This is a genomic window from Nocardia sp. CDC160, from assembly GCF_035818795.1.
Classification (GTDB): Bacteria; Actinomycetota; Actinomycetes; order Mycobacteriales; family Mycobacteriaceae; genus Nocardia.
In genome coordinates, this window is record NZ_JAYKYT010000001.1 from 460,569 (window position 1) to 518,239 (window position 57,671).

General features: G+C 68.8%; 46 protein-coding genes and 1 pseudogene (2 of these 47 cut by a window edge). 11 read left to right on the forward strand and 36 right to left on the reverse strand.

Translation table 11 applies throughout. From position 1 onward, the window contains the following. The 6 genes from VMT40_RS02000 to VMT40_RS02025 form a co-directional block, all read right to left on the reverse strand. On the reverse strand, positions 1 to 1,316 hold the 5' end (the start) of the coding sequence (locus VMT40_RS02000; protein WP_326356265.1) for a non-ribosomal peptide synthetase. Its footprint begins 4,834 nt before the window's first position; 1,316 of the gene's 6,150 nt are visible here — the first part of the coding sequence; its start codon is at positions 1,314 to 1,316; its stop codon lies beyond the left edge, outside the window. Positions 1,317 to 1,351: 35 nt separating this feature from the next. Next, positions 1,352 to 4,867 carry an SDR family NAD(P)-dependent oxidoreductase gene (locus VMT40_RS02005; RefSeq protein ID WP_326356266.1) on the reverse strand — a complete coding sequence of 1,172 codons (3,516 nt, stop codon included), beginning with the start codon at positions 4,865 to 4,867 and terminating at the stop codon, positions 1,352 to 1,354. After that, a complete protein-coding gene (locus VMT40_RS02010) occupies positions 4,860 to 6,179 on the reverse strand; it encodes a polyketide synthase (protein ID WP_442789919.1) in 1,320 nt (439 codons plus the stop codon). Before VMT40_RS02010 ends, VMT40_RS02005 begins: the two co-directional genes overlap by 8 nt. 5 nt (positions 6,180 to 6,184) lie before the next feature. Continuing rightward, positions 6,185 to 6,952 (reverse strand): thioesterase II family protein, encoded by a 768-nt coding sequence (locus VMT40_RS02015; protein ID WP_326356268.1) that lies wholly within the window; start codon positions 6,950 to 6,952, stop codon positions 6,185 to 6,187. A 96-nt stretch (positions 6,953 to 7,048) separates the two neighbouring features. Continuing rightward, on the reverse strand, positions 7,049 to 7,990 hold the full coding sequence (locus VMT40_RS02020; protein ID WP_326356269.1) for a methionyl-tRNA formyltransferase: 942 nt from the start codon (positions 7,988 to 7,990) through the stop codon (positions 7,049 to 7,051). A 42-nt stretch (positions 7,991 to 8,032) separates the two neighbouring features. Beyond that, positions 8,033 to 9,325 carry a SidA/IucD/PvdA family monooxygenase gene (locus tag VMT40_RS02025; protein ID WP_326356270.1) on the reverse strand — a complete coding sequence of 431 codons (1,293 nt, stop codon included), beginning with the start codon at positions 9,323 to 9,325 and terminating at the stop codon, positions 8,033 to 8,035. A 235-nt stretch (positions 9,326 to 9,560) separates the two neighbouring features. Here VMT40_RS02025 and VMT40_RS02030 point away from each other — a divergent pair, with 235 nt between their 5' ends. Beyond that, positions 9,561 to 10,028, forward strand: a complete 468-nt coding sequence (locus tag VMT40_RS02030; protein WP_326356271.1) for a hypothetical protein — start codon at positions 9,561 to 9,563, stop codon at positions 10,026 to 10,028. A gap of 60 nt (positions 10,029 to 10,088) precedes the next feature. Here the strand turns inward: VMT40_RS02030 and VMT40_RS02035 are convergent, their stop codons facing one another. The 3 genes from VMT40_RS02035 to VMT40_RS02045 all read right to left on the reverse strand — a co-directional run bounded on the left by VMT40_RS02035 (position 10,089) and on the right by VMT40_RS02045 (position 14,633). After that, positions 10,089 to 11,831, reverse strand: a complete 1,743-nt coding sequence (locus VMT40_RS02035; RefSeq protein ID WP_326356272.1) for an ABC transporter ATP-binding protein — start codon at positions 11,829 to 11,831, stop codon at positions 10,089 to 10,091. Next, a complete protein-coding gene (locus VMT40_RS02040; RefSeq protein WP_326356273.1) occupies positions 11,828 to 13,708 on the reverse strand; it encodes an ABC transporter ATP-binding protein in 1,881 nt (626 codons plus the stop codon). Before VMT40_RS02040 ends, VMT40_RS02035 begins: the two co-directional genes overlap by 4 nt. Before the next feature lie 115 nt (positions 13,709 to 13,823). Further along, positions 13,824 to 14,633 (reverse strand): DUF4190 domain-containing protein, encoded by an 810-nt coding sequence (locus VMT40_RS02045; RefSeq protein WP_326356274.1) that lies wholly within the window; start codon positions 14,631 to 14,633, stop codon positions 13,824 to 13,826. 79 nt (positions 14,634 to 14,712) lie between these two features. Between VMT40_RS02045 and VMT40_RS02050 the strand changes: the two genes are divergently transcribed. Then, on the forward strand, positions 14,713 to 15,648 hold the full coding sequence (locus VMT40_RS02050) for an RluA family pseudouridine synthase (RefSeq protein WP_326356275.1): 936 nt from the start codon (positions 14,713 to 14,715) through the stop codon (positions 15,646 to 15,648). A 78-nt stretch (positions 15,649 to 15,726) separates the two neighbouring features. Continuing rightward, the gene (locus tag VMT40_RS02055; protein ID WP_326356276.1) at positions 15,727 to 16,512 is read left to right on the forward strand and encodes a CPBP family intramembrane glutamic endopeptidase; all 786 of its coding nucleotides are present in this window, start codon (positions 15,727 to 15,729) and stop codon (positions 16,510 to 16,512) included. 290 nt (positions 16,513 to 16,802) lie between these two features. On the opposite strand, the gene VMT40_RS02060 is transcribed toward VMT40_RS02055, so the two are convergent. From VMT40_RS02060 to VMT40_RS02070, 3 genes are all read right to left on the reverse strand, one after another. Further along, positions 16,803 to 18,977, reverse strand: coding sequence for an MMPL family transporter (locus VMT40_RS02060; protein WP_326356277.1), 2,175 nt, complete (start codon positions 18,975 to 18,977; stop codon positions 16,803 to 16,805). Between the two features lie 47 nt (positions 18,978 to 19,024). Continuing rightward, positions 19,025 to 19,549 carry an EXLDI protein gene (locus VMT40_RS02065; protein ID WP_326356278.1) on the reverse strand — a complete coding sequence of 175 codons (525 nt, stop codon included), beginning with the start codon at positions 19,547 to 19,549 and terminating at the stop codon, positions 19,025 to 19,027. A 208-nt stretch (positions 19,550 to 19,757) separates the two neighbouring features. After that, a complete protein-coding gene (locus VMT40_RS02070; RefSeq protein ID WP_326356279.1) occupies positions 19,758 to 20,696 on the reverse strand; it encodes a LysR family transcriptional regulator in 939 nt (312 codons plus the stop codon). A 59-nt stretch (positions 20,697 to 20,755) separates the two neighbouring features. Here VMT40_RS02070 and VMT40_RS02075 point away from each other — a divergent pair, with 59 nt between their 5' ends. After that, on the forward strand, positions 20,756 to 21,181 hold the full coding sequence (locus VMT40_RS02075) for a DUF5997 family protein (protein ID WP_326356280.1): 426 nt from the start codon (positions 20,756 to 20,758) through the stop codon (positions 21,179 to 21,181). 124 nt (positions 21,182 to 21,305) lie between these two features. On the opposite strand, the gene VMT40_RS02080 is transcribed toward VMT40_RS02075, so the two are convergent. Then, positions 21,306 to 24,671: a 3-carboxy-cis,cis-muconate cycloisomerase family FAD/NAD(P)-binding protein gene (locus tag VMT40_RS02080; RefSeq protein ID WP_326356281.1), complete on the reverse strand. Its 3,366-nt coding sequence runs from the start codon at positions 24,669 to 24,671 to the stop codon at positions 21,306 to 21,308. Positions 24,672 to 24,750: 79 nt separating this feature from the next. Further along, positions 24,751 to 25,977, reverse strand: coding sequence for an MFS transporter (locus VMT40_RS02085; RefSeq protein ID WP_326356282.1), 1,227 nt, complete (start codon positions 25,975 to 25,977; stop codon positions 24,751 to 24,753). A gap of 142 nt (positions 25,978 to 26,119) precedes the next feature. Between VMT40_RS02085 and VMT40_RS02090 the strand changes: the two genes are divergently transcribed. Together VMT40_RS02090 and VMT40_RS02095 are read left to right on the forward strand one after the other, a co-directional pair. After that, positions 26,120 to 26,578: a MarR family winged helix-turn-helix transcriptional regulator gene (locus VMT40_RS02090; RefSeq protein ID WP_326356283.1), complete on the forward strand. Its 459-nt coding sequence runs from the start codon at positions 26,120 to 26,122 to the stop codon at positions 26,576 to 26,578. A gap of 72 nt (positions 26,579 to 26,650) precedes the next feature. Further along, the gene (locus VMT40_RS02095) at positions 26,651 to 27,046 is read left to right on the forward strand and encodes a VOC family protein (RefSeq protein ID WP_326356284.1); all 396 of its coding nucleotides are present in this window, start codon (positions 26,651 to 26,653) and stop codon (positions 27,044 to 27,046) included. A gap of 3 nt (positions 27,047 to 27,049) precedes the next feature. On the opposite strand, the gene VMT40_RS02100 is transcribed toward VMT40_RS02095, so the two are convergent. The 13 genes from VMT40_RS02100 to VMT40_RS02160 all read right to left on the reverse strand — a co-directional run bounded on the left by VMT40_RS02100 (position 27,050) and on the right by VMT40_RS02160 (position 34,031). Continuing rightward, positions 27,050 to 27,586, reverse strand: a complete 537-nt coding sequence (locus VMT40_RS02100) for a hypothetical protein (protein ID WP_326356285.1) — start codon at positions 27,584 to 27,586, stop codon at positions 27,050 to 27,052. A 252-nt stretch (positions 27,587 to 27,838) separates the two neighbouring features. Beyond that, complete coding sequence (gene rpsQ / locus VMT40_RS02105; protein WP_039776446.1) at positions 27,839 to 28,135, reverse strand: 30S ribosomal protein S17; 297 nt, start codon at positions 28,133 to 28,135, stop codon at positions 27,839 to 27,841. After that, on the reverse strand, positions 28,132 to 28,371 hold the full coding sequence (gene rpmC, locus VMT40_RS02110; protein ID WP_120741277.1) for a 50S ribosomal protein L29: 240 nt from the start codon (positions 28,369 to 28,371) through the stop codon (positions 28,132 to 28,134). The genes rpsQ and rpmC overlap by 4 nt, the downstream gene beginning before the upstream one ends. Further along, the gene (gene rplP, locus VMT40_RS02115) at positions 28,371 to 28,787 is read right to left on the reverse strand and encodes a 50S ribosomal protein L16 (protein WP_181582972.1); all 417 of its coding nucleotides are present in this window, start codon (positions 28,785 to 28,787) and stop codon (positions 28,371 to 28,373) included. The genes rpmC and rplP overlap by 1 nt, the downstream gene beginning before the upstream one ends. Before the next feature lie 3 nt (positions 28,788 to 28,790). Continuing rightward, entirely contained in the window at positions 28,791 to 29,597 is an 807-nt protein-coding gene (gene rpsC, locus VMT40_RS02120; RefSeq protein ID WP_040804208.1) for a 30S ribosomal protein S3, read from the reverse strand. Next, on the reverse strand, positions 29,598 to 29,999 hold the full coding sequence (gene rplV, locus VMT40_RS02125) for a 50S ribosomal protein L22 (RefSeq protein ID WP_326309617.1): 402 nt from the start codon (positions 29,997 to 29,999) through the stop codon (positions 29,598 to 29,600). It lies immediately after the preceding gene. After that, a complete protein-coding gene (gene rpsS, locus VMT40_RS02130) occupies positions 29,996 to 30,277 on the reverse strand; it encodes a 30S ribosomal protein S19 (RefSeq protein WP_019931198.1) in 282 nt (93 codons plus the stop codon). Before rpsS ends, rplV begins: the two co-directional genes overlap by 4 nt. A 14-nt stretch (positions 30,278 to 30,291) precedes the next feature. Then, positions 30,292 to 31,122: a 50S ribosomal protein L2 gene (rplB, locus tag VMT40_RS02135; RefSeq protein ID WP_326309618.1), complete on the reverse strand. Its 831-nt coding sequence runs from the start codon at positions 31,120 to 31,122 to the stop codon at positions 30,292 to 30,294. Positions 31,123 to 31,155: 33 nt separating this feature from the next. Further along, positions 31,156 to 31,461 (reverse strand): 50S ribosomal protein L23, encoded by a 306-nt coding sequence (gene rplW / locus VMT40_RS02140; RefSeq protein WP_014981657.1) that lies wholly within the window; start codon positions 31,459 to 31,461, stop codon positions 31,156 to 31,158. Further along, positions 31,458 to 32,129, reverse strand: coding sequence for a 50S ribosomal protein L4 (gene rplD, locus VMT40_RS02145; protein WP_326356286.1), 672 nt, complete (start codon positions 32,127 to 32,129; stop codon positions 31,458 to 31,460). Before rplD ends, rplW begins: the two co-directional genes overlap by 4 nt. Next, positions 32,126 to 32,791 carry a 50S ribosomal protein L3 gene (gene rplC, locus VMT40_RS02150; RefSeq protein WP_326309620.1) on the reverse strand — a complete coding sequence of 222 codons (666 nt, stop codon included), beginning with the start codon at positions 32,789 to 32,791 and terminating at the stop codon, positions 32,126 to 32,128. Before rplC ends, rplD begins: the two co-directional genes overlap by 4 nt. 14 nt (positions 32,792 to 32,805) lie before the next feature. Further along, positions 32,806 to 33,111 (reverse strand): 30S ribosomal protein S10, encoded by a 306-nt coding sequence (gene rpsJ / locus VMT40_RS02155; RefSeq protein ID WP_003938093.1) that lies wholly within the window; start codon positions 33,109 to 33,111, stop codon positions 32,806 to 32,808. Positions 33,112 to 33,623: 512 nt separating this feature from the next. Continuing rightward, positions 33,624 to 34,031 (reverse strand): hypothetical protein, encoded by a 408-nt coding sequence (locus VMT40_RS02160; RefSeq protein WP_326356287.1) that lies wholly within the window; start codon positions 34,029 to 34,031, stop codon positions 33,624 to 33,626. A gap of 202 nt (positions 34,032 to 34,233) precedes the next feature. Between VMT40_RS02160 and VMT40_RS02165 the strand changes: the two genes are divergently transcribed. Both VMT40_RS02165 and VMT40_RS02170 read left to right on the forward strand, forming a co-directional pair. Next, a complete protein-coding gene (locus VMT40_RS02165) occupies positions 34,234 to 34,710 on the forward strand; it encodes a hotdog fold domain-containing protein (protein ID WP_326356288.1) in 477 nt (158 codons plus the stop codon). A gap of 88 nt (positions 34,711 to 34,798) precedes the next feature. Beyond that, positions 34,799 to 35,275, forward strand: coding sequence for a DUF5666 domain-containing protein (locus VMT40_RS02170; protein WP_326356289.1), 477 nt, complete (start codon positions 34,799 to 34,801; stop codon positions 35,273 to 35,275). 67 nt (positions 35,276 to 35,342) lie between these two features. On the opposite strand, the gene VMT40_RS02175 is transcribed toward VMT40_RS02170, so the two are convergent. Then, positions 35,343 to 35,729, reverse strand: coding sequence for a hypothetical protein (locus VMT40_RS02175; protein ID WP_326356290.1), 387 nt, complete (start codon positions 35,727 to 35,729; stop codon positions 35,343 to 35,345). A 184-nt stretch (positions 35,730 to 35,913) separates the two neighbouring features. Between VMT40_RS02175 and VMT40_RS02180 the strand changes: the two genes are divergently transcribed. After that, on the forward strand, positions 35,914 to 37,128 hold the full coding sequence (locus VMT40_RS02180) for a lycopene cyclase family protein (protein WP_326356291.1): 1,215 nt from the start codon (positions 35,914 to 35,916) through the stop codon (positions 37,126 to 37,128). Here VMT40_RS02180 and VMT40_RS02185 read toward each other — a convergent pair. The 4 genes from VMT40_RS02185 to VMT40_RS02200 form a co-directional block, all read right to left on the reverse strand. Beyond that, on the reverse strand, positions 37,094 to 38,119 hold the full coding sequence (locus VMT40_RS02185; RefSeq protein WP_326356292.1) for an SDR family oxidoreductase: 1,026 nt from the start codon (positions 38,117 to 38,119) through the stop codon (positions 37,094 to 37,096). The genes VMT40_RS02180 and VMT40_RS02185 overlap by 35 nt on opposite strands. A gap of 91 nt (positions 38,120 to 38,210) precedes the next feature. After that, a complete protein-coding gene (locus tag VMT40_RS02190) occupies positions 38,211 to 39,074 on the reverse strand; it encodes an ABC transporter permease (protein WP_442789886.1) in 864 nt (287 codons plus the stop codon). Continuing rightward, positions 39,071 to 39,880 (reverse strand): ABC transporter permease, encoded by an 810-nt coding sequence (locus VMT40_RS02195; RefSeq protein ID WP_326356294.1) that lies wholly within the window; start codon positions 39,878 to 39,880, stop codon positions 39,071 to 39,073. The genes VMT40_RS02190 and VMT40_RS02195 overlap by 4 nt, the downstream gene beginning before the upstream one ends. Continuing rightward, positions 39,877 to 40,887, reverse strand: coding sequence for an ATP-binding cassette domain-containing protein (locus VMT40_RS02200; protein WP_326356295.1), 1,011 nt, complete (start codon positions 40,885 to 40,887; stop codon positions 39,877 to 39,879). Before VMT40_RS02200 ends, VMT40_RS02195 begins: the two co-directional genes overlap by 4 nt. Positions 40,888 to 41,240: 353 nt before the next feature. On the opposite strand from VMT40_RS02200, the gene VMT40_RS02205 reads away from it, so the two are divergent. Continuing rightward, positions 41,241 to 42,722 carry an aldehyde dehydrogenase family protein gene (locus VMT40_RS02205; RefSeq protein WP_326356296.1) on the forward strand — a complete coding sequence of 494 codons (1,482 nt, stop codon included), beginning with the start codon at positions 41,241 to 41,243 and terminating at the stop codon, positions 42,720 to 42,722. 19 nt (positions 42,723 to 42,741) lie between these two features. Here the strand turns inward: VMT40_RS02205 and VMT40_RS02210 are convergent, their stop codons facing one another. Continuing rightward, entirely contained in the window at positions 42,742 to 43,992 is a 1,251-nt protein-coding gene (locus VMT40_RS02210; protein WP_326356297.1) for a TetR/AcrR family transcriptional regulator, read from the reverse strand. 127 nt (positions 43,993 to 44,119) lie between these two features. Between VMT40_RS02210 and VMT40_RS02215 the strand changes: the two genes are divergently transcribed. Next, positions 44,120 to 44,914 carry an enoyl-CoA hydratase-related protein gene (locus VMT40_RS02215; protein WP_326356298.1) on the forward strand — a complete coding sequence of 265 codons (795 nt, stop codon included), beginning with the start codon at positions 44,120 to 44,122 and terminating at the stop codon, positions 44,912 to 44,914. A gap of 9 nt (positions 44,915 to 44,923) precedes the next feature. Here the strand turns inward: VMT40_RS02215 and VMT40_RS02220 are convergent, their stop codons facing one another. The 3 genes and pseudogenes from VMT40_RS02220 to VMT40_RS02230 all read right to left on the reverse strand — a co-directional run. Then, positions 44,924 to 46,174, reverse strand: coding sequence for an Nramp family divalent metal transporter (locus VMT40_RS02220; protein WP_326356299.1), 1,251 nt, complete (start codon positions 46,172 to 46,174; stop codon positions 44,924 to 44,926). Between the two features lie 130 nt (positions 46,175 to 46,304). Beyond that, positions 46,305 to 47,297 (reverse strand): alpha/beta hydrolase, encoded by a 993-nt coding sequence (locus tag VMT40_RS02225; RefSeq protein ID WP_326357161.1) that lies wholly within the window; start codon positions 47,295 to 47,297, stop codon positions 46,305 to 46,307. Between the two features lie 302 nt (positions 47,298 to 47,599). Next, positions 47,600 to 57,671 (reverse strand): annotated as a pseudogene (locus VMT40_RS02230) (amino acid adenylation domain-containing protein) (its annotated part continues 4,883 nt past the right edge of the window); the annotation flags it as partial.

Genomic DNA, 57,671 nt, shown 5'->3' on the forward strand with positions numbered 1-57,671 from the left:
TCCTCAAGCTGGTCGATTTGGTATTCGGCCTCCAGGTACGCGCCGGTCGGTTCGAGGACGACGGCCAGGCTCAGGGGCAGCTGGGTGACGGCGCTGCCGAGCTCGAGCAGGGTGGCCTCGACACCGTCGAGGGTGAACCCGCCCGCGCTCTTGCGGACGCTGAAGCCCAGGCGCACCAGTTGGTCGAGGCCGTCCTTGCCGCCGAGACGGTCCGGATTGGCCTCGCGCACCACACGATCGATGCCGACGCCCTGGTGGGCGAAACCGTTCAGGCAGGTGTCGCGGACGGCGTCGGTGCAGGCGGCGAAGCTGTCGCGCGGGGTGAGGGTGGCGCGCAGGAGCAGGGTATTACCGAAGTAGCCGATGAGGGATTCGGCGATCGCGGTGCGGCGCACCGTGACCGGCACCGAGACCAGGAAGTCACCGGCGGCGGTGTAGCGGTGCACGACGGCCTCGTAGGCGGCGAGCAGCACCATGAACAGGGTCGCCGAACGCTCGCGGGCGAAGGCATCGACGCGGCGCATCAGGTCGGCGGGGAGGGCGAGGGTGCGGCGGTCGGCCTGACGAGAGCCGGAATCGCCGCTCTTGCCGGGCAATTCGAGGGGCTCGGGCAAGGGACGCAGGGCGTTGCGCCAGTAGTCGAGATCGGCATCGGAGGCTTCCTCGGCTCCGAAAACCTCGACGTCCACGAATTGTCCTGCCAGCATGGGCAGTTCGGCCGCACCGTACGCGGCGGCAACCTCGCCGAAGAACACGGCCCAGGAGTCGTCGTCCCAGCAGATGTGGTGGGCGACCAGAATCAGCGCGAACTCGTCGACGGCGAGGCGAACCAGCGCGAACCGCAGCGGTGCCTCGGTGGACAGGTCGAACGGGCGGCCGAATTCCCTGCGCGCCAGCACCTCCAGTCGTCGGGCGCGGCTGGCCTCGGGAAGTTCGGACAGATCGTGGGTCTGCCAGCCGGGAGCGAGATCGGCATGCGCGAGCTGATACGGCTCCCCGTCCTCGCCGAGACCGTAGGTGGTGCGCAGAATGTCGTGCCGGTCGGCGACGGTGCGGACCGCCCGGTGCAGCCGCTCACCGTCCAGGCTGCCCGAGAGCCGGTACGCCACACAGATATTGAGCGTGGTGTCGCCGGGGTCGCGGGCCTGGAGGAACCACATGCGCCGCTGCCCGTCCGACAGCGGGTGCCGCTCCCCCGCCGTCGCGCGCGGGGCCGCGGCGGGTGCGGCGGCGGTCGCGGCGACGCCGCTCTCGGCTATCCGCCTGCGTAGCAGCTCCTTGCGTCGCTCCAGCAGGGTCTTGGCATCGTTCGCCATGTTTCGTCTCGCTCCTGAAAGTGTGTGTCGGCGACTTACGCCCGGCTACCGGCCATCAGCCGCACCACGTCGTCCAGCGACGCGCCGCCCAGAATCGCCGCCACCGGCAGATCCCGATCCAGCTCGACCTGCACCCGCTTACGGAAATCCAAGGCCTGCAACGAATCCAGCCCAAGGGCCACGAGCGGAACGGAAGTGTCGAAGGCCTCGGTGTCGGCCCCCATCACTTTCCCCAGCTCCCGCCGCACCAACTCCGCCAGATTCGCGGCACCGGACTCGGGAGTGGTGGTGGCCGAATACCCGGCAGCGACGGCGGCGGATTCGCCCCCGGCGGCCACCGGAAAACCTGCACCGCCCACTCCCACCTGCACAGCCGCGGCGGAACCCGGTGGCCCGAATGCCGAAGGCCGCGCGCCCGAATCCGAATATCCCGCGGCTGTAGCCGAATGCGGAGTGGCACCGACCGGCCCTGAGACCGCACCGGGATGGCTCACGCCGCCAAGCGCCCGTGCGGCATCCGTCGGCATCGAGATCCCAGCGGGCGAGTCGGCGGTGAGGCCACCCACGGCCGAATTCGCCGCGCGGGCCAACTCTTCCGTGGCGGCAGCGGCCACCACATCGTCGAGCAGCGGACCCTGGCCGATGGCGGTCATGAGGGCTTGGACGTCGTTCCAGTCGGCGGCGGCGACCAGGCGGTTCTCCGCGCCGGGATGGTCGGCATGTTGGGCGAAGCCCCACTCCAGCGCGTCGGCGGCACGCATCGGGGTGACACCGGCGGCCTGAACCGGGGCGGTACCGACCGCGTGCAGCGGGCCTTCGAGATCCCACAGACCCCATTGCATGGCGACCGCGTCGATGCCCTGGGCGCGCAGCCGCCGAGCCAGCACGTCGAGCATGCGGTTGACCGTGGCGTAGAGGATCTGGCCCCGACCACCGAAAGTGGCTGCGGCCGAGGAGCACAGCACGACCTTGCAGTCGCCGGTGCGCGGCCAGGACAGCAGCATGTTCTCAGTGCCGTAGATCTTGGAACCGGCCATTTCGCGGAACTTCTCGGGCGTGACATCGGCCAGCTCGGCACGGACGTAGTTCACGCCCGCGTGTACCAGAACGGTGGCCGGAATCCGCTGTTGGGCAGCGAGTTTCAGCACCGCGGACTCGTTGGTGATATCGCAGGCCGCGACGACGATCTCGGCATCGGTCAGCGCTCGGATCGGGCGTAGTCGGCGGGTCACTGCATCGGTCTCGCCGGAGCGGCTGAGCAGGGTGATGCGGCGTGCGCCCCGGCGCGCGTAGTAGGCGCAGAATTCAACGCCGAGAGTGCCGGTACCGCCGACGATCACCACGTGCGACAGATCGCTGTCGCGGGCCGGACCCGGCTGCGCTGCATCGACTTCCAGCCGCTTGGCATAGACCGCGCCATCGCGCAGCGCGAGCTCTGGTTCGTTCTTCACGTGTACAGCCCGCACCAGCGCCGCCGCCCGGCTCGCATCCGCCTGTCCCGCGGCGAGATCCACGCGCCGGAACGAAACCCCCAACGACTCCATCCCCAAGCACCGGTACCCGGCCGTGACCGCACCGTGGAACTGGTGCGGCACCGGATCATCGGCGGTGATCTGTTCCCCACCAACGGTGACCAACCAGCAATTGGTGACCCCGGCCAGATCCGGCAGCCACGACGGATCCGAGAAGAACGCCGCAGCCTCCTCGAGCGCCGCAGAGGCGTCCATTTCCGGCAATTCCGGCAACAGAATCACCACGGTGTCGTAATCCCCGGCAGCAGCGGGCAGGTGTCCCGAGCTGGCGCACGGATTGCCCTCTCCGCCTGCGGTCGGAGCCACCGCGCGCGGCAGAGTGGGGCCACCCGGCACATCCGTGGTGCGTCCGGGATCGTGGGTGACCACCGCCGCCGACCCCGCAGCGCTCGGGGAGGTTTCTACCCGACGCTTGTCGCCGCCCAGCACGCGTGCCGAGCCGCCATGGTTGTGGGCGGCGGTGCAGAGGGCCGCGGCCAGTTCGGGGCAGCGGCCGGTGTGGTCGACCACCAGGAGGTCGCGCGGGGGGACCAGAGAGCGCTTGTCGAGGCGGACCCAGGTTTCGGCCAGCCGGTGCGGGCGGCGGTGGGTGGATTCTGGAATCGGTTGTCCGGCGGGGGGTTCGTAGGTGGCCCACAGGCGTTGCGGGTTCATGACCGTGTGGGGGAAGTCGCGCAGCGGCAGGGTCACCGTGCCCGTGCTGGCGGGGGTGCGTAGGGACTGCCAGTCGTAGCCCAGGTCCTGCACGGCGATGGTGGCCAGGTTGCGGGTGAAGTCGCGGAGGCTGTCGGCGGTGCGCAGGGAGGTGCCGAGGACGCGGAAGTCGCGGGGCGGCAGGGCCGGGTCCTGCGGGACCAGGCCGAGGTTCTCCTGGACAGCGAGTTGGAGGGTGGGGTGTTCGGCGACCTCGACGAAGGTGTCGATGCCGTCCACGGCGGCCGCGACAATGGCGCGGTCGAAGCGGACGCGGTTGCGCAGGTTCCAGAACCAATACCGGTCGTGCTCAAGGTCCGGGGTGATCTCCGCGCCCAGAGTGGCTCCGTAGCAGGGGATCTCGCCCGCGAAGAAGGTCGGGGCGCTCATCTGCTCGCCGAGAAACGCTTCGAAGTCACTGCGCAGTTCGGCCACGATGGAGGTGTGCGCCGGATAGGCGACCTGGATCTCCTTGGCGAACTTCCCCCGCGCGTGCGCGGTGGCGACCATATCGACAATGGTGGCCCGGTCACCCGAAATCGCCAGAATATGAGGCGAATTCACCACCGAGAGCTCGGCCCAGCCGGAGTGGCGGGCCAGCAGCGCCTCGACCTCCTCGCGGTCCATGCCGAGCACGGCCATCGAATACCCGCGCGGGGAAATGCGTTCCACCAGTCGCGCCCGCTCGGTGACGGCCATGACGGCATCGCGCCGCGTCATCACCCGCGCCACCCATCCGGCGGCCAGCTCACCCTGGCTGTGGCCGATGGCGGCGGCGGGCCGCACACCGGCCGCCCGCCACATGGCGGCCAACCCGACCATGTGGAACATCAAGGCGGGCTGGACTTCCCACACCGTGTCCTCGAAACGGCCCTCCTCGCCGAGCAGATAGTGCAGCGGCTGGACGTGGCCGTAGTGTTCGCGATGCAGCTCGGCACAGGCGTCGACCTCGGCCCGATACGCCTGGGACAGTTTGTAATACAGCTTGCCCATGCCGGGCCGTTGGCTGCCTTGACCGGGGAAGACGAAGCCGATCCGCCGCGCGCTGGCCGCACCCACGCCCGTCACCACGGCCGCATGGTCGGCGTCCGCGGCAATGGCGTCGAGCGCGGCCAGCAGCTCGTCACGGCCGGACACCATGGCGAGTGCGCGGCGGCGGCGCGCCGTCCGGGTGCGAAACAGCATGTCCGCCACCCGCTCCAGCGTCACCTCCGGTCGCTCCGACAAGTAGCGGGACAGCTGTGCGGCCTCCGCGCGCAGCCCGTCGGGGGTCTCGGAGGACAGCAGGACCGGCACGGTGCCGTCCGGGAGGCGGTAGTCAGACATGGAGATCCTCCAGCTCCGGAACGGGCATGGCGAGCACGGCGTGCGCATTGGTGCCCGCGACGCCGAACGAGGAGACGGCCCCGTAGCGGACGCCGTCGCGCGGCTCCCACGGGGTGAGTGCGGTGGCCAGGCGCAGACTGGTGGACTCCCAGTCGAGCTTGTCGGTGGGGTTGTCGGCGAACAGGGTCGGGGCGATCTGCCCGTACTGCCCGCACAGCACCACCTTGATCAGGCCGAGCATGCCCGAGGCCGCTTGGGCGTGGCCGATATTGGACTTCACCGAGCCCAGCAACGGACCCGATGCCCGGTCGGGAGCACCGTAAGCGGCTGCGAGAGCAGTCAATTCGAGGGGATCGCCGACCGGGGTCCCGGTGCCGTGTCCCTCGATCAACCCGATGGCATCGGCGCTGATGCCCGCCGCCGCGAGGGTCGAATCGATGAGTCGCCGCTGCGCGGTCGAACTCGGCACGGCCAGCGGCGCGCCCTTGCCATTGTGATTGACCCGGGTGCCGAGCACCCGCGCGTAGACGTGGTGTCCGAGCGCGCGTGCCCGCGATTCTCGTTCCAGCACAACGACACCCGCGCCCTCGCCCCACAGCGTCCCGGTCGCGTCGGCGGCATAGGCGCGGCAGTGACCGTCGGCGGCCAGCGCATTGTTCTTGGAGAACTCGTAGAAGGCGGCGGGCGAACCCATGACGCAGACGCCACCGGCCAGCGCCCACTCGCATTCGTCATTGCGAATCGCGTTGGCGGCCAGGTGCAGCGCGGTCAGCGACGACGCACAGGCGGTGTCCACACTCATGGACGGCCCGATCAATCCGAGACCGTGTGAGATGCGCCCGGCCACCGCACCCAGGGCGGTGCCGGTCACCCGATAGCCGCTGTAGTCGGTGACCGCGGCCGACACCGGGCCGTACTCATTGACCGACGCCCCCATGAAGCAGCCCACCTCGGCCCCGTCCAGCGACCCGGGATTGATGCCCGCGTTCTCCAGCGCCCGCCACGCGACCCGCATGCCGACCCGCTGCTGCGGATCCATGGAGACGGCCTCGCGCGGGGTGATTCCGAAGAACATCGGATCGAATTCCGTTGCACCGTCCAGGAATCCGCCCGCATCGGGCACCCGGCTCCAGCCCTCGACCCGATGCAGCGACAGCAGCTGCTCCAGCGGCCATTCCCGATCGCGCGGGAACGACCCGATGAGCTCGCGCGCCTGCGACAGCGCCGACCAGTAGGCGGCCAGGGTGTCCACGCCGCCGGGTGCTTCGATCGCCATCCCGGCGATGACGATGGGTTCGAAATCGCTTGTCATGCCGGTCATGCCGCGCCCACCCCGGCGGTGCGCGGCGACGGCGCCAGCAGCTCGGCGACCCCGGCGGTGTGCTCGTTCAGGTAAAAGTGGCCGCCGTCGAAGATGGTCACCTCGAGTTCCTGCGCACTGTGATTCGCCCAGCCGTACAGGTCGCGCGGCGTCACGAACGGGTCCTCCACACCGCCCAGCACCTGAATCTTGGCCCGCACCTTGATATCCGGCGCGCAGGTGTAGGAGTCGAAGGCGCGGTAGTCGGCCTTCACCACCGGCAGCGCCATGCGCATGACCTCGCGGCTGGCCAGCACGTCCGCGCCGGTGCCCTCCAGCTTGCCCAGGTGGTCGAGGATCTGCTCGTCCTCGGTCGGATGCGGCGGCAATTCGGCCGCCCGGCCCGGCGATACTGCCGCCGACACGCCCAGCAGCCGCACCGGCACGCCCTCCGCCTCGGCCGCGCGCACCAGTTCGAAGGCGACCATCGCGCCCATGCTGTGCCCGAATACCGTCAGCGGCAGGCCCCGATGATGCTCGGAGACCAGGAATTCCGCGAGTGCGCCCGCCGCGAGCTGCGGCAGCTCGGTCAGCGCCGCCTCCCGCGCCCGGTCCTGGCGGCCCGGGTACTGGAAGATCACCACGTCGAACCGGTCGCTGAGCACCTTCGAGAACGCCCGGTAGCTGGATGCGCCCGCACCCGCGTGCGGACAGATCAGCAGGGGTGGAAGATCGGCCGACGCGGGTTTGTGGAACTGCCGGACCCATCCGAGACTTGCTGCCATGACTGTGAACTCCTGAGATGTACGAGCACCGCGCTGCCGCGAGCGGCAACTGCTTGCTGCCGCGAGCGGCGACTGACTGCTGCCGCGGAGGTGGGGTTATGCCGCCGAATCGGTCAGATATCCACCGCGCGAGAAGAATTCGGCCGCGTCGTGCTCGACTCCGTCGGCGGTGCGCACCCGGGTGATGACCAGCGCCGCATTGCCGCCGCGGAAGGCGTCCGGCCCGCACACCACGGCCGCGCCGCCGTCGAGCACCACGACCCGGCCCGGTGTTCCGCCGCAACGGAATTCGGCCACTCGCGCCGACAGCACCTCCACCCGTTCACCCCGGTAGTAGGTGAAGGCGGGCGGGTACGGCGCGGACAGCGCGCGCACGAATCGCTCCAGATCCACGGCGGGCCAGGACCAGTCGATGCGGCTGTCGCGGTCGGCGCGCTTGTGGAAGTAGGTGCGCTCGGCCTTGTCCTGCGGCGTCCACACGGCCGTGCCGTTCTCCAGCGCGTCGAGCGCCTCGTTCACCGCGTCCGGAATGAGTTCCATTCCGGCCAGCACCAATTCGGTGCCGGTGACGTCCGGAGCAATGGGCAGGCGCTTCTGCACCAGGATGTCGCCGGTGTCCAGGCCCGCGTCCATGCGATGCACGGTCAGCCCGGTCTCCGCCTCACCGCTGATCAGCGCCCAGAGCACCGGCGAGAACCCGGTGAACTTGGGCAGCAATGAATCGTGCAGGTTGAGGGTGCCGTGCGGGGGCAGGTTGTAGAGCTCCTCGGGCATCCAGGTGTACCAGCTGTTCACCACGATGACGTCCGGCTCGGCCCGCTTGACCAGGTCGATGGTCTCCGCGTCCGCCCGTTCGGTCAGGTGCACCGGAATCCCGTGCGCGCGGGCCAGTTCCTCGACCGAATCCGACCACATGGCCTTGTAGGTGGACTCCGCGGCCGGGTGGGTGACCGCCAGCACCACCTCGTGGCGCGAATCGATCAGGGCCTGCAGGGTTTTCCGGCCCCAGGTCTGGAAGCCGAACGAGACGATACGCATCTAACCGAACCTCACCTTTGCTCGAAGTAAGCTAAGCCTAACCTATTTGCCAGAGCGCGTGTGGGCCACACCCACCGCCACCGAGCGCCGCACCTCCTCCGGGGCGCAGGCCAGCACCCGATCCGAAAGTTCGCCCAGGCAGCTCAGATTCGGGAAGCCCGGGCCCTGCGCCAGCGCGGCCAGGTTCGGGAGGTAGAGCTTGGCGTCGAGACCGGAGACGGCCAGGTCGTAGCCGATGGCCGACTCCAGGCGCGCCTGATCGACCGGGCCGCCGAGCGCCAGTTCCAGTAGGTCCGCGGCATCGGTGTCGAAAAGATCCAGGAACCATAGCGATTCACCGCCGGTGGCGTCCACCACCAGGTCGAAGGTGTGGACTTGATCGGGTCGGGTCTCATTGCGCAGGGTCAGGGCCACCGCCTCGTCGCGGGCGGCCACCCGGACCACCCTGCCCTGCAGGTGATGTACGCGACTGTCGGCGAGCAGACTCTCCTGCACGCGCACCGAGAAGACACCGCGATCGGTGCGGCGAATGACGTCGCGGCGCTCCTCGATACTGAGCGCGGGCCACTTCACCGGATCACTGAACAGCGAGTTCTCGAAATAGCTTTCGCCACGCGTGTAGATGGTGGCCTTGGGCGAGATGACCGAGACGGTGAGCACGTCGTGGCGGACGAGTTCGTCCATGGCCGAGCCCGCGGTCTCGCCGCCGCCGATCACCGCGGCCCGCGAGGAGACGGGCAGGCGGCGCTTGGCGGCCAGATCCCAGAACTCCGCGATGCTCAGCACCCGCGGATGGTCGGCGAGGGCGCGGCGACTGTTGCCGGGGCCGGTGATCATGAGGCGGTCCGCGTCCAAAGTGCTCTCGACGCCATCGGCGTCGACCACGGTGACCAGCCAGCCGTCGGCGGCGGCGGAAATCGTTCGCACCGAACCCATCACGACCTCGACGCCGGACTTGCGGGCGACCCACTGCAGGTAGTCGGCCCACAGGTGATGCTGCGGGCTGGGTCGGCCGCGGTCGACCCACTCGGCGTAGGTGCCGTGCTCGACCAGGTAGGCGGTCCAGCTGAAAGCCCGCATGGCCGCGTCGATCTCGCGATTGCGACCGCGTGCCCAATTCGAGTGGTAGGGGAAGCCGACGTCCTTCTCCGGGCTGGTGCCCAGGCGATGGCGGCCGTCGGTCCAGCCGCCGGAGGGCAGCCAGTTGCCGCCCACCGCATGGGATTCGACCACCACCACGCGGGGTGCGGGCAGTCCGAGTGCGCGCAGCACGTGCGCCTTGGCGGCCACGGCCATCGCCTTGGGACCGGCTCCGACCACGAGAAGTGTGTCCACTGATGCTCCTGCTCTCTCCGGCCAACCGCAATGACAGCCCGACTGTGATGGCAGCCACTGTTCAGCTACCCCCACGGCGGCCAGGCCGAAATGGCCGATCGGGGAAGGGGATCGGGTGACGCGCTTCCAAACCGTGGGGTCTTATGTTTGCATAGGCTTACCTTATATTGGTCGGGTCCCGGTCGCAGCGCAAGCCCGTGGATCGGACACCTGACCGAAAACGATGGGAACTCGAATGATCAAGAACATGCGTCGCATCGCGGCCGCCGCGGTGGCCGTGGCCGCTGTCCTGGGCGGTGCCGCCGCCACCGTCGCCCCCGCCTCCGCACTGCCGGTTGTCGCGCCGGTCAAGGCGGCGAATCCCGGTGTGGGAGAACTACAGTCGAAGCTCGCGCTGGTGCTGAACACTGGCGCGGATCGCACCGCGCGGGCCGCCGAACTGGAGGCCGGTGAGGCCGGACTGCCGCTGATCGATCAGGTCGGCACGGTCATCGCCGCAGCCCCGCCGAGCTTCAAGTGGGCGGTGCAGGGCCCGGTGAACGTCTCCGGCGACACCATGACGGCCGGGCTGCAGACCTCGATCGAGGGTTACGAGCCGTGGAATTTCACCCTCACCTGGCGTGAGATCGACGGCACCTGGAAGCTGACCCGGGAAGCCGAGTGCACCGTCGCCGGTATTGCCATGCTGCCCTGCAGCCTCTGACGAATCCGAGCACAGCGAATCCCGGGCATCCGATGGGATGCCCGGGTTTTCGCATACCCGTCAGACCGCCTCGGCCGCGGACTCCAGCCGCCAGCCCGAGGCGCGGGTGCGCTCGTTCCAGAAGGCCGCGTAACGGCCGTCCAGGGCGAGCAGTTCGGCGTGCGTACCGCGTTCGACAATGCGGCCGCCGTCCATGAACAGGATCTGATCGGCGTGCGCGATGGTCGCCAGGCGATGCGCCACCACGAGAACCGTTCGCCCGCGCGTGAGTTCGTGCACACCGCGCACCACGACCGCCTCGTTCTGCGGGTCGAGCGCGCTGGTGGCCTCGTCGAGCAGCACGATCGGGGCGTCCTTGACCAGGGCGCGGGCGATCGAGACCCGTTGCCGCTCACCGCCGGACAGGGCCGAGCCGCCCTCGCCGACCCGAGTCTGCCAGCCATTGGGCAGGCGGGCGGCGATCTCGTCGACTCGCGCGACCGCACCGGCGCGCAGCACCTCGGCATCGGTGGCGTCGGGGCGGCCGAGTCGAATGTTCTCCAGCACAGAGCGATCGAAGAGATGGACGTTCTGGAAGACCAGCGCCAGCTGGTCGAGCAGGGTCTCGGTCGGCTGCGCCCGGACATCGTGGCCGCCGACGCGGACACTGCCGGAATCGGTGTCGTGGAAGCGGGCGGCCAAGCGCAGCAGTGTGGACTTGCCCGCACCGCTGGGGCCGACGATGGCGGTCGTGGTGCCGGGCGCGGCGGTGAAGGACACGTCGGTCAACACCGGCTTGTCGGGGCCGTAGCCGAAGGTGACGCCGTCGAACTCGACCTGCGGGGCACCGGGCACCACCGCCGAGTCCGGCTGCGGCAGTGACGGTTCCGAGAGCAGCGCGGTCACCCGGTCGGCGGCCGCCGCGGCCGTGCGGACCGCGCCGCCCAACTGCGCGGCCTGGGTGAGGGGTTCGATGAAGCGGGAGCTCACGGCGATGAGGGCAATGGCCGCGGCGGCCGAGATCGCGCCGTCGGTGGCCCGGCCCACCACCAGGTACACCAGCACCAGGAAGATCGCCTGCACGACAAGGGAGAACACGATCAGACCGGGCACGGCCGCGAGCAGCAGGCCCGTGGCCGCCTTGCGCTGGCGGGCCAGCGCGGCGTCCAGGGCGCGATTGCCCGCGCCGACCGCGCCGAGCGAACGCAAAACCGGTTGCGCCTGAGCGAATTCCAGCACGCGGGCATTGGCCTCACCGGCGGCGGCGTGCATGCGCTCGTCGGCGGTGGCATAGGAGCGGTTGGCCCACAGGTTCACCCCGAACAGCACCGGGGCCGCCACCAGCATGGCCAGCGAGATGCGCCAGTCCACGAAGATCATGCCGACGGCCACACCGAGCGGAACCAGCACGCCGGTCAGCATTTTCGCCAGCAGATAGGCGACCAGCCCCTGTACCTCGCGGACATTCTCGACCACCACCCGCGACAACTCCCCCGCGTGCCGATCGTCGAACCAGCCCAGTGGCACCGCGTTCAGCCGATCCCCGAGCCGGGTCTGCAGGCCGTGCTGCATGCCGACCCCGATCCGCAGACCGAGCAGCGACTGCAGATAGCCGAAGACCACGACGGCCAGCACCGCCACCGCCAGCCACAGTGTCCACCACCAGGCCCGGCCCAGATCATTGTCGAACAGCGCCTGCAATACCGGCACCAACAGCACGTAGGCCACGGCCTGCGACAGCGCCTGCGCCACGATGGCGAGCAGCAATCGCGGTGTGAGAGGGGCGTATTCGCTCGGGATGAGCCCGAGCACCTTGCGGATCATCGGGTCTCCTCCCGGTCGGTGTCGGCGACGGCCGCGAGCGCCGCCTCGTTGATCTCCCAGAGCTGTTGGTAGAGACCGCCCGCCGCGCGCAGGGTGGCGTGGTCGCCCTGTTCGACCAGGGTTCCGTGCTGGAGCACCAGGATTCGGTCCACGCCGGTGATGGTGTGCAGGCGGTGCGCTATGACCAGGACGGTGCGGCCGGAGACCAGTTCGGCGAGGGCGTCCTGGACCGCGGCCTCGGATTCGGGGTCGGCGAAGGCGGTGGCCTCGTCCAGGACCAGGATCGGGGTGTCCGCGAGCAGGGTGCGGGCAATCGAAAGGCGTTGCGCCTCACCGCCGGAGAGGACGGCGTCCACGCCGATCTCGGAGTCGTAGCCGCGCGGGAGGGCGAGAATGCGGTCGTGAATGCGGGCCGCGCGGGCCGCGCGTTCCAGGGCCGCGTCGTCGGCGTCGGGGCGGGCCAGGCGGAGGTTGTCGGCAATGCTGCCGCGGATCAGGCGGACGTCCTGGAAGACGAATCCGACCGTGCGATACAGCTCTTCGCTGGGTATGTCGCGAATATCGCGGCCGCCGATCGTGATTCGACCATCGCTCACGTCGTAGAAGCGGGGCAGCAGCTTGGCCAGTGTCGATTTTCCGGAGCCACTCGGGCCGACCAGGGCGGTCATGGTGCCCGGGGCGAGCTCGAGGGTGATGCCGCGCAGCACCAGGTGGTCGTCGCGGTAGCCGAAACTCACGTCCTCGAAACGAATCAGCCCGGCGGGGTCGTCCTGCCGGATCTCGGATTCGCCCGAGCCCGTGGCCAATTCCGGGGTGGCCTGCAGTTCGTGCAGGCGCAGCGCGGCATCACCGGCCGTGCGCAGGGCCTGCGCGCCGTAGCCCAGGCCCAGCAGCGAACTGCCCAGGCCGAGGCCGACCAGCAGGAACGGCAGTAGATCCAGGGGTTCCAGCCACTCGAGGCCCACGCCCGCGAGCCCCGCCACCACGATCAGCAGCATGACGAACACCGGCGAGACGACCGCGTCCGAAATCGACTGCACGGTCATGACCGGCAGCTTCATGCGCCGCAGCCGCTCGGTCTGCTCCTCGACCGCCACGCGGAATTCGGTGTGCGCCTTGCCCGCCCGGCCGAAGGCCCGCACCACCTGGATGCCGTCCACGAATTCCACGGTGGCCGCGCGGGTGCGCTGCTCGGCGGCATTGTAGGCCGAAAGCCGTTGGCGGCCGGGCTCATCCAGCATGGCGCGCATGCACAGCGCGTAGACGACCAGCGGCAGCAGCAGGACCAGGGTCAGTCGCCAGTCCACCGTGGCGAGATAGATCAGGGTCACCAGGGGAATCGTCACCGAGCCGATGAAGTCCAGCCGGGCGTGCGCCACCAGATAGTGCAGCGCCTCCACATCGTCCTGGAGGTACCTCTTCACCTCCGCGGAACCGCGCGCCCCGAACCAGCCCAGCGGGACCCGGGTCAGCTTGTCCGCGAGCAGGCGGCGCAGGCTCAGCTGATAGCGGGCGTCCACGGCATGCGACCAGGTCAGCGCTGTGGCCTGCAGGATCGCGCGGGCCACCAGCACGAGCACCGCGACCAGCAGCAGCCGCCACACCCGGTCGGTGTCGGGTGAATACCGCAGCAACTCACGGCAGGCCGACACGATGAGCAGGAACGGCAGCACCGAACACACCGAGGCCACCGCCACGATCAGCCCGGCGATCGCCAGCGGGCCGCTGACCGGAGCGAGAATCTCCTTGCGCGCCCGCGCTTCTCGCCGCCGCCGAGCCTTCGCCTCGGCCTTCGCGTCCGGCCCTCCCCCGTCGGCTGCCGCCTGGCCCGGGTCGATGGCCTGCGCCTCGACCGCGGGCGGTGACTCGACCGTCATCAGTCCGCCTCCCACCTTCATCGGCCCGATGCTCCCCACGAGCACCGGCGAGAAGATAGGTTAGGCTAACTTTTGCTAGACGACCATACCGACGGTCGGCGCGACTCTGTTCCGATCAGCGCGGCACCTTCCCGGTCAGCTTCTTGCCGCTGCCGTCCTGCACCAGACAGGCCGCCCGGCCGCCGGACTTGTTCCACTGCGTCTGGGTCGCGGGATAGAGGATGAACAGCTGCAGCTGGTCGTACATGGAGCTGTTGCCGAGCATGGTTTGCAGCTGCTGCTCGCAGGAATCGTTCGCCTTCTGCGAGGACGCGTCCGCCGAGCCCGGCCAGGACCCGGCCAGATGGACCTGGGTGATGACCTCGGCGTCGTGCGGGGAATCGCAGGGCAGGATGGTCACCCGGCGAATGTGGGTGCCCTCCTGGACGGTCTGCAGGCAGTCGCCGGTCTTCACATCGTCGACCGAGATGGAGGTCGGCGCATCCGGCTGGCCCGTGCGCGTCGAATTGTCCTGGGAGGCCGAGTTTTTCGAGTCGGTCGCCACACCGACCGCAAACACCAAAACCGCGACCAGCGCCCACACTCCCGACGCGATCAGCCCGGCGATCGCCAATCCCCGGCCGTTCTGATTGCGCTGTTTGATCTGGGTCAGCGCGATGATGCCGAAGGGGATCGACAGCAGACACCCGCCGATCACACCGAAGATCAGCGACGCGACAGCCAAACCATTGGTGCCCTGCGGCGGCGGTGGGGCCATCGGATAGGCGGGCGGCATCGGCGCGTAGCCGGGCTGACCCTGCTGATAATCCCATTGCCCGGACTGGGCGTAGTGCGGGTAGGGCTGCTGGCCCGGGTCCGGCTGCCCGGGCTGGCCCGGGTATCCCTGGGGCTGTTGGTCGTTCGGATACACGAGACCCCCGATCACTCGTTCGTACCCAGACATTCCGGGCGTGGGCCAACCGTACCCTCTGGTCCGGACAAACCCGGGGACTAGGGTTTGGCAGGTGAGACGCCGTCAGCAACCCCCGCTCCCCAAGCGGCACGGACTGGATCCGGCCCGGTTGCGACTGCCCGAGGACGGCGACTGGGCGACCATTCGCGACCACCTCGTCGACCGCTTGCCGCGGGTTCGCCCCGAACGGATCGACGAACTGCTGCGCGAGGGCGGCATCGTGGATCTGGACGGGCCCATCGCGCTGGACACGCCCTACGCGCCCGGCGGCGCGGTGTGGTTCCACCGGGACCTGCCCGAGGAGACCGAGGTGCCGTTCCCGATCGGCATCGTGCATCGCGACGACGACATTCTGGTGGTGGACAAGCCGCACTTCCTGTCCACGATTCCGCGCGGGCAGCACATTCTGCAGACCGCCCTGGTGAAATTGCGCCGCGAATTGGATCTCCCCGATCTGGTTCCGGCGCATCGACTCGACCGCGTCACCGCCGGATTGGTGCTGTTCATCGTGAATCCGGCGCGGCGCGGGGCGTATCAGACCATGTTCCACAAGCGGCTGGTGCGCAAGGAATATCAGGCCATCGCGCGCTTCGACCCGGAACTGGCGCTGCCGCGCACGGTGATCAGCCGGATCGTCAAGGAACGCCAGGTGCTGCGGGCGTACGAGACCGAGGGCGAACCCAATGCCGAGACCGTGGTCGAATTGCTCGATCATCGCGACGGCATGGGCCGCTATCTACTGAAACCCCGGACCGGGCGCACTCATCAGCTGCGACTGCACATGAACGGCCTCGGCATTCCGATCCTGGGCGACGACTTCTATCCCGAACTCACCGACAAACCGGTCGACGATTACACACGGCCATTGCAGCTACTGGCCTCGACACTGGAATTCACCGACCCGATCACCAAGGAACCACGCCGGTTCGAGACCGCGCGCACCCTGCAGGCCTGGGACGATCCCGAGGGTTGGGCTCTCGGGCGCTGACCGCGGGCGGCGTATTCGGGCAGCGGGCTTAACCACAATCGAAGCGCATTCCAAGAATTCGCTCGTAGACTGGCGTCGATGTCTCGAAACGATAACGGCGCGGTCCGGGTCCCGACCAGCACGGACCAGGTGATCGAGGAGCCGACCACCCCGCCCGGCCACAAGCTGCACGCCTATATCGATGTCGCCGTCGTCGTCCTCGTGCTGATCGGCACCAACCTCATCGCGCACTTCACCAACAAGTGGGCCAGCATCCTCTCGGTACCGATTGCCGCGGTGGTGCTGGTGGCCGTGGTACGGCGGCGCGGACTCGGCTGGGCCGAGCTCGGACTCTCGCCGCGGCAGTGGCGGCGCGGATCGCTGTGGGCGCTGGCCGCCGTGGGCGTGGTGTTGGCGGCCGTGGCCATCGGGGCGGCGCTGCCGATCACCCGACCGTTCTTCCTCAATGATCGATACGCGGCGGTGTCCGGTGCGCTCATCGCGTCCATGATCGTGATTCCGCTGCAGACCGCGATCCCCGAGGAACTCGCCTTCCGCGGCGTGCTGCACGGGACCCTGGACCGGGTGGCCGGGGCGCGGGGCGTATTCGCCGCCGGGTCAATGCTTTTCGGGCTCTGGCACATCGCCTCCTCGCTGGGGCTGACCAGCGGCAACAAGGGCCTGTCCGGATTCCTCGGGAGCGGCCCGGCCGGGCAGATCCTCGGCATCGGACTCGCGGTGATCGCGACCGCCGGGGCGGGCGTGGTCTTCACCTGGCTGCGCCGCCGCAGCGGCAGTCTGCTCGCGCCCATCGCCCTGCACTGGGCGGTGAACGGCGCGGGCGCGCTGGCCGCGGCCGTGGTGTGGCACGTGACGGTGCGGTAGCACGACGGAAAGGGGGGCCGACTGACCTGGGAACAGAGGATTGGGTCAGTCGGCCCGGGACGGCCCGGCGGTACGAGCCCGCCGAACCGAGTCTGTTGCGTCCCCGCGGGCGAACTGTATCGGCGGTCCAGTTCCGCCCGTGGCGCTTTCCCGAAAATAGTGAAACGTGTTTCTGTCAGACCTGGTCGTGGCAACAAGGTCGTGACAACGAGATTGGCCCACTTCTCGAAGTGAGAAGTGGGCCAACCTATTCGGCTACCGCTTCGTGTCGCCGGTACCCCTACCGATCGTCAGTGGCGAGCGGCCACGTCCTCGGAGGCGAACTCCTTGTCCCAGTTCACCGGCTGGGCGTCACCGCCGTGGCCGGGCCACCAGGCGCGCCGACCGATGAGGGCGGTCACCGCGGGGGTGAAGAACATCGCCATGACGAAGGCGGCGATCGTGATACCGACCGAGATGGCGAAGCCCATCGAAGTCAGCACGGTGTTGCCCGCCAACATCATCGAGGCGAAGGTGCCCGCCAGGATGACACCGGCCGCCGCCACCGTCGGACCCGTGTGACGCAGCGCCAGCGCCGCGGCACGATGCGGATCGTGACCCTCGCGGGCCTCCTCCCGCAATCGGGCGACCATGAGGATGTTGTAGTCGGTACCCAGCGCGACCACGAACAGGTACATGATCAGCGGCAAGGTGAAGATCAGACCCGAATTCCCCTGTGCGTGTTGGAAGACCAGCACCGCGGCGCCCAACGTGGCCGCGAAGCCGAGGAAAACCGACGCCATCAGGTACCAGGGCGCGACCAGGCTGCGCAGCAGCAGGGCCAGCACGATCATGATGAGGATCGCCGCGACCGGGAACACCACCGTGTAGTCACGGTTCATGGCGTGCTGGAAGTCGACGAACACCGAGGTCATGCCGCCCACCACGGCCGTGGTGCCGACCGGGGCCGCCGAGTGCGCGGCATCGCGCAGCGGACCCTTCACGGTCTTCAGGGCCGCGTCGGATTCGGGCTTGTCGGACAGGGTGACCTGGTATTCGGCCACCGTCTTGTCCTCCGACAGGGCGGGCTGCGCGCCCACCTCGCCCACGCCCTTGACCTTCAGCGCGGCCGCGAAGGCGTTCAACTCGTCGGCCGTGAGCGCGCCGTGCTGGCTCTGCAGATACACCTGCGAGGGCTGGGTGCTGCCCGCGGGCATGCCCTTGAGCAATTCCTTGCCGTAGACCACGGATTCGGAGGTGTCGGAGGTGGAACCCGAACTCAGATCGAAGGTCGGATTGAAGCCGAAGGCGAAGATGCCCAGGGCGACCAGCACCGCACCCGAGGCGGCCGCGAACAGCGCCGGACGCTTGCCCAGCGCGCCGCCGACCGCGGCGAAACGCGCCGCCTTCGGCTCGGTCTGCCAGGCCTTGGAGGGCCAGAACACCTTGGTGCCCAACAGCGAGACGATCGCGGGAATCAGGGTGAGACCCGCCAGCAGCGTCACCGCCACCGCGATGGCCAGGGCGATGCCCATGGAGCGGAACATGCCCAGGGTGGACAGGGTGAGCGCGCCGAAGGCGATGATCACCGCCGCGGCCGCCGAGGTAATGGCCTCGCCGACCCGGGTGACCGCGTTCACCACGGCCGTCTTGGCGTCGTCACCGGCGCGCAGGCGCTCCCGGAAACGGAACATCAGGAACAGGATGTAGTCCGTGCCGACGCCGAAAAGCACCACCACCAACAGGGATTCGACCGAACTGTCGATCTTCAGGTTGAAGGCGTCGCTCACAATGCCGAGCAGGCCGTTCACCATCGGCGACACCACGAGGAAGATCACCAGAATGGGCAGCAGCGCGATGATCGGGCTGCGGAAGATGACCAGCAGCAGCACCAGGATCAGCACCACCGTGGCCACGCCGATGATGATCAGGCCCTTCTTGCTGGAATCCTGCTGATCCAGGTTCTGGGCCGCGGTGCCGGTGACACCGGCCTTCAGGTCGGTGCCCCGCACCTGCTCCTTCAGCGAATCCCGAAGGGACTTCACCGCATCGGTCTGGCGGGTGTCATTGGGGCTGGTGACCTTGGTCATCTGCACCGCGACCACCTCGATGGCCCGGTTCCCCGACGGCGGCACCGCCGCGACCGCGGTGACGTCCTTGATCTTGGGCTCCTGCCCCGTCAGACCCGACTGCTCCGAGAGCTTGGCGGCGGCGGCCTGCACGGCGGCGGTGTCGGCATCGGTCATGGGAGCGCCGTCGGAGCGTTCGAAGACGATGAGCGCGGCCGGAGTATTGCTCTTGGGAAATGCCTTCTGCTGCAACTCCATCGCCTGAATGGATTCGTAATGCGAAGGCAGGAAGTCGGATTGGTCGGTGGTGGCGGTGAGCTTCGGCGCGGACGCGACGACCGCGACAATGGCGATCACCCACGCGGCGATCACCAGCCACGGGAATCGGACGACGAAGCGCCCCAATCGGGAGAACATGCGGGAGAAGTCCTTTCAGGGTTCGGCCGCGCTATTCAGATGTCTATTCAGATGTCGAGGACCTGGGTGGACGGGTTCTCGACCACATCCGCGACGATCCGATAAACCTTCGCCGGAACCCGATCGCGCAACTCCCCGAGCGAATCCACGATGTCGAGGGTGAAGTCGCCATAGCCATCCTCATCCAAACCGAGCATCTCGCGCCAGTTCTTAAAGCCCTTGGCCCAGTTCATGATCGGCGAGTAATCCGAGGAATCGGAGTTGTTCTTGGCGGTGATGAACTCCTCCTTCTTCTCCTGAGCAGCGTGTTTGGTGGCGGTGGCGAAGTCGTTCCAGTCGATGATGTGGCTGTGGACGACCAGCTTGCCCTTGCGGCTCTGGTAGACCCGAATGGTCTCGCTGCCCTCGGTGGTGACCCGATGCGCCCGCGAGAGCAGCCGCCCGACGAAGCGCTGGGTGCGGCCGCCGCCCGGGCCGACGCACAGGGTGATCTCCTGCATGCCCTCGGGGAGGGAGTCGATCACCAGCTCGTTGGTGGCGGACGTGTTCTGCTGTTCCTTGTCGAAGTCCATGGGGTGCTCCAAATCATCAGAGAATGCGCATATGGGCATGGTTGTACAACACGGCACTGCGGGTCCTTTTCCGCTGTGCCGCACCGGTTCTCAGGGTGCCCGGACCGCTTATAGCGTCCTCAGCCACTATAAGTAGACGTATACGTATAGCGCAACCCTGAGTCGACCCTGAAGTTTTCCCGGATCGTCCCTGAGACGCGGGTGACGGTTATCGACCGCGGCGCTTGCCCGGCTTCTTCGCTGCGCCCTGCCGGGATTTGGTCGCGGCCGCGGGCTTCTTGGCGGCGGGTGGCTTCTTGCGCTTCGGGGCCTCCGCCTGCTGGGCCGAGGGCGAGCGGGAACTGCGCGCGGAACGGCCACGCACCACGCCGACGAACTCCTCGACCAATTCCGTCGTGCGATCGACGGGCCAGGCCAGCACGACCTCGGTCTCCGGTGCGTCGGTGACCGTGCGGTAGACGAGATCCTTGCGATGGTGCAGGCGGGCAATCGAATGCGGGACGATCGCCGCGCCGCTGACGGCGGCCACCAATTCCATTGTCATGGCGGCATCGTCGAGGTCGGAGGCGTCCTGCAGGCGCTCGTCGGCCAGATCGGCGGTGGCGATCTGATCGAACGCGGCGATCGGATGGTCCTTGGGGACCACGGCCACGGGGACCTCGCGGTAGAGCGGGATGGCGCTCAGGCCCTCGCGGTCGATGGGCAGGCGGACGAAGCACATGTCCACCGCGCCCGCGCGCAGGGCCGACTCCTGGTCCTTCATCGGTATCGGGGTCAGCTCCAGCGCGATGTCCGGGAAGCGCTCGGCCCAGATGCGCTCCCACTTGGTGACGGTCACGCCCGGGACGAAACCGACACGCAGTCGATCGGCCGCCGCCGGTGTGGCCTCCGGCTCTGCCGCCGCGGCAGCCGCGATCAGCTCCCGGGCCTCGCCCAGCAGTACGCGTCCGTCCTCGGTCAATTGGGTCGGTTGTGCGCCCGGCACGAACAGCCGGGTACCGAGCTCTTCCTCCAGCTCGATGACCGTTCCGCTCAGTCGCTGCCGCGAAATCCCGAGGCCGCGCGCCGCACGCGCGAAATGCAATTCCTCGGCAACCGCGACGAACCAGCGCAGGCGCGTGGTGTCGATGGACTCCAACCGGCTCATGAGGCCAGGTTATTGCACCGGTCGGCAGGTTCCTCCCGCGCGCCCGATACCCTTGATCGGTGAGCCCGGACAAGAACCCCCAGACCATGAAGCCGCTGACCGCGGCCGACAAACTCGGCATCTACCTCCCGGCAACCCCCGAGGAATTCCGGAACTCACCCGTCACCCGCGCCCAGCTCGAGGAGTTGCGCACGAATCCGCCGGAATGGCTGACCGAACTGCGCAAGACCGGTCCGTTCCCGCGCGACGTGGTGGCCCGCAAACTCGGGATCTCCAACTCGGGACTGGCCCGCAACGGCATCTCCGACGCCCTGACCGCCGCCGAGATCGACACCCTGCTCGCCGACCCGCCGGAATGGCTGGTGCGCGAGCGGGAGAACCTCATCGAGGTGCGCAAGGAAGCCGAGCGGGTCAAGGAAAAGGAAGCCGCCCGCCGCGCCGCCTCCAACCGCCCGCCGAAGAACCGCTTCGGCGAAGGCAAGTAGAGGAGCTGGCTGGCCGGGGAACCCGCGCCCAGCTTCCAGCCACCTCGAGGCTCGGCCGTGACGGCATCCCGGCGCAAAAGCCCGAATGGTCCCGAGTTCCAACCCTGGCTCGTTCGGTCGGTTGTCACAGGCGGCGGAGGACTCGGTCCACGAGGTCCGGGGCCGCGCCGAGGTAGTTCTCGGGGCGGAGGAGTTCTGCCAGTTCGGGTTTGGTGAGGTGGGGGGCTATGTCGGGGGACTCGGCCAGGATTTCGAGCAGGGGGCGGGTGGTGGATTGGGCCTCGAAGGAGGCCGTTTGCAGGGTCTTCTTGGCGATCGGCTTGCCCAGGAGGGGGGACAGGCGGATCGAGAGGCGTTCGGAGACGATCTGGCCCTCGGTGAGGGCGAGGTTCTCGGTCATGCGGTCGGCGTCGGCCATCAGGCCCGAGGCGAGTTCGACCGCGGTGTGGGCCGCGCCGCCGACCAGGAGCAGGCATTCGCGCAGCGGCTGCCATTCGGCGTGCCAGGCCCCGGCGGGACGCTCGTCCTCGGCCAGCAACGCGCCGAACAGGGTCGAGGCCAGGGCCGGGACCTGCAGGGCGGCCGCGCGAATCATGGTGCTCAGCACCGGGTTTCGCTTCTGCGGCATGGCCGAGGACTCGCCGCGCCCGGCGGCCGCGGGTTCGAGCAGCTCGGCGGTTTCATTGCGGGACTGGGAGATCACGTCCACGGCCAGCTTGCCCAGGGTGCCCGAGGTCAGGGCCAGCGCGGAGGCCAGGTCGGCGATCGGGGTGCGGACGGTGTGCCAGGGCGTGGCATTCACGGTGAGCGACAGTTCCTTCGCGAACTCCCGCGTCAGGCGTTCCATGATCTCACCGGCGGGCGCGGCCGACAGCTCCGAGTCGGCGCAGCGGGCGCATTCGATGTAGGAGGCCAAAGTGCCTGCCGCGCCGCCCAATTGCACCGGGAGCGTGGCGTGCACGCGGGCCAGCCGCTCGCGGGCGTCCAGCAGGCCCTGCATCCAGATCGCCACCTTCGCGCCGAAGGTCGTCGGCACCGCGTGCATGGCCAGCGTGCGGCCCGCGATGGGCGTGGTGCGGTGGCGGCGGGCCAGCTCGGCGAGGGACGCGACGATGGTGTCCAGGTCGGCGATCACCACCGCCAGCACCCGCGAGGCGATCACCATGGTCGCGGTGTCGAGGATGTCCTGACTCGTGGAGCCGTAGTGAACGTAGTTGGCGCTCACCGGATCCACGTCCGCGACCGCGTCGTGCAGCCGTTCCACCACCGTCACCACCGGGTTGGCCGCCCCGCGCGAGGCCTGGGCGATCTCGCGGGCGTCGAACGCGTGCTCGCGCACCGCCAGCGCCAGATGGTCGGTGACGGTCTCGGGCACCATGCCCAGCCGCGCCTCGGCGCGCGCCAGCGCCAGCTCCACCTCCAGCATGGCCTCGATCCAGGCGTCGTCGCCCAGCAGGGACTCCACCGGCGTGCCCACCCCGACCGGGGCCAGCAGGCCGCATTCCACCGTCATAGCGTGCCTCTCACACTCATCGGCGAGCTCGGAATGCCGTTGCACCCCGGGATGTTCGATCGCGGGACCCTCGTAGCGGTGGGCGGTGAGGATCTCGCGGGCGATGGCGTCACCGTCGGCCAGGGTCACCGAATTGACGCCGGGGCGCGGGCCCGCCGCCGTCACCCAGCGCACCGCCTCGGTCGGCACCCCGAACACGTAGCGGCGCTGATGGATTCGCCCCACCGCGTCCACCGGATGATGCGTGCCGGGCGCGATGGCCAGGCCGCCGGTGCGGTAGCGGCTGCCGTCCGGGGAGGCGATCGCGTAGCCGCGCACCTCCTCGCGGCGCAAGAGATTGCGCAGCAAGGGATCCGCGGTGCGATGCAGGTCCGGCGCGGGCACCCAGGCGTCGATGAGGGAACGTGCCGTCATCACCGAATCACCCACCCGGGGTGAATCGGCCACGAAGCACTCGCGCCCGGCGTCCGCCCGGACCCGCATGCCCGGACCGGCGACCCGCACCACACCCGCGCGAATGAGGGCCGCCAGTTCCGAAATACGGTGTGCCGGTGGGCCGATGGACAGGAAGGCGTTCATCGGCGTGTACCAGCGATCCAGGTCGTCGCGATAGGAGGAGCCCGCGATGCCGCCGTGGTCGACCACCAGCCGGACCTCGTTGCGCAGATCGCGCAGGACGTCCAGGGCCGCCTTCATCGGGCCGTGCACATTGCCCAGGCGAGCCTGGTGCACATCGGCGTCGAGGTAGGCCAGCAGCCAGGCGTGGAAGTCGTCGGGGTCGGTGAAGCAGCGGGCGCCGATGGGATCGGCCAGGGCGTTCCAGTCCCAGCGGTCGGCGGGCGGAATACCGAAGCGGTTCAACAGTTCCTCGGTGTCCTCGCTGCGCTGGGCGAGCAGGTAGCGGTCGTGGAAGGACGCCAGTCGCTGCGGACTGATGCGGTCGGCGAGCAGGCGGGTGTAGTAGACCGACTCGACTTCCTTCGCGATAGCGGGCCAGACATCGCGACGGAAGGAGACATCGCCGAATCTCCGTGCGCGCTCGCGCAATTGGGCAATGCGATCGCCGGTGAGCAGCAGCGGCTCGTAGCGGCCGGACACGCCCTTCTGATGTTCGCCGCGCGCGTGATGCGGCACGCCGCGGCGACAGCCGGTGACGATGAACGGTTCGCGGCCGGAGGGGATGTACTCGAGGCCGCTGTCGGTCTCCTTGAAGCGGCCGCCGCGGCCCGCGGTCAGCAGTGCCAGATAGTCGAAGAAGGTCAGGCCCAGGCCGCGAATGAGCACCGGCTCGCGCTCGGGAATGCGGTCCATATCGACATCGGCGGCATTGCCCGGCGGAATGTAGGTCAGCCCCAGGCGCTGTGCGGTTTCGGTGAGGGAACCGGCGGTCGCGGGCGGGGTCTCGGCCAGGTGGCCCTGGGTGAGGACGACCGCGTGCAGGCCGCGCAGGCGTTCGCCGGTGCTGAGGTCCAATTCCTGGAATCCGCCGGGACCATCGCGGACATCCAGGACGGTTGCCACGATTTCGCGCACCCGCACCCATTCGGCGTAGCGGTCCCGGGTGCGCTCGAACGCCCAGCGCAGGTAATGACCGTAGTAGGCGCGCGGTGGATAGGTTTCCGGGGCGATGCGCAGCGCCTGCTGGAACGCCTCGGACGGCAGTCCCGCGAAATTGCCGATTTTCGCCAGGAAATTGGACCATTCGTAGAGACTGGGCCCGCGCTCCACGGGCCCGGCCATCTCGACGGTGTCATCGGTGAATATGGTGACCTGCTCCGCGACCGTGTTCATGAGCAGGTGCGGGGATTGCCCGGTGCGCCAGACCGCGCCGGTGCCGACGCGTGTCGAGTCGATGACGACCAGTTCGACACCGGCCGTGAATCCTAACTGCCGAGCATTGGCGCAAACACGTTCGAAGACATTCAGGCCCCGGGGTCCCATTCCAATAATGGCGAGCCGTAATACATTGTCGAGCATGCAAACTCACCGATCGCGCTCGATTAACCGTGCCCGAATCCGGACACTTCGCCGAGGTTAGCGCGGGCCCGACAAGCGCTCAAGAATGGACGGTACGGTACGCCTCGTTCGCCGGAATTGTCGAAAGATTGTTTGCTGGAACGGGATTCACAGCAACATTGTGCGAGCGACGCTGTAGCGCTTCCGCGAGGAACGCCAGCAGCAGGGCCGAAATCGCCAGCGCCACACCGACCCAATTGGCGGAGGTGTACCCGAATCCCGCCGCGATAACCACACCGCCCAGCCACGCCGCGATCGCGTTCCCGAGATTGAACGCGCCGATATTCATGGCCGAGGCCAGAGTCGGGGCGGCATGGGCCTGATCCAGCACCCGCTTCTGCAGGGACGGCACGGTCGCGAAGCCGAGCACGCCGATCGCGAAGAGCGTCACCGCCGCCGCCACTTTGCCGTGCGCGGTCACCGTGAACAGGCCCAGCGCGACCGCCAAACCGGCCAACGGCAGCACCAGCATGAGCAGGGGCGCGCGGTCGGCGAACCTGCCGCCCACCAGGTTCCCGACGAACATGCCCGCGCCGAAGAGCACCAGCAGCCAGGTGACCGCCCCGTCGGAGAACCCGGCGGCCTCGGTCATCATCGGCGCGATATAGGTGATCGCCGCGAACACGCCGCCGAAGCCCAGCACCGTCATCGCCAAGGCCAGCAGCACCTGAATGTTCTTGAACGCGGCCAGTTCATGCCGCAGGTGCACGCCCTCGGGCTTCGGCAGATCCGGCACCAGCTTGGCGACGCCCAGCAGCCCGGCCACGCCGAGCGCTGCCACCAGCGCGAAAGTGATTCGCCAACTGGAACTCTGACCGATGAACGTCCCCAGCGGCACGCCGATCACATTGGCCAGGGTGAGGCCGGTGAACATCATGGCGATCGCCCCCGCCTTCTTCTCGGGCGCGACCAGGTCAGCCGCCACCACCGATCCGATCCCGAAGAACGCGCCGTGCGTCAGCGAGGCGACCACGCGGCCCAGCAGCATGATCCCGAACACCGGGGCGAGGGCGGACAGCAGGTTTCCGGCGATGAACAGCCCCATCAGCAGCATGAGCATGCGCTTGCGCGAGACCTTGGTGCCGAGTGCGGTCATGATCGGCGCACCGAGCATGACGCCCAGCGCGTAACCGGTGACCAGCCAGCCCGCCGTCGGGATGGAGACCCCGAAGTCGCCCGCGACCTCGGGCAGCACGCCCATGATGACGAATTCCGTGGTGCCTATCCCGAAGGCCCCGATGGCGAGGGCGAGTAGCGCGAGTGGCATGGGTACACCTTCCGAGCAAAAGAGTTGCAAGAGCGCATTACGTGCGCCAACAATAATTGCAGACGCGTGTTACTTGCAAGCGCGGGCTATCGCGGATGTGGTCTATCCTGGTCTGAGTCCCCCTCCGACCAGAGGAAACGCGATGACCGCCACCGATCCCGCCATGACCGCCCTCGCCCAGGGCTGGTGCGCGCTATCCCTGCTGCACGGGAAGATCGAGGCCCACGTCGAGCGCGCCCTCCAGTCGGCACACGGCCTCAGCGTCCGCGAGTACTCCCTGCTCGACGTCCTCTCCCGCCAGCACGACGGCAAGGGCGGCATGCTCCAGATGAAGCAGGTGGCCGACGCGATCGTCCTCTCCCAATCCGCCACCACCCGCCTGGTCACCCGCCTCGAGGACCGCGGCCTGCTCTCCCGCTACCTCTGCCCCGACGACCGCCGCGGCATCTACACCAAGGTCACCGACGCGGGCCACACCCTCCTAGAAGCCGCCCGCCCCACCAACGACACCGCCCTCCGAGAGGCTCTCGCCGCCGCCTCCCGCAACCCCGAACTAGCCCCCCTGGTCCAAACCGTCGAATCCCTCGGCGCCCGCACCTGATTCACGGATGCCCCCGAGATCGAGGGGTGTGCGGCTCTCGCGCGAGGGGGACCTGATCGATAGGTTCGGGGGATGCCTCTCGGACATCTGGGGATCAATGTCAGCGATTTGGCGGGTGCGCGGAAGTACTACGACGAGTTGATGCCGCTGCTGAATTACGAGCCGCTGCTGGGGGATGAGACTCAGGTCGCGTATTGGCCCGCGGGCGGGAAGATCGGGACGTATGTGTTCTTCTATCCCGCGGAATCGCCCGGGTATTCACGGGCGCTGCCGGGATTGCAGCATCTGGCGTTCATGGTGCCGACGCGGGCGGCGGTGGAGCGGGTGCACGAGTGGGCGGCGGGGCGCGGGGACGAAATCCTGCACGCGCCACGGGAATTCCCGCAGTATCCGCCGCCCTACTACGCCACCTTCTGGAACGGCTTCGATGGGATCATGCTCGAAGCCGTCTGCCATAAGGACGCGTGAGCGTCAGCAGTAGTAGCAGACGCCGTTGGCGGGCAGCTCGGTGAAGCACGAGCTGCACACGGCCTTGCGGGCCTCCGGCTCGGGCTTCGGGGTGGAGACCGGACCGGCCGCGGTGACGCGGCGCGGGGCACCGCCACCGCGCGGGATCAGCGGCGGAATGCCACCGTCGGAAGGGATCTCCGCGCCGTAGGCCGCGTAGCACTGCCAGCGGGCGTACGCGGCGTGCACCTCGAGGTCGGCGGGAATGGGCAGGTGCGCCAATTCCAGGACGTACTTGTAGCTTTCGCTGACCTTGTGGTTCTGCTTGACACACAGGGCGGTCAGCGGCGGCTCGCCCGCATTGTGGCAGCGCCGCGCCACCTTGCGCAGGATGGCGTCCATCCAGGTGCGGGTGGGAGCATTCGTCCGGATGCCGGACATCTCCTGGATCTGCTCGGCGAGATCGTTCACCGTGATGAAATGGCCGTAGCCGGAAGCAATTTCGGCCAGCACCTCATGTGCGGCCAGGGCCCACGCGACGGACGCGTCGCGGAAGGTCACCGGTTCATCGGAGTTCGTACGCCAGGCACCAGAAGTCGTTGCAGCATCCCTCATAGCTCATCAAAGTTAGCGCTTGACCGGGGCGACACGCCAATTCCCTTTGGATATACAGTGTTTCGGTTTGATCACACTCGTCCAATTACCCGCATGGCAACTACACACCCACAGAAAAATACTCAGAAACAGGAAAGGCCCGCTTCCCAAATGGGAAGCGGGCCTTTCGCTTACGACCGTTTCAGTCGAGGAGCGGGCCTACTTGGCCTTCTCCAGGACCTCGACCAGACGCCACCGCTTGGTGGCGGACAGCGGACGGGTCTCCATCAGCTGCACGCGGTCGCCGACACCGGCGATCTCGTTCTCGTCGTGGGCCTTCACCTTCGAGGTGGTGCGGATGATCTTGCCGTAAAGCGGGTGCTTCACACGATCTTCCAGCTCGACCACGATGGTCTTGTTCATCTTGTCGGAAACGACGTAGCCGATGCGCACCTTGCGCGAGCCACGCTCTTCCTGCTTGGCCGGCGTCTTGGCCGGGCCCTTTACGTCGCTCATGCGGCGTCTCCCTTGCCTTCAGGACCGGAGGCCAGGCCGAGCTCGCGCTCGCGCATGACCGTGTAGATGCGCGCGATCTCGTGGCGGACCACACGCAGGCGACGGTTGTTCTGCAACTGACCGGTCGCCATCTGGAAGCGCAGGTTGAACAGCTCTTCCTTGGATTCGCGCAGCTTCGCGACGAGGGCCTCGTTGTCGAGCTCACGGAGCTCTGCGGCCGGATTGGCGGTAGCCATCAGAACTGCTCCTCTCGGGTCACGATGCGGCACTTCATCGGGAGCTTGTGCATCGCGCGGCGCAGGGCCTCGCGAGCGGTCTCCTCGTTCGGGTACGAAAGCTCGAACATGACCCGACCGGGCTTCACGTTCGCGATCCACCACTCGGGCGAACCCTTACCGGAACCCATTCGGGTTTCGGCCGGCTTCTTGGTCAGCGGGCGGTCCGGGTAGATGTTGATCCAGACCTTGCCGCCACGCTTGATGTGGCGGGTCATCGCGATACGAGCGGACTCGATCTGACGGTTGGTCACGTAGGCGGGCTCCAGAGCCTGGATGCCGTACTCGCCGAACGAAACCGCGGTGCCGCCCTTGGCCATACCGGAGCGCTTCGGGTGGTGCTGCTTACGGTGCTTGACCTTGCGGGGCATCAACATAGGTCAGCCCTCCTGGTTCTCTGCCGGAGCCTCCGCGACGGCAGTCGCGGCACGCCCGGCCTCAGTGCTGGTCGCGGTGGTGCCCTGGGCACCGCTGCGACGGGGACGGCTCGGACGCTCGCGACGCGGGCGGTCGTCACGGTCGCGGCCGGACGGGGCCACCGCGGTGACCTCACGCTTGCCGCCGACGATGTCGCCCTTGTAGATCCAGACCTTCACGCCGATGCGGCCGAAGGTGGTCTTCGCCTCGTACAGGCCGTAGTCGATGTCGGCGCGCAGCGTGTGCAGCGGCACGCGACCCTCACGGTAGAACTCCGAGCGCGACATTTCCGCGCCGCCGAGACGGCCGGAGCACTGCACACGGATGCCCTTGACGTTCGGCGAACGCATGGCCGACTGGATGGCCTTGCGCATCGCGCGACGGAACGCCACACGGTTGGACAGCTGCTCGGCCACACCCTGAGCAACCAGCTGAGCGTCCGACTCGGGGTTCTTGACCTCGAGGATGTTCAGCTGAACCTGCTTCTTGGTGAGCTTCTCCAGCTCGGCGCGAATGCGGTCGGCCTCGGCGCCACGACGGCCGATCACGATGCCCGGACGCGCGGTGTGGATGTCCACACGCACACGGTCACGGGTGCGCTCGATCTCGACCTTCGAGATACCGGCCCGCTCCATGCCATTGGCGAGGAGCTTGCGGATCGCGACGTCTTCCTTCACGTAGTCCGCGTACTGCTTGTCCGCGTACCAACGCGACTTCCAGTCGGTGGTGATACCGAGGCGGAAGCCATGGGGATTGATCTTCTGTCCCATTTACTTTGCCCCTCCCTTCCGGCGGCTACGAGTGGCAGCGCCGGCGGTGGGCACGCTCTCGACCTCGATGGTGATGTGGCTGGTGCGCTTGCGAATCCGGAACGCACGGCCCTGGGCCCGCGGCTGGAAACGCTTCATGGTCGCGCCCTCGTCGACGAACGCGGTCGAGATGACCAGGGTCGCCGGGTTCAGGCCCAGGTTGTTCTGCGCGTTGGCGGCGGCCGAGGCGACAACCTTGGCGACCGGCTCGCTGGCGGCCTGCGGCGCGAACTTCAGGATGTTCAGCGCGTCCTCGACTCGCTGGCCGCGGACCATGTCCACGACGCGGCGAGCCTTCATCGGGGTCACGCGAACGTGCTTCGCGGTCGCGCGCGCGGTCGGGTTCTGAGTTTCAGTGCTCATCGCCGCTTGCTCTTCCGATCTTCCTTGACGTGGCTCTTGAACGTACGAGTCGGCGCGAATTCACCGAGCTTGTGTCCAACCATGTTCTCGGACACGAACACCGGCACGTGCTTGCGGCCATCGTGGACCGAGAACGTGTGACCGATGAAATCCGGGATGATGGTGGAACGACGCGACCAGGTCTTGATGACCTGCTTCGTGCCCTTCTCGTTCTGGACGTCCACCTTCTTGAGGAGGTGTTCGTCGACGAACGGGCCCTTCTTGAGGCTGCGTGGCATGTCTGACCTCCTCCTTAACGCTTCTTGCCGCGGCGGCGGACGATGAGCTTGTCGCTCGGACGGTTGGGCTTACGGGTGCGGCCCTCGGGCTTGCCCCACGGGGAGACCGGGTGGCGACCACCGGAGGTCTTACCCTCACCACCACCGTGCGGGTGGTCGACCGGGTTCATGACCACACCACGGACGGTTGGGCGAACGCCCTTCCACCGCATACGGCCGGCCTTGCCCCAGTTGATGTTCGACTGCTCGGCGTTGCCGACCTCGCCGACGGTGGCGCGGCAGCGCACGTCGACGCGACGGATCTCGCCGGAGGGCATACGCAGGACGGCGTAGGCGCCTTCCTTACCCAGCAGCTGGATGGACATGCCCGCGGCGCGAGCCAGCTTGGCGCCGCCGCCCGGACGCAGCTCCACCGCGTGAATGGTGGTACCGGTCGGGATGGAGCGCAGCGGCAGGTTGTTGCCCGGCTTGATGTCCGCGCCCGGGCCCGACTCGATGCGGGTGCCCTGGGTCACGCCCTTGGGGGCGATGATGTAGCGCTTCTCGCCGTCCGCGAAGTGCAGCAGCGCGATGTTCGCGGTGCGGTTCGGGTCGTACTCGATGTGCGCGACCTTGGCGGGGATGCCGTCCTTGTCCAGTCGACGGAAGTCGATCAGACGGTAGGCGCGCTTGTGGCCGCCACCCTTGTGACGAGTGGTGATGCGGCCCTGCGCGTTACGGCCACCGGTCTTGGTGAGCGGACGCAGCAGCGACTTCTCGGGGGTCGAGCGGGTGATCTCGGCGAAGTCCGAGACCGAAGCACCGCGGCGACCCGGGGTCGTCGGCTTGTACTTACGGATTGCCATGAGTTCTTCTCTGCTTTCTGGAGCTCCAGCCGCTTACGCGACCGGGCCTCCGAAGATCTCGATGGGCTTGCTGTCGGCCGAGATGGTCACGAGCGCGCGCTTGGTGTCCTTGCGCTTGCCGTAACCGAAGCGGGTCCGCTTGCGCTTGCCCTGACGGTTGGCGGTGTTGACGCTCGTGACCTTCACACCGAAAACCTTCTCAACGGCGATCTTGATCTGCGTCTTGTTCGAATCCGGGTGCACCAGGAAGGTGTAGGTGCCTTCTTCGATCAGCCCGTAGGACTTCTCGGAGATCACCGGCGCGAGCAGGATGTCGCGGGGATCGGCGATGGTGGTCACTTGCTCTCCTCCTGTGCAGCTTCGGCCGGGCCGTGCACGAAGGCGTTGAGCGCCTCGACCGAGAACACGATCTCGTCCGACTTCAGGACGTCGTAGGTGTTCAGCTGGTCGGGGGCGATCGGGTGCACGCCCTGCAGGTTCGCCACGCTCTTCCACGCGGTGACATCCTCGCGACCGACGACGACCAGGATGTTCTTCCGGTTCGACAGCTCGGCGAGGAACGACTTGGCGGACTTGGTCGACGGGGTCTGGCCCGCGACCAGTTCGGTGATCACGTGGATGCGCTCGTTGCGAGCCCGGTCCGACAGGGCGCCACGCAGCGCGGCGACCTTCATCTTCTTGGGCAGACGCTGCGAGTAGTCACGCGGCTGCGGGCCGTGGACGGTGCCACCGCCGGCGAACTGCGGCGCACGGGTCGAACCCTGGCGCGCGCGGCCGGTGCCCTTCTGGCGGTACGGCTTCTTGCCACCGCCGGAGACCATGCCCCGGGTCTTGGTGGCGTGCGTGCCCTGGCGAGCCGCGGCCTGCTGGGCCACGACGACCTGGTGCATCAGCGCGATGTTCGCGGTCACGTCGAAGATCTCCGCGGGGAGCTCGACGGTGCCCTCGGTCTTGCCGCCAGCGGCCTTGACCGTGAGGGTCAGGTTGGTCTTGGTCTCGGTGCTCATGCCCGGGCACCACCCTTCACTGCACTCTTGACGATCACGATGCCGCCGGTGCGGCCCGGGATCGCGCCCTTGATCAGCAGCAGGCCGTTCTCGGCGTCCACCTTGTGGACCGAGAGGTTCTGCGTGGTGACGCGGTCGTTACCCATGCGGCCCGACATGCGCATGCCCTTGAAGACACGGCCCGGGGTGGAGCAACCACCGATGGAACCCGGGCGGCGGTGCACGGCCTGCGCACCGTGCGAGGCACCCTGGCCACGGAAGCCGTGGCGCTTCATGGTGCCCGCGAAGCCCTTGCCCTTGGAGGTGCCGGTCACGTCGACGTAGGAGCCCGCCTCGAAGACATCGGCGTTGATCTCCTGGCCGACCTCGAAGGCGGCGGCGTCGGCGACGCGCAGCTCGGCGATGTGGCGGCGCGGGGTGACACCGGCCTTGGCGAACTGGCCGGAGACCGGCTTGTTCACCTTGCGCGGGTCGATGGCGCCGTAGGCGACCTGGATGGCGGCGTAGCCGTCGCGCTCCTGGGTGCGGATCTGGGTAACGACGTTCGGGCCCGCCTTGACGACGGTCACGGGAACGACGCGGTTCTTTTCGTCGAAGACCTGGGTCATGCCGAGCTTGGTGCCCAGGATGCCCGCGGCCGGACGAGTCTTGTTGTCAGTCATATTCGAAGTCCCCGTCACTGAATGTTGACGTCGACGCTGGCCGGCAGGTCGATGCGCATCAGGGCGTCAACCGTCTTCGGCGTCGGGTCGAGGATGTCGATGAGCCGCTTGTGGGTACGCATCTCGAAGTGTTCGCGCGAGTCCTTGTACTTGTGCGGCGAACGGATGACGCAGTACACGTTCTTCTCGGTGGGCAACGGCACCGGGCCGACGACGCGGGCACCGGTACGGGTCACCGTCTCGACGATCTTGCGCGCAGACGCGTCGATCGCCTCATGGTCGTAGGCCTTGAGCCTGATGCGGATCTTCTGTCCCGCCACGCTGAGTGTCCTTTTCTCCGCTTACGTTGTGGTCCAAGAGCTTTCGCTCTCACACCACCCTCATTTGCACAGCCCGAACACACGAAGACGCATCAGCCACCACACGACCGGCCCACCCGGGCCCGATCCATCGCCGCTGTTCATCTGTCATGGTTCATCCGGTCCACGCGGTCGGGCGTGTCGCCTCGCCGCTCATTCCTCGGCCCCGGATCAGCATCCTTATAGCCTCGGAACAGTGTCCCGGACGCACCCACACCGCAATCAGGCGGGGCGCAAAATTCGGTCTTGCTCACCCAGGACCTGCATCTTTTCCGAAGAACGACGCAACCCGGCCTGGGCAACCCGAACAGTATGCCTCGAGCCATGGGGCCAGTTCAAATCGCCCCCTCCCCCACCCCGCGACCCGATGGCCCAGCTCACACCGGGTGACGCGGACCCGGACAAGCCGGGCGTGAACAGCGCGATGGCCGGTGCGCGAAGTGATCTCGCACACCGGCCATCGCGAAGACCGATCAGTAGTCCCAGCCGCCGAGATCCTCGATCAGGAGGAAGTTGCCGCCGCGGAACTGGGCGGGGTCGGTCACGGCCAGACTCACCTGCCCGCCGGGGGTCTGCGCGGCCTCGCCGACAGCCGTGGACATGGTGGGGTACACCATCCCGTCGCCCACCCCCATCCGGGAGAAGGTGGGATCCAGCGCGATCCGATTGTTGGCCTGGTTGATCTGGGTGATCGCCGCCGGGATCCAGCTGTGGGCCAGCGCCACGGTCTCATCGTGGTTGAGGTCCACCGCCACGAGGATGCCGTTGCCCGGGTTGATGTACGGCGTGAAGGCCGCGGCCGAACCGGCCGACACGGTGGCGGCGGCGGCCGCCCCCGCGAGTGCGATGCCGACGGTGGCCACCGCGGTGCGAATACGCATGATTTCGAGAACTCCTGATTTCCCCGACCGCCGACAAGCGTGGCGCCGACCCCCAGCCACGCCCCCGGCGCGGCCGTTCGATTTAACAAGCAACCGGTTGGTTTTGCGCGCCGAGCAGACGCCATGACCGATTCGCCGACCGATCCGTACGAGCGGCCCGTCCTCTGTTCCAGTGAACTTACTTCTGAGTAAGATACCGGCCATGGCTAAAGAGACCGCTACTTATCGCGGGTGGAAGAAGCTTCCCGACAATCGGATCGGGCATACGTTGTTCTCGCTCGGGATGGTGGCTCGGGTGCCGTACTTCGGGACGGTGTTGCCGAGTGTGGTGCGGCTGGAGCCGGGGTTGTGCGAGGTGACCGCGCCGAAGTGGTTCGGGATTCACAACCATTTGGGGACGTTCCATGCGATCGCGGCGTGCAATCTGGCCGAGGTGGCGATGGGAATGCTGTCGGAGGCAACCGTGCCGGAAACCCATCGGTGGATTCCGAAGGCCATGAACGTGCAGTACCTCGCCAAGGCGAACTCGGGGCTGCGGGCGGTGGCGAAGTTGCCGGAGGTGCCGGACTTCGAGCAGATCACCGAGGGCCAGGATCTGGTGGTGCCGGTGTCGATCTACGACAAGGACGGCGTCGAGGTCGTCCACGCCGACATCACCACGTGGGTGACGCCCAAGTAGATACGGACCGGATGGTCACACCGGGCTGGAAGTGACTCACCAGCCGACGCCGAGGGACCCCACAGCTACCGTCAATAGCGTTGCCGCCATGACAGATTCAATCCCTGCCGCGGACGGTTCCCAACCCCCTCGCGGGCGGCGTCGGCCCGGTCGCCTCACCCTCGCCCTGGTGGGTTCGGCGCTGGGCATCGCGGCCACGTTGGGCCTGGTGGCCTGCGGTTCGTCGAGTGAGCACACCGCCAAGGGCGGCCAGGAGCAGGGGCCGGGCGGGCATCGCGACGGCGCGCGGGGCGTCGGCGGCACGATCACCACCGAGGGCTCCGGTTCCTGGATGATCACCAAGCGCGACGGCAGCACCGAGACCGTGACCATCTCCCCCACAACGGAATTCGGCACCAAGGCCAAGAGCGAGACCGCCGCCCAATTCGCCGTCGGCGACCAGATCATGGTCCAGGGCCAAGAATCCAACGGCACCATCACCGCAACCCGCATCCTCCACGCCCGCGACCACGGGACACCGCCGGGTTCGGCTACCGCCACCCCGCCCGCGACACCGGCCAAGTGAGCTCCCACTTAGATCCGAAATCGATACCAATCGGCAAGCCCGTTGCCACGCAACGGACTTGCCGTCATCAACTACCCGCCGGAGTGGTCAGGAACATGGCCACCGCGGCGATGATCAGCACGATCGGCAGGATCGCCAGCCCGATCCGCACCACCCACGGCGACCAGTAGGCGGGCACCCACTGTCCGACCATCGCCAACACCCCGAACAGCACCAGCATCTCGGCGATATCGAGGTGACCGTAGGTCCGCGGGCAGGTATCGCGCCCGTTGCACGAGTCGGTCGCGAAGGCGCTGAGCACCATGGCCGCGAAGCACACCATCAGGCCCAGGATGGACAGGCCGGTGGAGACGGTGGCGGGCACCCACCAGTAGCGGCGGTCGTCGCGCGGCGTGCCGCCGGGAATGTGCGCGGGCCGCATGGGTGGCTGTCCCGGAGCCCCGAATTGGCTCATCGACTCCTCCTGGATCGACCCGTTCATGGCCGCGAATTCACAGAATCCTACTGATCAGCCGCCCGCGACCGCCGATTTCGGCCACGAGCCAGCCTCGTATCCGAGCACGGGACCCGCGGACCACCGGGGAGCGAAGCGGGACGCGGCCTGGTGTGGGGTGGGCGGGGCTGTTTGAATGCGACGTATGAGTGGCCGGGAGGTCGGCGGGGCGGCCGACGTGTGTGTGGTGGGGCTCGGGCCTACGGGGCGGGCGTTGGCGCATCGGGCGATGGTGGCGGGGATGCGGGTGGTGGCGGTGGATCCGCGGCCTACGCGGCTGTGGGGGCCGACGTATTCGTGTTGGGTGGATGAGTTGCCGGAGTGGTTGGGGCGGGGGGCGATTGCCAGCCGGATCGAGGCGCCGGTGGTGTGGACGTCGAGCGAGCATCGAATTCCGCGGCCGTATTGCGTGCTGTCCAAGCGGGGGTTGTTCGAGGCGCTGCCGTTGGACGACGCCACGGTGGTGACCGGGCGGGCACGGACGGTGGAGGCGCATCGGGTGGAGTTGGCCGACGGGACCGAGGTGCGGGCGGCGACCGTGTTCGACACCCGGGGTCAGGCCGCGCCGGGAGCGCGGCGGACGGCCAGCGCGCACGGCATTTTCGTGGACGAGGACATTGCCGCGCCCATGGTGCGCGAGGGCGAGGGGCTGCTGCTGGATTGGCGCGACGAGAACGGGGCGGGTCCGGACGAGCCGCCGTCGTTCCTGTACTCGGTGCCGCTGGGCGATGGCACGGTGATCTTCGAGGAGACCAGCCTCGGGCTGCGCGGCGGCATGCCGCAGCACGAGTTGCGGCGGCGTACGCTGAATCGGCTTGCGGCGCACGGGATTCGACTGCGCGGCGACGAGCCGACCGAGGCGGCGCACTATCCGCTGGACGAGCTGCCACCGAAAGCCGGTCGCGGACAGGTGATTCCGTTCGGTTCGCGCGGCGGCATGATGCATCCGATCACCGGGTACTGCGTGGCCGATTCGCTGTCGCTGGTCGATACCGCGCTCGACGCGGTGCAGCGCGGCACCGATCCGATCGAGGCGCTGTGGCCGTGGCAGGCGCGACTGGTCCATTGGATGCGCATGCGCGGCGTCTATGGCCTGGGTCGGTTGACCACCGCCCAGTCCAAGGCCATGTTCGACGCGTTCTTCACCCGCCCGCCCCGCCAGCAGCGCGCCCTGCTGTCCGCGCACGAGGACTACACCGCGCTGGGTTCGGCCCTGTTCATGACGGTCGCCACCACCTGGCCCTTCCGCTGGCGCTTCGACCTGGTCGGCTGGACCAACCGAAACCGCTGGGTGGATTGGGATTACGAGCGCCCCGACACCCAGATCACACCCAGTTCTCGATCCAGTACTTCCAGATGATCGCGGCGTAGGCGGCCAGGGGCGGGACCTTGATGTCGGTGCCCGCGAGGGCGGCGGCGGTGTGGCGGGAGTCGAAGCGGCAGGTGAATTCGCTGTCCTCGATGACGTCGGAGGGGATGCCTACCTGTCGCAGGGCCCAGCCCATGCCGGGTACGCGCAGGGTCACGTCGAGGGTTTGTTTGGGCATGACCTCGATGAGGTGTGGGGCCCCGGCCTCGTCGGCGAAGAGGTTGAACACGTCGGCGACGCTCTGTTCGCGCGGGTCCACCAGGTGATAGGTGGACGGCCCGTCCCCGGCGCGATGGGCGATGTGGTCCAGTGCGCGGGCCACGAAATCGACCGGAACCATATTGGTTTCGCCGAGCCGGGGCGCGACCACCGGCAGGATGCGCGGCAGCTGGGCGGCCATGCGCAGCAGCCGGAAGAAGTAGTACGGCCCGTCGATGCGGTCGATCTCGCCGGTGCGGGAGTGGCCGATCACGATCGAGGGCCGGTAGATCCGCCACGGCACCGCGGTCTGCTCGCGCACGTCCTTTTCGGCCTGCAGCATGGCCCGCTGGTAGGGCGTGGGCAGCAGCTGTCCGACGTCGGTCATGTCCTCGGTGAACAGCCCCTCCCACGCCCCGGCGATGCGCGCCGTCGAAACGTGGTGCAGCCGTCCGGCTTCCAGCTCCGCCGCGAGTTCGACCACCCGCCGCGTCCCGCCCGCACCGACGCTGTCGTAGCCAGCGGCCAGGTGGAAGACGTGGTCGATCGAACCGCGCTGTGCGGCAATCCAGCCCGAGTCGATGCCGAGCCCGGGCGCGGCCAGGTCGCCGCGCACCGGGCGCACCCGGTCGCGGGCGTCCCATTCGCGCAGGCAGCGGTTGAAGCGCAGCACCGAGTCCTCGCCGGGACGTACCAGCACGTGGACGTCCGCGCCGCGTTTCAGGAGTTCGGGAACCAGAAATCGACCGATGAACCCAGTTGCCCCGGTAACCAGGTAAGCCATAGGGGCAACCTTAACGTGACCCGGGCCACATCCCGAGCGGGGCTCGGCAAACCGCCCAAAGCCCGCACACCACGCGAATTTTCGCGTCGAGCTACGCTCCGGTTTCCGCCGCCCGCCGGTAGCCGCGCACCGCCGGATAGGCGAACACCACGATCATGCCGAGGCTCCAGGCCAGCGTCTTCCACAGCGGCGTCGCGATGGGCCCGTCGTAGGACAGCCCCTTCATGGCGTCGATGGCGGTGCTCATGGGCTGGTTCTGCACCGTCTTCTGCAACCAGACCGGGTAGGCGAAGACCGGCACGAATCCGGAGTTGAAGAACATCAGCAGGGTGTTGACGATGCCGACGATCGAGACCAGCATGACGCCCTCGGTGAGCGTGGCCAGCGCGGTCACCATGACCGCGAAGCCGATCGCGAACAGGATCGGAATCGCCAGCATGGCAATCGATGCCGCGGGCCCGTACCAGAACCGGAAGCCCAGACACAGCCCGACCACGAGCACGAACAGCGAGGTGATGAGCACGCGGATGGCCTCGGCCAGCAGGCGTCCGGTCAGTCCTGCGGCGCGGTGGATGGGCATGGTGTGGAAGCGGCCGAGCAGTCCGGTGACCTTCTCGACCTTGAATCCGAGTGCGCTCACGATGGATCCGGACATGGCGGCCACCAGCATGACCAGGGGCACGAAGCCGTAGATCGCGGGCTCTTTGATGGCCTTGTGAATGGAGTCGCCGAGCACGATCCGGAACATGATCAGCGTGGCCGCCGGGTAGACCAGCGTCTGAATGGTGGTCGAGGGGTCGCGCATCCAGCCCATGAGCATGCGCTTGCACTGGATCCCGCTCTGTTCCACCCAGAGCGCGAACGAGCGTTCCGACCGCGCCTTCACCACGGGCAGCGGCCGATGCCCCGCCCACGAATCCTGTTCGGTCACTTCGGTCGTCACCGCGCTACTCATGCTCGCCTCACACTCGCCCAGACCGCGAACGGCGTGAACACGACCGCCGCGCCGATCAACCACACCAGCGGCACCCACAGCACATGCCAGCTCACTCCGTGCTGGGCCATGTCGCGCAGCGCGAAGGAGAACTGCGAGATCGGCTGATTGCGCACGAAAGGCCGCACCCACACCGGGAATCCGGCCTCGGGCACGAACCCGCACGACAGCATGCCGAAGATCAGGGTCGGCAGCGTCAGCGCCTGGGTCAGGGATTCGGGGCTCTTGGTCAGCGAACCCAACCCGTCCGCGCCAATGGCCAGCACGGTTCCGACGGCCAGGGAGAACACGCAGAACAGCACGGCCTGTCCCCATCCGGCGACGAACCGGAAGCCGATCATGTGTCCCCAGCCCAGGGCCGCGATGAGCGAGACGACCGACCGTACGAATCCGGCGGACATCCGGGACAGCAGCGGCACCATCGTTCCGATGGGCATGGTCTGCATGCGGGTGTTGAGCCCGGTCATGGCCTCGAACGCGGCCAGCTGCGCGTTCGACATCATGGTGAAGGACATGGTCTGCAGCACGATGATCGGCATGACGAACTGCGCGTAGTTGATGCCCTGGAACTGCATGACGTACTTCAGCGGCAGATAGAAGCCGAGGGTGAAGACCAACGGCACGATGACCGCCACAACGAGTTCGCCCTTGGTGGCCATCACCCAGACGATGCGTCCGGTGAGCGCGCGCCACTGCGCGAGGCTGTTGGGCCGGGCGGGCGGTACCCCGGCGAAGAGGTCGGCGGCGTCGGCCGCGGCGGCGGTCATGCCGCGCCGTCCGACTGCGCGGTTTCCTTGGTCCCGGAGTGTCCGGTGAGAGTGAGGAACACATCGTCGAGTGAGGGTCGACGCAGGCCGATGTCCGCGAGCCGCACCCCGGCGCTGTCGAGTCGGCGCAGCGCCTCCGACAGCGTGACCGCGCCCTCCGGGGCCGGAATCGAAAGCCGGTCGGAGCCCGCAAGTTCGGCGCGGACCGCCGCGGGCACCAGATCGCCGAGCGCGTCGGCGGCGGTGGTCAGCTGCTTGGGGTCCAGCGGCACGACCTCGCAGTAGCTGCCACCGGTCTTCTCCTTGAGCGCGTCCGCGGTGCCCTCCGCGATGACCGTGCCCTTGTCGATGACGATGATGTTGTCGCTGAGGACGTCGGCCTCTTCGAGGTACTGCGTGGTCAGCAGGACCGTGATGCCCTGATTCTTGAGCGCGGTGACCAGGTCCCAGACACCTTGGCGCGAGCGCGGATCCAGGCCGGTGGTGGGTTCGTCGAGGAACACCACCTCGGGCCGGACCACCAGACCGCAGGCGATGTCGACGCGCCGCCGCATGCCGCCGGAGTAGTGGCGCACCGCGCGGCGGCCCGCGCCGGTGAGGTCGAATTCCTCGAGCAGGTTGTCGGCGCGCTGCCGGGCGGCCTTGCGGGGCAGGCCCATGAGGCGGCCGAAGAGCTCGAGGTTCTCACGGCCGGAGAGGTTTTCGTCGAGGGCCGCGTACTGGCCGGTCATCATGATGGACCGGCGGACGGCGGCGGGATCGGCGCGGACGTCGTGTCCGGCGATGCGGGCGATGCCGGAGTCGGGGCGCAGCAGGGTGGACAGGATCTTCACCGTGGTGGTCTTGCCCGCCCCGTTGGGGCCGAGAATGCCGAGCACCTGGCCGCGGGCGGCGGTGAAGCTGATCCCCTGCAGCGCGTGCACGTCGCCGAAGGACTTGCGGACGTCTTCGACGTAAACGGCCGGATCGTCGGGTGCTGCGGGTTCCGGTCTGTCCAAGCTGGGCATCAACTCTCCACTATCGGCTGTTCGGGCTGAACGATGTCGCCCCATTGCGGCGGGTCCCCGCATCCCGCAGGGATAAGTGGATACCGTTCCGGGGACAAGGTTGCTATTGCCCGCAGGGATGATCCACACCGCCGGGCGTGATGTTACCGGCGCATCCGAAGAGAGGGTGTTTCTTAGCCGAAGCAGCGATTTCCAAACTGTGCGCTTGGTCACAAACCGATGGGTTCTCGAATAGCCGCTGCTCCCGGCGCAGACCGGCCGGTATGCGGCGATTTCGCTACCTTGTCGCATCTGCGACTCGAACCATAGTCTTTTGGCGGGGAGAGATACTCACAGGCCACGAGAGGTTGACCATGGCCGAGTCGGCGCAGCCGACAACAGGGCGCGCCGGTGCGGGCCGTTCCAAGTTGTTGACGTCCTACGATCCGCGTACCGGGGAGGTCGTGGGCGAGTACGCCAGCATGGGCCCGGGCGAGGTGACCCGCACCGTCCGATCCGCGCGCAGCGCCGAACAATGGTGGGCCGCACTGGGATTCGACGGACGCAAGCGCTGGCTGCTGGATTGGAAGCGCAGCCTGGCCCGCGGTACCCGCGATCTGGTGGAACTGATCTCGAGCGAGACCGGCAAGCCGCGCCTGGACGCGGCTCTCGAGGTGACGCTGGCGGTGGAACACCTGGATTGGGTTGCGCGCCATGCCGAGAAGACGCTGGGCCGCGGCCGCCGCCTGAGCGCCACGCTGCGTCGCGCGCCCACCGGCACCGTCGGCTATCTGCCGCTGGGCGTGGTCGGGGTGCTGGGCCCCTGGCACAATCCCGTTCTCACCCCGATGAATTCGATCGCGGGCGCGATGGCGTCGGGCAACGCGGTGGTGTTCAAGCCCAGCGAGCTGACCCCGGGCGTCGGCGCGTGGCTGGCCGACACCTGGAATCACCTGGCCCCGAATCAGCCTGTGCTGCAGGTGGTCACGGGCGACAGCTCGACCGCCGCCGCACTGTGCCGCGCCCGCGTGGACAAGCTGGCCTACGCGGGCTCGCGCGCGGGTGCGCGGGAGGTGACCGCGCTGGCCGCGCAGTCGTCCACTCCCCTGGTCGTCGAGCCGGGCGGCCGCGGCTCCATGGTGGTGCAGGTCGACGCCAAGCTCGACGCGGCCGCGGCGGCGGCCGTCTATGGCGCGATGGCGAATTCGGGTCAGCAGCCCGCGGGCGTGCAGTGCGTGTACGTGGCCGAGTCGGTGTACGAGCCGTTTCTGGAGCTGGTGGCCGATCAGGCCCGGCGGCTGCGCCCGGGCGCGGATCGCCGCGCCTCCTACGGCCCGATGACCCAGGACAGCCGAATCGAGGTGGTGCGCCGCCAGGTTCGCGATGCCGTCACCCGGGGCGGGCAGCTGGTGGTCGGCAGCCTGGAATCGATTCGCGAGCCCTATATCGAGCCGATCGTGCTCACCGAGGTCCCGGAGGTGAGCACCGCGGTGACCGGCGAGGCCGTCGGCCCGGTGCTGGTGGTCAATCGCGTGGCCACCATGGACGAGGCCGCCGAGCGCGTGAATGCCGCCGAGAAGCCGCGCACCGTCGCCGTTTTCACGCGCGACGTGCGCAGCGTCCCGGCGTTCGCCGCCCGGTTGCGCAGCGAGCTGGTCACCGTCAATTCGGCCCCGGTCTACGGCGTCAACGGCCCCGGACGCATCCGCGATCCGCAGACGCTGCGGGAATTCGCACGCCCCCAGACGATTACCGAGAGGCACCCGCCCGACCAGATCACCCTGGGCACCTTCGACAAACACCCGCGCCGACTCCGCGTGGCCCGCGCCCTGTTCCGGCTCCGACACCGGGTCTGAAACCCGCTGCGGCCCCGAACTACTCGGCGACCGGTGCGCCCAAGAGCACCGACCGCATCAGTGCGCTGACGCGGGCCAGGTTTTCCGGCCGCCCGTCGAAGCGGATGCGGCGGCCGACATCGATGACCTGGGCGATGGCGGCATGAACGCGGAAGCGGGCCTCGACCTGATCACCGTCGAGCAGGTTGGCCCACTCCAGGACGTTCTGGCGCTGCACCGAGCGCAGCCGATGCTGTTCGGAGGCGGGCAGATTGGAGAACTCGGAGAAGTAGACCGGCAGGATCTCCGGCATGGCGAAGGTCATGCGGGAGAAGCGGTCGGCAATGCGCACGGCCGCGTCCGAACGACTGGTGGCCTCGGCCAGCGCCTCGTTGTTGGCGATGGCCACGCGCTCGCCGGTGCGGTTGAACGCGGCGGCCAGCAGGTCGGCCTTGCTGGCGAAGTAGCGGTACACGCTGGAGGCGTTGATGCCCGCGGCCGCGCCGATCTCCTCGATGCTGGCCTCGTGGTAGCCCTGCCGCCCGAAGATGCGAATGGCCTCGGTGAGCAATTGCTCCCGCTTGGAGATGACCGGCAGGCCGCGCACGACCGGGTCGCCGGTGAGGGGTGCGGGCGCGGGCGGCAGCTCGGTGCGCAGGATGTCCCAGCAGATCTCGGTGATCAGATTGACCAGCCGGGTGGTGGACAGCGCGGTGCGGTGGGCGGTGATGGACCCGATGGCGCTCAGCACCGCGGCCGCGCGCAGTTGGGTGTCGGCCGGGTCGGCGTCCGGGTACAGCTCGGCGATGGCAGCGGCGAGGGTGTCGTGCAGTTCGGTGTAGATGACGCGAATCCGAGCCCGGTCGGCACGCTCGAGATACCGCCGCTCCCACCGGTACAGCCCGCCCTCGCGGCGCACGTCGATGGTGTAGTCGGCGATCCCGCGGATCAGCGCGGTGAGTCGCGGTTCCGGTTCCAGCTCGGGATTGTCGGCGGCCTTGGCGGCGTCCAGCAACTGCTGTGCGCCCATTTCGGCGGCGGCCACCAGCAGCGCGTACTTATTGGTGAAATGGCGGTAGAGCGCCGGGCCGGAGATGCCGACCTCGGCCGCGATCTCGTCCACGCCGACCGGGTGGTAGCCGCGTTCGGCGAAGGCTCGCGCCGCTACCCGCACGATTTGGGCCTTGCGGTTCTTCGGTCTGCGCCGGGGACCGGCCTCGCCGTCGGTGGACGCGGATTGACCGTCCGGTCGCGCGGAAGCGAGGGCTGCCTCGCTGCGATCGGCGACCATACAGTTTCTCCTTCTCGATGACACCGGCTGTTGACAGTGCCGGACGAACGACCTTAAGTTAACCACAATTCGCAATGCGAAACATTGTTCGCGGCATCGCCGCCGCAGATATATCTGGGAGCCCCCGATGAACGACATCGCGACCACGGACGGTTACACCGCGATTCAGGACGGGCGGGTGCTGCGGATTACCCTGACCAATCCCAAGCGCAAGAACGCGATCACCTACGACACCATGGTGGCGCTGGGCGAGACCGTGCGCGCGGCCTCGGCGAACCCGACCATCCGGGTCATCGTGGTGACCGGCGAGGGCGGCGACTTCTGCACGGGCGCGGATCTGTCGGCCACCGACGATTACAACGCCCGCGGCATCACGAACGAGATGATCCTGGACGGGGCCAACGCCATGGTCAAGTCCATCGTCGACGCCCCGATTCCGGTCATCGCCCGGGTCAAGGGTGCGGCCGCCGGGATCGGGGTGGCCATCGCGCTGGCCGCCGACCTGACCTATCTGTCCGAGGACTCCTACCTGCTGCTGGCCTTCATCAATATCGGCCTCATGCCCGACGGCGGCGCGGCGGCCATGGTGGCGGCGGCGGCCGGTCGCCCGCTGGCGGCCGAGATGGCGCTGCTGGGTGAGCGGCTTCCGGCGCGAAAGGCCTTGGAGCACGGCCTGATCGCGGGCGTCTACCCCGACGCGGACCTGGACGCGAAGGTGGAGTCGGCCGTCGCCAAGCTGGCCCACGGCCCGCGCCGCGCCCTGGAACTGACCAAGCGGGCCCTGAATGTGGCGGCGCTGTCCACGCTCGACGCCACCCTGGCCGCCGAGAAGACCGGGCAGTGCGAACTGCTCGCGTCCTCCGATTTCGCCGAGGGCGCGGCGGCCATGCTGCAGAAGCGCAAGGCCGTCTTCGCCGAATAACGCTGTGGGTCAGCTCTTTCCGGTGGCCGTCAGGTAGATCAGCACCACGTTGAGCGCGGTGATGACCGCGGCCACCAGCCAGGCCAGGCCGGTGGTGACGCGGTGGTTGACGTTCGAGCCCATGAGGCCGCGGTCGCTGGTGAAGCGGACCAGCGGAATGAGCGCGAACGGGATGCCGAACGACAGCACCACCTGCGAAATGATCAGTGCGCGAGTGGGATCGATGCCGAGCGCCAGCACCGCCAGCGCCGGGATCAGGGTGATGACGCGGCGGACCACCAGCGGGATGTGCCGGTGCAGCAGGCCCTGCATGATCATGGCCCCCGCGTACGCGCCCACCGAGGTCGACGCCAGACCCGAGGCGAGAAGTCCGACCGCGAGCAGCAGCCCGGCCACCGGGCCGAGGACCTGCTGCACCGCCGCGTGCGCGCCCTCGATGGTGTCCACACCGTCGCGCCCGCGCAGCGTGCTGGCGGCCATGAGCAGCATGGCCAGGTTCACCGCGCCCGCCAGCAGCATGGCCAGGCCGACGTCGTAACGGGTGATGCGCAGCAGGCGCTTTCGCGGCGCGCCCTCCTCGGGATGTCCGTGGCGGTCGCGGGCCATGCCCGAGTGCAGGTAGACGACGTGCGGCATGACGGTCGCGCCGATCATGGCGGCGGCCAGCAGCACGCTGCCCGCGCCGTCGAAGCGGGGCACCAGGCCGTCCACCGTGCCCGAGGCCGAGGGCGGTGAAATGAACACGGAGGCAAGGAATCCGATGGCGATCACGCCGAGCAGTCCGGTGATGACGCGCTCGAAGGGCTGCTGTCCGCGCCGGTTCTGGATCATCAGCAGGAACAGCGAGACGATGCCGGTAATGACGCCGCCGAGCATGAGCGGCAGCCCGAACAGCAGGTTCAGCGCGATCGCACCGCCGACCACCTCGGCCAGATCCGTTGCCACGGCGACGGTTTCGGCCTGTGCCCAGTAGGCCAGCCGCACCGGACGACTCGCCTTCTCCCGCACCACTTCCGGCAGGGACCTACCGGTGACCAGACCCAGTTTCGCGGACAGGAACTGCACCAGCCCGGCCATGATGTTGGCCATGACGACGACCCACACCAGCAGATAGCCGTACTGCGCGCCCGCGCTGATATTGGACGCGACATTGCCGGGATCGACGTACGCGATGGCCGCGACGAACGCGGGCCCGAGTAAGAGCGTGGCCGATCGAGCTCGCTGAAACGGGCTGGTTCTCTCGGCAACGCTGGTACTCACTCCCCAAGTTTACGGGTGACCGAACTTTTTGTTTAGCCCTACCAACCAAGCTGTGACCTTGCCCATAACAACAGCGGCCCGGCACCTTTCCGGTGCCGGGCCGTCGTGCGTTGTGCGCGTGAACTTTTGGCTAGATTCCCAGGCCCTGGGCCAGGACCGGCCACGAGTTGATGAACTCGTCGTTCCAGTAGCCCCACGAGTGGGTGCCGGTGGCCCGGAAGTTGTAGGTGGCCGGGATGCCCAGCGAGTTCAGCTTGTTGGCGAGGTTGTGGGTGCAGTAGTTGGTGCCCGCCTCGATCACGCCGCCGATGAGGATCTGGTTGGCCAGGCCGTACGCGCCGGGCAGGGCGTAGGGACCGTTGAGGGTGTCGTACTGGCCGGGCAGACCGCTGCCGGAGGAGATGTAGAGGTTGATGCCGCGCAGTTTCTCGGCATTGATGACCGGGTCGTGGGCCGCCCACTCCGGCGAATCCGAGGGACCGTACATGTTCTCGAGCTTGCCGCCGCCCCAGGTTTCGACGGTCAGGCGCATGAACTCCTGCCCCTGCGGGTCGGCCATCTGCGCGCAGCCGGAGTAGGCGGCGACGGACTTGTACAGCTCCGGCTTGGCCTCGGCGAGGGTCAGCACGGTGGTGCCGGAGGTGGAGATGCCCGCGGTGGCGTTGACGCCATTGGTGCCGAGGGCGGCGTCGATCAGCGGGGGCAGTTCCTCGGTGAAGAAGGTGGTCCACTTGTTGCGGCCCAGGACCGGATCGTCATTGTCCCAGTCCTGGTAGTAGGACCACTTGCCGCCGATGGGCTGCACGACATTGACGTTCTTGTCGCCGAGGAAGCCATTGACGATATTGGTCTTCTTGACCCAGGAGGCGTCGTCCTGACCGCCGCCCGCGCCATTGAGCAGGTACAGGGTCGGGCGCGGCACCGAGGCGTCGGCGGGCCGCTGCACATCGATCGGGTAGGTGGCGCCCATGGCCGCGGAGTAGACGTAGAGCCGGATGTTCCGCTCGTCCTTCATCTCGGCCTTGGTGATCTTGGAACCGTCCGCCGACACCGGATCCGCCAGCAGCTTCTTCCCGTCGATGATCGGGTCGGCCGAGGCGCTACCGCCGCCGACTCCGGTCATGAGGCCGGTCAGAACCGCGGTGGCGGCGAGGAAGGCCGCGGCTCGCACCCCGCGCCGCCCATTCCGGACATGTCGACGAATCAATGTTTTGCACCTTCATCTCGTGTCGAATTCAGCTGGTCGGCGACCCCGCGGCCCGGATATTCCAGTGGTACCAACCCCGACAGACCATACGGCCTATCCTGTCGCCGCAACAGCGGTCAATGTTACGACCCGGTCGCGCGGCGCAGGCATTGCCCCGCCGCGCGTCCGGTTCGTCGGGTGTCGAGGTCGCGGATCACCGACGGTGTCCGTGCCGCCGATCACCGCCCGTGTTCGGCCAGCCCGCCCAGCGCTTGCACCCAGCCCTCCACGAGGTGTTTGACCTGTTCCAGGCCGAGCACCGCGCCGACGAAGTCGAAGCGGGCGATCAGCCCGTCCTGGCTGGTGTCGACGGTGACGTCCAGGTACAGGTCGTCGGCGACCGGTTCCGGATAGACCCGGGCCGGGCGCAGGTCGCGGTAGCGGAAACCGATGCGGCCCACCGGCAGCACCGCGATCTCCGCGACGGCCTCCGGATTCAGGTGCCGCAGCAACCCGAAACCGACGCCCTGCGAGGGCACTTCGCGCAGTCGGTCCCGAATCTGTTCGATGACCGTGCCCGCGCCGGGACCGCCGCCGCGCACCTCGGCGAGGTCGAGACCCTCGAGGCGCAGCGGGAACGGGTAGGCGGTGCTGAACGCGCCGACCGTGCGCAGCCCCGCCCGGTCACCGGCGACGCGGCCGTCGGCGTTCAGTCGCACCACCGAACCCAGTGTGTCGCGCAGGTATTCGGCATCCGGGTCGAGCAGGGTGGCGGCCAGGGCCGCCAGCAGCACGTCATCGATGGTCGCGCCGTAGCGGCGGGCGACGGCATCGACGGCCGCCGCGCCCTCGCCGGTGATGGAGACCGACACGCGGCCGCGGCCACCGGAGTCGGCGGCACCGAGCACCCGGTCCGGGGACACGCCCTCGGATACCTCGGCGAGCGCCTTTCGCCACCAGGCCAATTCGTCGACGGTGTCGGCATCGACGGCGCGCTCGGCCAGGGCGCGGGCAATGCCGAGCGGATGCGCGTCGGCGCTGGGCGGGGTGGCGTGGCCGCCGGACCAGGAGGCGGTGAGGTCCTCGATGACGGTGCGCCACGAGGTGTCGTCGACCACCAGGCCATTGGCGACCACCACCAGTACGGCGGCGGGGCGGTCCTCGGGATCACCGTCTCCGGCCACGTTCTCGACCAGCACGAAGCGCATGTTGTACCCCTTCTCGGGGTCCAATTCGGCTGCGGCTGCGTGGATCACGGCCTCGATGGGGTCGCCGACGGCCTCCACGTTCGGGTCGATCTGCCACACCACGGCCGCGCCGCGCGGCTGCTGCGCCGGAATGTCGAGGGCCACCGATTCGCCGTCGCGGCGCAGGCGGGCCCACAGGCCGGGATGCCGGTCCAGCAGGGTGGCCACCGAGCGACGCACCCGGGTGCCGGAGATGCCCGCGGCGATATCGAGGGTGATGGCGCGCACCCAGATCCCGGAGGGCTCCACCTCGAGCAGGCTCATGGCACCGGCGGGGAGAGGTGAAACCTCGCCCACGGCAGTGAGTCTCGGGCCCTGCTCGAGCGGGCGCACCGGGGCACGGTGTGCGGCGGGCGATTCCACGGGGACCGGATCCCCGAAGGGCTGGGGCGCGACGGCGGGTTCGGGTGTGACGGCGGGCTCCGGTTCCGGCTCGGCCCGGAACGCTCCGGAGCCAGCGATATCGTCCACCAAGGCCTGATGGTCCGTCACCGAATCCGACTGGATCGACTCCGAATCCGGCAGTGCCGATACCGAATCCGGCTGAGCCGCAGTCGAATCCTGCCCGGTGGTCGCGGCGTCGAATTCGGTGGGTTCGGGGTCGGCGGCGGGCTCCGGGTCGTGCAGTTTCACGGCCCGCGACAGCTCCTCGGGCTTGATGACCGGCAGGACCTGGGTGGTGGCCCAGTCGACCTCGACCACCGGCTCGGCCGTCAGGTTTCCGGCGGCGATGACCTCGGCGGGGAGGGCCGGGGTGTACAGACCGACCCGGATGTCGGCGGTGATCACCGCGTGGGTCACGCCTTCTCGCGTCATCAGATCGCTGAGTTCGGGTGTCGTGTAGGCCCGGTGCGGGGCGACCACCAGGGTGGCGGCCGTCCCGAGCGGCAGGACCGGTTCCAGCGGTGACAGATCGGAGTCGGCCGCCGCGAGATACAGGGCGCGCGCCTCGCGGGCGATGCCGGAGCGGCGGGCCCGTTCGGCGATGGCGTGCAGATCCGCATGGGTGAGCACCACTTCGCCGTACCGGTCGGCCGGGAAGTCGATCCAGGCCGCCCCGTCGGAGGTGACGGGTGCGCGGCGGTCGGCGACGGTGACCGGTGCGTCGGAGCGGGACGCGACCTCCGCGCCGATGCGGGGATCGTCGACCACGAGCCAGTCGTTGCCACCGGCCAGCGGCGACAGTGTGCCCAGGGCGGCGGTCAGGGTCAGGCCCAGGGTGGCTCCGCTCCTTCCGACGCGGTCCGCGTGCGCGGGATCCACCGCGACAATGGCCGCGCCGGACTTGGCGACCGCCCAGACGGCGAGCACCAGCGCCACCGAGCGGGGCAGCACGATCGCCACCCGGGTGTCGGGTCCCGCGCCCCGGTCGATGAGAAGCCGTGCCAGCCGCGAGGATTCGCCGTCCAGCTGCGCGTAGGTGAAGGCGCGGCCGCGAATCACGACCGCCGCCCCGTCTCGGTTCGCCGCGACGGCGGCGGTCATGAGCGCGGGCAGGGTGTCATCGGGTTCGTCCATCGCACCGCTCTCGTCGAGGTCGGACACACTGACGGTGGGCACCGACCCACCGCTGACGGCGGTATCCGATAGGCGATGCGCGGCAGCGTCCGACACGTCGCTCGGGGCGGCGTCCGGCTCGCGGCTCGCGACAGCCTCCGAGGCACTGCTCACGGCGGCATCCGTTGCACCGCTGTCGATCGCGTCCGACGCGTTGCTCGCGGCCGCCGCGTCGGCGCGGTCGATGAGGGTGGCCAGGACCGGGCCGATGACCGCGAGGGAGGCGGGGGTGGTCATCATCTGGTGGGTGCCCGGGACGGCGAATTCCTCGACGGTGCCGCTGACGTAGGGCCGCCAGTCGGCGGCCGACTTCTCCTGCGGCACACCGGCACTGCGGAATTCGGCGCGGAACAGTTCGATCCGGCCGTCGAAATGCCCCGGGCGGTACTGGCTTTCCAGCTGCAGGCTGCGCACCGCGCCGCGGTAGATGCGGCGCAGCCGGTCCAGGGTGAGGACGCCCAGGTCGGGCGGCACCGCACCGTGCAGCGCGGTGAGCGCCTCCTCGCTGAGCTCGAGCAGGTCACCGTCGGGGAAGGCCTCGGGGCCGACGCCGATGGTGGCGAACTCGTCGAGGATGGAGGTGCGGAAGTCGGCCTTGGATTCCGGGTAGGAGTCCAGGATGGCGACCAGGTCGACCCGTTCGCCCTGGGCCTGGAGTTCGGTGGCGATGGCGTAGGCCAGGATGCCGCCGAGGGAGTAGCCGAGCACCCGGTACGGGCCCTCCGGCTGCCGGGCGCGCATTTCGCTCACGTAGCGGCGGGCGACCTCTTCCAGGCTGGCCGGGTCGTAGTCGGCCTCGGTGAGGGCGGGCGACTGCAGACCGATCAGCGGCTGATCCTCGGGGAGGAAGCGCGTCAAACCGGCGTAGGTCCACGACATTCCGGACATGGGCGGGGCGCAGAAGATCGGCGTCCGGGTGCCCGTGGCCCGAATCGGCAGCACGACCTGCAGGCCCGCTTCGGAATTCGAGTCGTAGTCGTGTTCGCCCTCGAGCGCGGCCAGGATCTGGGTGGCGAGCCCGGCCACGGTCGGCGCGGCGAAGAACCACGCCACCCGCACCTCGGCACCGGTCAGCGTGCGCAGGCGGCTGGCGACCTGGGTGGCCAGCAGCGAATTGCCGCCGAGGGCGAAGAAGTCGTCGTCCGCGCCCACCCGGTCGACGCCGAGCACGTCGCCGAAGGCATCGGCCACCGTCTGCTCCAGATCCGTTGCGGGGGCCCGGAATTCGGCGGCCTTGAACTCCGGATCCGGCAGCGCGGCACGGTCCAGCTTGCCGTTCGCGTTGAGCGGCAGAGCCGCCAGCACCACGAACGCCGACGGCACCATGTAGGACGGGAGTGCCGCCGACAGCTCCGACTTCACCTGCGCCACATCGACATCCACGCCCGTCGGCACCAGGTAGGCGACCAGGCGATCACCGGTGCGCTGGTCGGAGCGGGCCAGTACCGCGGTCTGCGCGATCTGCGGCAGCGCCAGCAGCGCGGCCTCGATCTCGCCGAGCTCGATGCGGAAGCCGCGGATCTTCACCTGGAAGTCGGTGCGGCCCCGGTATTCCAGCTCACCGTTCGCGTTCCACGCGACCAGGTCACCGGTGCGGTACATGCGCTCGCCGTTGCCGAACGGGTCGGCCACGAAGCGGTCCGCGGTGAGGTCCGGGCGGCCGAAGTAGCCGCGCGCCAACTGCGCACCGGACAGGTACAGCTCGCCGGGCACGCCGACGGGCACCGGCCGCAGCCGGGCGTCGAGCACGTAGACGCGGCTGTTCCATTCGGGCGCGCCGATGGGCACCGCGAGGCGGTCGGCGTCGGTGACCGCGTGGTTGGTGATCGACACCGCGGCCTCGGTGGGGCCGTACAGGTTGAACAGCTCGACGGTCGGGAACGCGGCGCGGAACTTCCGCGCCAGCGCGCCCGGCAGCGCTTCGCCGATGGCCAGCACGCGCCGCAGCGCGCCCAGACCGGCGGCCGAATTCGATTCGGCCAGTAGCGCGTCCAGCATGGAGGGCACGGTGTGCAGCACGGTCACCGACTCGCGAGCCAGGAGCGCGTTCAGGTACACCGGGTCGCGGTGGCCGTCGGCCTCGGCGATGACCAGTCGACCGCCGGACACCGCGGCGGACCAGAACTCCCACACCGACAGGTCGAAGGTGGCCGCGGTCTTCAGCAGCACCGCGTCGTCGACGCCGAGCCCGAATTCCGCTGTCTTCCACAGCAACTGGTTCACCACCGCGCCGTGCGGCACGGCCACGCCCTTGGGGCGACCGGTCGAACCGGAGGTGAAGATGACGTACGCGGTATTCGCGGCGGTCAGCGCCCGCACCCGCTCGGCATCGGTGATCGGCTCGGCCGGGTACTCCGACAGGTCCAGCTCGTCGATGCGCAGCACCTCGAGCGACGGCATCGCGAAGCCGTCGCGGGAGGTGGTGAGCACGCAGGCGGGTGCGGCCGTGTCCAGGATGTAGGCCACCCGCTCGGCGGCCTGGTCGGGATCGATGGGCACGTAGGCGGCACCGGACTTGGCGACCGCGTACATGGCCACCACCAGGTCGGTGGAGCGGCGAATGGCCAGCGCCACACGGTCTTCCGCGCCGATGCCGCGCGCGATGAGCTCGCGGGCGAGCCGGTTCACGCGGGCGTCGAGTTCGGCGTAGCTGAGTTCGCCCTCGCCGTCGGCGACCACGGCGATCCGGTCGCCGTGGGCGCGTGTGGTCCGGTCGAGCAGTGTCGCCAGGGTGGCGCGGGTGTCCACCTCGTGGCGAGTCTCGTTCCAGGTCCCGAGGATTCGGGCCCGCTCGTCGACGGCGAGCAGTTCCAGATCGCCGACCGGGGTGGCGGGCGCGGCGGCCACGCGGGTGAGCAGGCGCACGAAGCGCTCGACGAAGCCTTCCACGGTGGCCTTGTCGAACAGTGCCGTGGCGTAGGTGAAGCCGCCGATGATGCCCGCGGGCTCACCGGTTTCGGTGTAGCGGTCGGCCGCGATGAGGTGCAGGTCGAACTGCGACAGCTCGGTGTCGATCTCGAGCCCGGCCACGGTGAGGTCCGGCAGTTCCAGCCCGGCCTGGCTGTGGTTCTGGAAGGACAGGCCGACCTGGAACAGCGGGTGGCGGGCGGTGGAGCGGGCCGGGTTGAGGACCTCGACCAGCCGCTCGAACGGCACGTCGGCGTGGGCGAAGGCGGCCAGATCGGTTTCGCGTTGGCGGGCCAGGAGTTCGGTGAAGCTCGCGCCCGCGTCGACCTTGGTCCGGAAGACCAGGGTGTTGACGAACATGCCGATGAGGTCGTCGAGCACGGCTTCGCCGCGGCCCGCGATCGGGGTGCCGATGGCGATGTCGTCGGTGCCGGAGAGTCGGGCCAGCAGCACCGCGAGGGCGGTGTGCACGACCATGAACAGGGTCGCGCTCTCGGCACGCGCCAAATCCACCAGAGCCTTATGGGTTTCGGCGTCGAGGTTGATCTCGACCTTGCCGCCCTGGAAGGACTGCACGGCCGGGCGCGGCCGATCCGAGGGCAGGTCCAGCTGGTCGGGCAGATCGGCCAGAGCCTGTTTCCAGTAACCGATCTGGGCGGCGGCCACCGATTCCGGATCGTTCTCGTCGCCGAGCAGCTCGCGCTGCCAAATGGCGTAGTCGGCGTACTGCACGGGCAGCGGCTGCCAGGCGGGCTCGAGGCCCATGGCCCGGGCGGCGTAGGCCAGCATGAGGTCCCGGGTCAGCGGGGTGACCGAGGAGCCGTCGCCGGAGATGTGGTGGATGACCAGCGCCAGCACGTATTCGGCCGGGGCGTCGCTGATCCGGAACAGCGCAATGCGCAGCGGCACTTCGGTGGTGACGTCGAAGATGTGCGAGGCGACGCCGAGCACCGCGTCCGCGACCTCGGCGGAAGTGACCTCGCGGACCTCGAGTTCGGGCCGCGCGTCGGCGACCGACAGCACCACCTGCACCGGTCCGTTGTCGGTCTCCGGGTAGACGGTGCGCAGGATCTCGTGGCGGGCAACGACATCCGCGACGGCCGCGCGCAGGGCGTCCACGTCCAGCGCGCCGGTGAGGCGGACCGCGGCGGGGATGTTGTAGGCGGCGGATTCGGTGTCGAAGCGGTTGAGGAACCACATGCGCTGCTGCGCCGGGGACAGCGGAATCCGTTCCGGCCGTGGACCGGCCACCAGCGGCACCGCGCGACCGGTGCCGGTCGCCGATTCCAGCGCGGCGGCCAGTGCCGCCACCGAGGGCGTGTCGAAGAGCAGGCGCACCGGGACGCGGGTGTCGAGGGCCGCGCCGAGGCGGGCGATGACCTGGGTGGCGACCAGCGAGTTGCCACCCAGGGCGAAGAAGTCGTCGTCCAGGCCGACCGGGTGGCCGAGGCCGAGGGTCGCGGCGAATACGGCCGCCACGATCTGCTCGACCGGGGAGACCGGCGCCCGGAACTCGCGCGCCGCGAATTCCGGTGCGGGCAGGGCCTTTCGGTCGAGCTTGCCATTGGCGTTGACCGGCATGGCGTCGAGCGCCACCAGCGCGGCGGGCACCATGTAAGACGGCAGCCGCGCGGCCAGGTGCGCCTTCAAAACATCCTGGTCGACGGTCGCGCCCGCGGCGGGCACCACGTAGGCGGCGAGCATGTCGCCGGTGTGCTCGGCCGAATGCAGCACCACCACGGCCTGATCCACCGTCTCGTGCGCGGTGAGCGCGGCCTCGATCTCGCCGAGCTCGATGCGCAGGCCGCGCAGCTTCACCTGGAAGTCGCTGCGGCCCATGTAGACCAGCTCGCCCTCGGCGTTCCACTTCACCAGATCGCCGGTGCGGTACATGCGCTCGCCCCGACGGAAGGGGTTGGCCACGAAGCGATCCGCGGTCAGATCGGTGCGTCCGACATAGCCGCGCGCCAGCTGCGCGCCCGCCAGGTACAGCTCACCCACGAGACCCGGGGCGACGGGGTGCAGGCGCGAATCCAGGACGTAGGCACGGGCATTCCACACCGGTCCGCCGATCGGCACCGCACCGGACACCGCGTCGGCGACCGGCGCGTAGGTGGCGTGCACGGTGAATTCCGTTGGCCCGTACAGGTTGTGCAGCTCCGCCGGGCTGATGGCGCGGAAGGCGTCCACGGCGTCGGAGGTGAGGGCCTCACCGGCCACCAGCAGCGCGCGCAGCGAGGTGAGCCGGTCCGGGTCCGCGCTGGCGGCGAAGACCCGCAGCATGGACGGCACGAACGAGGTGAGGGTGACGTGATGGGCGGCGATGACATCGGCCAGGTACAGCGGGTCGCGATGCCCGTCGGGGGTGGCGACGACCATGCGGCCACCGGTGGCCAAGGGCCCGAACAGCTCCCACACCGACACGTCGAAGGTGGCGGGGGTCTTGAACAGCACCACGTCGTCGCCGTCGAGCTGGTATTCGTCGGTGATCCAGCGGATCTGGTTCACCGCGGCCGCGTGCGGCACGGCCACGCCCTTGGGGCGGCCGGTGGAACCGGAGGTGAAGATGACGTAGGCGGTGTGCTCCGGGCGCAGCGGCGCGCGGCGTTCCGCGTCGACGACCGGGTGGTCGGGGAGTCCCGCGAGGTCGGCGGTGTCGACCTCGACCACGGGGTGGTCACCGGCGTCGAAGCTGTCGCGCGAGGTGGTCAGCACGCACACCGGAGCGGCGGTGTCGAGGACGTGGGCGATGCGCTCGCCGGGCTGGTCCGGGTCCAGCGGCACATACGCGCCACCGGCGGCCAGCACCGCGTAGGCGGCGGTCACGAAGTCGAGCGAGCGCCGGATGTGCAGGGCCACCAGCGATTCCGGGCCGACACCCGCGCCGATGAGGCGGCGGGCCAGCCGGTGCACGCGGGCGGCGAACTCGGCGTAGGTGAGCCGCTCGCCGCCGCTGACCAGCGCGACCGCGTCGGGGGTGCGCAGCGCCTGGGTCTCGAACAGCGACACCAGCGTGGCGGTCGCCGCGCCCGTCCGGGACGGACTCCAGATCTCCGGCAGTCCGGCGACAGCGTCGACGGTGGTGGCGTTCCAGTCCGAGAGCACGCGCTGGCGTTCGTCCACGGCCAACAGGTCGAAGTCGCCGACGGCGCGCTCGGGATGGGTGGCCACCGCGACCAGGGTGCGGCGCAGGCGCTCGGCCAGCCGGTCCATGGTGTCGGCGTCGAACAGGTCGGTGGCGTAGGTGAAGGCGGCCGAGATGCCCTGTGCCACACCGTCGGCGGTGGTGCGCTCGACCAGGGTGAGGTCCAGGTCGAACTTGGCCACCGGCACGGTGAGGTCGACGTCGGAGACCGTGACGCCGGGCAGTTCGAACACGGCCGGGGTCATGTTCTGCACGGTCAGCGAGACCTGGAACAGCGGGTGCCGGGCCTGCGAGCGCGGCGGATCCAGCAGTTCCACAATGCGTTCGAACGGCGCGTCGGCGTGCTCGAAGGCGGCCAGGTCGGTCTGCCGGACAGCGGCCAGCAGGTCGGTGAAGCTGGCGTTCGGGTCCACCTCGGTGCGCAGCACCAGGGTGTTGACGAACATGCCGATGAGCTCGTCCAGGGCGGCCTCGCCACGACCGGCGATGGGCGCGCCGATGGCGATGTCGCGGGTGCCCGACACCCGCGCCAGCAGCACCGCGAAGGCCGCGTGCATGACCATGAACAGCGTCGTATTGTGCCGCTGCGCAACCCGATTCAGTGCGGCGTGCACGTGCGGGTCGATATCGAAGACGTGCACCGAGCCGCGACCGGAGGCCACCGCCGGGCGGGGCCGGTCGGTGGGCAGCTCCAGCTGGTCGGGCAGTCCGGCCAGGGCCGCGCGCCAGTAGTCGAACTGGCGGGCCAGCAGCGAGTCGGGATCGTGTTCGTCACCGAGGGTTTCGCGCTGCCACAGCGCGTAGTCGGCGTACTGCACCGGCAGCGGCGTCCACGCGGGCACCTGGCCCTGCATGCGGCCCAGGTAGGCGGTGATGAGGTCGCGGGTGAGCGGGCCGCCGGAGAAGCCGTCACCGGCGATGTGGTGGACCACGCAGATCAGCACGTGATCGTGCTCGGACAGGCGCAGCAGCCGCAGCCGCAGCGGCGGGGCCGCGGTCACGTCGAAGGGCGCGAAGGCGATCTCCGAGACCACCTGCGCCACTTCGACTTCGGAGATCTCGCCGACCAGCAGCGACGGCATGGCGTCGGGTGCGTCGACCGGGAGCACCACCTGGTGTCCGACGCCCTCGTGCTCCGGGTAGTAGGTGCGCAGCACCTCGTGGCGGGCCACCAGGTCGGCCACGGCGTCGCGCAGCGCGGACACGTCCAGCGGCCCGGTGACGCGCAGCGCGATCGGCAGGTTGTAGGTGGCGGCCTCGGTGTCCAGGCGGTTGAGGAACCACATGCGCTGCTGCGCGTAGGACAGCGGCACGATCTCCGGGCGCGGCATGGGCCGCAGCGGGGCCACGCCCGAATCGGCCAGCGCACCCAGGGATTTCGCGAGTTCGGCGACGGTGGGCGTCTCGAACAGGGCGCGCACCGGCACCCGCGCGCCGACCGCGGCACCCAGGCGG

What these genes read in the sequence shown, in the direction of transcription:
- VMT40_RS02060 (WP_326356277.1), bottom strand. Translation starts at nt 18,977, where the DNA reads ATGTTCTCCCGATTGGGGCGCTTCGTCGTCCGATTCCCGTGGCTGGTG.
- rpsQ (WP_039776446.1), bottom strand. Translation starts at nt 28,135, where the DNA reads ATGAGCGACGTAAAGGGCCCGGCCAAGACGCCGGCCAAGCAGGAAGAG.
- rpsS (WP_019931198.1), bottom strand. Translation starts at nt 30,277, where the DNA reads ATGCCACGCAGCCTCAAGAAGGGCCCGTTCGTCGACGAACACCTCCTC.
- rplB (WP_326309618.1), bottom strand. Translation starts at nt 31,122, where the DNA reads ATGGCAATCCGTAAGTACAAGCCGACGACCCCGGGTCGCCGCGGTGCT.
- VMT40_RS02165 (WP_326356288.1), top strand. Translation starts at nt 34,234, where the DNA reads ATGGCTAAAGAGACCGCTACTTATCGCGGGTGGAAGAAGCTTCCCGAC.
- VMT40_RS02055 (WP_326356276.1), top strand. Translation starts at nt 15,727, where the DNA reads ATGTCTCGAAACGATAACGGCGCGGTCCGGGTCCCGACCAGCACGGAC.
- VMT40_RS02225 (WP_326357161.1), bottom strand. Translation starts at nt 47,297, where the DNA reads ATGACCGGAGTCGGCGGCGGTAGCGCCTCGGCCGACCCGATCATCGAC.
- rplV (WP_326309617.1), bottom strand. Translation starts at nt 29,999, where the DNA reads ATGAGCACTGAAACTCAGAACCCGACCGCGCGCGCGACCGCGAAGCAC.
- VMT40_RS02085 (WP_326356282.1), bottom strand. Translation starts at nt 25,977, where the DNA reads ATGCCACTCGCGCTACTCGCCCTCGCCATCGGGGCCTTCGGGATAGGC.
- VMT40_RS02090 (WP_326356283.1), top strand. Translation starts at nt 26,120, where the DNA reads ATGACCGCCACCGATCCCGCCATGACCGCCCTCGCCCAGGGCTGGTGC.
- VMT40_RS02185 (WP_326356292.1), bottom strand. Translation starts at nt 38,119, where the DNA reads ATGGCTTACCTGGTTACCGGGGCAACTGGGTTCATCGGTCGATTTCTG.
- VMT40_RS02020 (WP_326356269.1), bottom strand. Translation starts at nt 7,990, where the DNA reads ATGCGTATCGTCTCGTTCGGCTTCCAGACCTGGGGCCGGAAAACCCTG.
- VMT40_RS02065 (WP_326356278.1), bottom strand. Translation starts at nt 19,549, where the DNA reads ATGGACTTCGACAAGGAACAGCAGAACACGTCCGCCACCAACGAGCTG.
- rpmC (WP_120741277.1), bottom strand. Translation starts at nt 28,371, where the DNA reads ATGGCTACCGCCAATCCGGCCGCAGAGCTCCGTGAGCTCGACAACGAG.
- VMT40_RS02030 (WP_326356271.1), top strand. Translation starts at nt 9,561, where the DNA reads ATGATCAAGAACATGCGTCGCATCGCGGCCGCCGCGGTGGCCGTGGCC.
- rpsC (WP_040804208.1), bottom strand. Translation starts at nt 29,597, where the DNA reads ATGGGACAGAAGATCAATCCCCATGGCTTCCGCCTCGGTATCACCACC.
- VMT40_RS02175 (WP_326356290.1), bottom strand. Translation starts at nt 35,729, where the DNA reads ATGAGCCAATTCGGGGCTCCGGGACAGCCACCCATGCGGCCCGCGCAC.
- VMT40_RS02195 (WP_326356294.1), bottom strand. Translation starts at nt 39,880, where the DNA reads ATGACCGCCGCCGCGGCCGACGCCGCCGACCTCTTCGCCGGGGTACCG.
- VMT40_RS02015 (WP_326356268.1), bottom strand. Translation starts at nt 6,952, where the DNA reads ATGGCAGCAAGTCTCGGATGGGTCCGGCAGTTCCACAAACCCGCGTCG.
- rplP (WP_181582972.1), bottom strand. Translation starts at nt 28,787, where the DNA reads ATGTTGATGCCCCGCAAGGTCAAGCACCGTAAGCAGCACCACCCGAAG.
- VMT40_RS02070 (WP_326356279.1), bottom strand. Translation starts at nt 20,696, where the DNA reads ATGAGCCGGTTGGAGTCCATCGACACCACGCGCCTGCGCTGGTTCGTC.
- rplD (WP_326356286.1), bottom strand. Translation starts at nt 32,129, where the DNA reads ATGAGCACCGAGACCAAGACCAACCTGACCCTCACGGTCAAGGCCGCT.
- rplC (WP_326309620.1), bottom strand. Translation starts at nt 32,791, where the DNA reads ATGACTGACAACAAGACTCGTCCGGCCGCGGGCATCCTGGGCACCAAG.
- VMT40_RS02180 (WP_326356291.1), top strand. Translation starts at nt 35,914, where the DNA reads ATGAGTGGCCGGGAGGTCGGCGGGGCGGCCGACGTGTGTGTGGTGGGG.
- VMT40_RS02040 (WP_326356273.1), bottom strand. Translation starts at nt 13,708, where the DNA reads ATGACGGTCGAGTCACCGCCCGCGGTCGAGGCGCAGGCCATCGACCCG.
- VMT40_RS02095 (WP_326356284.1), top strand. Translation starts at nt 26,651, where the DNA reads ATGCCTCTCGGACATCTGGGGATCAATGTCAGCGATTTGGCGGGTGCG.
- VMT40_RS02080 (WP_326356281.1), bottom strand. Translation starts at nt 24,671, where the DNA reads ATGCTCGACAATGTATTACGGCTCGCCATTATTGGAATGGGACCCCGG.
- VMT40_RS02010 (WP_442789919.1), bottom strand. Translation starts at nt 6,179, where the DNA reads ATGACAAGCGATTTCGAACCCATCGTCATCGCCGGGATGGCGATCGAA.
- VMT40_RS02190 (WP_442789886.1), bottom strand. Translation starts at nt 39,074, where the DNA reads ATGAGTAGCGCGGTGACGACCGAAGTGACCGAACAGGATTCGTGGGCG.
- VMT40_RS02160 (WP_326356287.1), bottom strand. Translation starts at nt 34,031, where the DNA reads ATGCGTATTCGCACCGCGGTGGCCACCGTCGGCATCGCACTCGCGGGG.
- VMT40_RS02200 (WP_326356295.1), bottom strand. Translation starts at nt 40,887, where the DNA reads ATGCCCAGCTTGGACAGACCGGAACCCGCAGCACCCGACGATCCGGCC.
- VMT40_RS02215 (WP_326356298.1), top strand. Translation starts at nt 44,120, where the DNA reads ATGAACGACATCGCGACCACGGACGGTTACACCGCGATTCAGGACGGG.
- VMT40_RS02210 (WP_326356297.1), bottom strand. Translation starts at nt 43,992, where the DNA reads ATGGTCGCCGATCGCAGCGAGGCAGCCCTCGCTTCCGCGCGACCGGAC.
- VMT40_RS02205 (WP_326356296.1), top strand. Translation starts at nt 41,241, where the DNA reads ATGGCCGAGTCGGCGCAGCCGACAACAGGGCGCGCCGGTGCGGGCCGT.
- VMT40_RS02035 (WP_326356272.1), bottom strand. Translation starts at nt 11,831, where the DNA reads ATGATCCGCAAGGTGCTCGGGCTCATCCCGAGCGAATACGCCCCTCTC.
- VMT40_RS02170 (WP_326356289.1), top strand. Translation starts at nt 34,799, where the DNA reads ATGACAGATTCAATCCCTGCCGCGGACGGTTCCCAACCCCCTCGCGGG.
- VMT40_RS02005 (WP_326356266.1), bottom strand. Translation starts at nt 4,867, where the DNA reads ATGTCTGACTACCGCCTCCCGGACGGCACCGTGCCGGTCCTGCTGTCC.